Raw genomic sequence first — 57,671 nt, forward strand, 5'->3', positions numbered from 1 at the left:
GGGTTTCGGGGCGGACGACGGTGTGGTGGGGCGGGCGGGGGGGGGCGGGCCCGGCCGGGCGCGCGCCCCCCCAGCCAGCGCCGCCCCCCCCCCCCGGGCGGCGCCCCCACGACGTGTTCGCCATGGACCGTCAGCCGGTGAGCCCCAGCTCGCGCATGAGGGCGTCCTCGCGCTCGTGCGGGAGGTAGCGCAGAACCTGTGGCGGTCGCCGTCGCAGCGCGCCAGGTCGGTCTGGGCGAACTGCGGGCTGCCGGCCCTGCCCTGCGGCGTCGCGAAGTCCAACGTCCACTCGGTCGGTACGAGAACGTACCTTCGGTGCGAGATCGAGAACGTCCAGGACCGTCACCTGGGCTCCGGTAAGCCCAGCTGTCAGTCGTTCCAGGCCACCGTCACTATCACCGCGCTACGCCAATGGTTGTGGACCTTTGAAAACGCGGCCTAGGGTGGTCGCCATGCTTCCGCGCCGCCACCACGACCAAGGGTGGGTCCTGGCGGTGACCCTGGCACGCTCCGACAGATCGGCCGCCTGGTGAGCGGTGCGCCCGCTCCCGCGCAGCGAGGTGATCGGTCACGCCCCGACCGTCGCCGGCCCACGGTCGCCGACGCCTGCGCGCGGCTCGCCCGGTCGCGTCCCTTTGAGATCGGCATCGTCGTCGTCATCCTCGCCAACGGGATCGTCCTCGGTGTGGAGACGTACGAGGGGCTGTTCCCCGCGAGCGGCGCGCTGCACGGGCTGGAGCTGTTCTTCCGCGCCGTCTTCACCATCGAGATCGGCGTCCGGTTGGCCGCGTACGGCCGGCGTCCACAGGACTTCTTCCGGCACGGTTGGAACGTCTTCGACTTCCTCGTGATCGCCGCCATCTTCGTTCCGGGCCTGCACGGCGACGCGGCGCTGTTGCGCGTGGTGCGGGTCGCCCGGATGGTCCGGCTGGTGCGGTTCTCGCCGGGCCTGCGGACCATCGTCTCCGCGCTGTGGCGCAGTCTGCCCGGCGTCACCGGATTCCTCGCGCTGGCCGTGGTGACGCTCTACGTGTACGGGATGGCCGGCTGGCTGATCTTCGGCGACCGGTATCCCGACGAGTACGGGGACATCGGCAGGTCGTTGCTGACGCTGTTCGTGCTGCTGTCGCTGGAGACGCTGCCGGACCTCATCGAGCAGGGGCTGGCCATCTCGCCGTGGACGCTGCTCTACTACGTCAGCTACGTGGTGATCACCGTCAACCTGCTGCTCAACATCCTCATCGCGGTCATCGTGAACTCCATGGAGGAGGCCCGTCGTCTGGAGATGACCGAGCGGTTGGCCCCCGGCTACGACGAGGACGGTGACGGCATCCCCGACGAGGTGGACCGCATCGCGCTCACCCAGCGGCTGGACGACCTGCGCGCGGTCATCGGCGAGTTGGAGCGGGAGTTGCGGATCGACCGGGAGGACGGGCACGGCCGGCCGCATCGCGTCCAGGTGCGCTCCGAACGCTGACCCCGCGATCGTTCCCCGCGCGTAGCGTGGAACCGTCATGGACACCGACCCCAGCGCGATTCGTGCGGATCTGCACCGTCGACGCGACGAGACCACCGCCGAGATCGCCGCGCTCGAGGGCGACCTGCGGAGCCTGTTCGAGGCGTCCCGGTCCTCGAACGCCGACGACGAACACGACCCCGAGGGCAGCACGATCGCGTTCGAGCGGGCACAACTGAGCGCCGTGCTGGCCGCGGCCCGTCGACGCGTCGCCGAACTGGACGAGGCGCTGAGCCGCGTCGCGGCGGGCACCTACGGCGTCTGCGAACGGTGCTCCCGCCCGATCCCCGCCGAACGGCTCGCGGCTCGCCCGTCGGCGCGTACCTGCGTCGCCTGCGCCAGCCGACGGTGACGGTGGCGACGCCCGCGGACCCGGTGCCCGGCGGACGCCGCGGGGGTGTCCGCGCACGGACGGGTTCCGGTCAGACGACGGTGGGACTGCGGCGTTCCAGCAGCACGACGTCACGCCAGCGGTCGCGGTGGCGGCCGATCCGTTCGCGTACGCCGATGACCCGGAAGCCGGCCCGGCGGTGCAGGGCCAGGCTGGCGGTGTTCTCGGGGAAGATGCCGGACTGGATCGTCCAGATGCCGGCGCCCTCGGTCGAGGTGATCAGCGCGTCGAGCAACAGCCGGCCGACCCCGCGCCCCTGAGCCGCCGGGTCGACGTAGACGGAGTGCTCGACGACGCCGGCGTAGACCGGACGGCTCGACGTCCGCGTGACGGCGACCCAGCCGAGGACGAGGCCGTCGGCGACCGCCACGAACCGGTGCGCGGCGATCCGGCTGGCGTCGAACGCCGCCCAGGTCGGTGCGGTGACCTCGAAGCTGGCGTCGCCGCCGTCGAGGCCGAGTTGGTAGATCGCCAGGACGCGGTCCGCGTCGCCGGGGCTCATCGGTCGCAGGGTCGTCTCGGCCACGGGTGGGCTCCGATCTTCTCTCCATGATGTCGCGGGTCTGGTGTGTCAGACAGTTGTACCGTGCGGGGACACCGGCCTTCCGCCGCGCTCACCGGCGTCCCGCACGTCCCGGCGTCCGCTCGTCGAAAGATGTGATGTATCAATTCGATGGTGGCAGCTCGCCGCGTCGGTTCAACCGGCCGCGATTGTGAACGTCGAACCTTCCCCGCAACTCGCAGGTTCCCTTACCGCAACCGGACCGCAACGGCGTGAGCCGCCGCGAGCAACCGGCGCGGTCCGTCGCGGAGAGCGCGAGGAAACGTTGGATGTCTATGCGTATAGGCCCCACGGCGTCGTTGACGCATCCAAACCGCCCTCCGTATACTCCGAATGATCATCTGATCTTTAGCCGAGCCGGGCGAGGAGCGCATGCCGCAGATCACTGGCGTCACCGTCGAGGACGTCCGCTTTCCCACCTCGCTGACCGCTGACGGGTCCGACGCCATGAACAAGGACGGCGACTACTCGGCGGCCTACGTCATCCTGCACACCGACGGCGTCGACAGCGCCGGCGTACCGCTGGCGGGTCACGGCCTCACCTTCACCATCGGTCGGGGCAACGACATCGTCGTGGCGGCGGCGGCCCACCAGGCCCACCGCCTGGTCGGCCTGGACGTCGCCACGATGGCCGCCGACATGGGCGCGGTCTACCGCCTGCTCACCTCCGATACCCAGCTGCGCTGGCTCGGCCCGGAGAAGGGCGTCGTCCACCTGTCCCTGGCGGCCGTGCTGAACGCGGCCTGGGATCTGGTCGCGCGACTGGCCGACAAGCCGCTGTGGCGGCTGCTCACCGACATGTCCCCCGAACAACTCGTCGACATCGCGGACCTGCGTTACCTGTCCGACGCGCTGACCCGGGACGAGGCGCTGGCCATCCTGCGGGCACAGCAGAGCACGAAGGCCGACCGCCTCGCCGAGCTGGCCCGCACCGGCTACCCGGCCTACACCACCTCGGCGGGCTGGCTCGGGTACGGCGACGACAAGCTGCGCCGGCTATGCCAGGAGGCCGTCGACTCCGGCTACGGTTACGTCAAGCTCAAGGTGGGCGCCGACCTCGACGACGACATCCGCCGGTGCACCATCGCCCGGGAGATCCTCGGCCCGGACCGCAACCTGATGCTCGACGCCAACCAGGTGTGGGACGTCGACCAGGCCATCGAGTGGGTCAGGGCGCTGGCCCGTTTCACCCCACTGTGGATTGAGGAGCCGACCAGCCCGGACGACATCCTGGGCCACGCGGCCGTGCGCCGCGCCGTCGCTCCCGTCGGCGTCGCCACCGGCGAGCACTGCCACAACCGGGTGATGTTCAAGCAGCTCTTCCAGGCCGAGGCCATCGACTTCTGCCAGTTGGACACCGGCCGGCTGGCCAGCGTCAACGAGATTGTCGCGGTGCTGCTGCTCGCCGCGAAGTTCGGCGTCCCGGTGTGCCCGCACGCGGGCGGCGTCGGGCTCTGCGAGATGGTCCAACACGTGTCGGTGCTCGACTACGTCGCGGTGTCGGGGGATCTCACCGGCCGCGTCACCGAGTTCGTCGACCACCTGCACGAGCACTTCACCGATCCGTGCGTCATCCGGGACACCGGTTGGGGCAGCGGATACGTCCTGCCCCACGCGCCCGGCTACTCCACCCGTATGCACCCCGAGTCGATCGAACGGTACCGGTTCCCGGACGGCCGCTACTGGGCCTCGACCGAGGCGGCTACCGTGTCATCTCCGGAGCCGTACGTCATCGCGGGTGGAGCCGCCACCCCCGCCGGCCGCTAGGAGGTGTCATGTCCCGCACCGACGAGGTCGTGAACGGCATCAAGCGGATGATCCTGGAAGGGACGTTCAAGCCCGGGGACCGGCTGCCCATCGAGAAGGACCTCGCCGAATCCCTCGGCGTCTCGCGGGGCTCCCTGCGCGAGGGGATGTCCGCGCTGTCGATCCTCGGCATCGTCAACATCCGCCAGGGTGACGGCACGTACGTCACGAACCTCGACGCGCCGCAACTGCTGGCCCCGATGGGCTTCGTGGTCGACTTCCAGGGGCAGGGCGACGGACGGCACATCCACACCGTCCGCCGCCTGCTCGAATGCGAGGCCGCCCGGTTGGCCGCGACCAGGATCACCGACGAGGCCCTGGCGCAGGCCGCCGAACTGCTCGACGAGGCGGCCCGGATCGCCGGCCGGTCACCGCAGGACCACGAGCGCATCATGGAAATCGACATCGCGTTCCACCGGATCATCGCCGCACAGGCCGACAACCCGGTGCTCATCGGCCTGATCGAGGCGTTCGCCGGGCGCACCCTGCGCGGGCGGCTCTGGCGGAGCCTGCACGAGGAGGGCGCGGACCGGCGTACCCACGACGAGCACGTGGCGATCCTGAAGGCCCTCCGGGCGCGCGACCCGGAGCGGGCCCGCACCCGGATGGCCAACCACCTGATCGGTGTGGAGGAGTCGCTCCAGGGGTTGCCCGACGAGGGCTGACCGCCGCCGTCGATTGATCGCCCGCCCGTGCCGCTCGTCGGTGGCACCGTTCCCGGTGCACCGCGCGCGCTCACGGGCGGGCGACCCCCCGCCCTAGTCCCGCTCCGAGCCCTTGCTTCCGGTCATCGCCGCGACCAGATCGTCGGTGCTGACCTCGTCGGCACGCAGCCGAGCCGCCCGCCGGCCGAGACGCAGCACCTCCACCCGGTCGGCGATCTCCAGAACCTGCGGCATGTTGTGGCTCACCAGCACCACCGACATGCCCGCCGCACGAGCCCGCCGCACCACGTCGAGCACCCGCTCGGTCTGCACGACGCCCAGCGCCGCGGTGGGCTCGTCGAGGATGACCACGTTCGTCGCCCAGATGATCGCCCGTGCCACCGCGACGCACTGCCGCTGCCCGCCGGACAGCATCGCGATCGGCGTGGTGACCCGTGGGATCCGTACGCCCAACTCGTCGAGCGCCACGGCTGCGCCGTGGCGCATGGCGCGCTTGTCGAGCAGCCCCAGCCGACCGAGCGGCCCGGACCGCAGGATCTCCCGCCCGAGGTAGAGGTTGGCGGCGACGCTGAGGTCGTCGGCGACCGCGAGATCCTGGTAGACGGTCTCCACCCCCGCGCGCCGGGCGTCCACCGGAGTCGAGAAGTGGACCGGGCGGCCACCGACCCGGATCTCGCCCTCGTCCGGCGCGTGCACGCCGGAGAGCGTCTTGACCAGCGTGCTCTTGCCGGCGCCGTTGTCACCGATGAGGGCGACGACCTCGCCCCGGTGGACCGTGAAGTCGGCGCCGCGCAGCGCCTCGACGTGGCCGAACCGCTTGACGATCCCCCGGGCTTCGAGCACCGGCGGCTCCTCGGGAGACCGCCGCTGGTCGTTGTCGGTCGTCGGCGCGGAGGTCGTCGCCATCACTGCACCGGGGGGTTGGCGCAGCTGGGCTCGAGCACCGCCTTGATCTCCGGCGAGTCGATGTTCTTCTTGGTGACGAAGGTGACGCCGGTGTCCGCCGACGCCAGCGGCGCCTTGTCCCGGAGGTGCTTGACCATCTTGTCGACGCCGAAGTAGCCCATCTTGAAGGGATTCTGCACGACCAGCGCCGAGATCTGGCCGTTGCGCAGTCCGGCGATCTCGTCCGGGGCAGCGTCCCAACCGATGATGACCACCTTGCCGGACTTGCCCGCCGCCTGGATGGCCTGCGCCGCGCCGAGCACGCTCGGCTCGTTGGCGGCGAAGATGCCGGCGAGGTTGGGGTTCGCGGTGAGGATGTTCTCGGTGACCCGCCGCGCCTCGTTGACGTCGCTGCGGCTGGGCTGCTGGCCGACCAGCTTGAGGTTGGGGAACTGCTTGAGGCCCTCCTTGAAGCCGTCGACCCGCTCGGTGTTGGTCTGCGAGCCGGGCTGGAACTCCACCAGCGCCACGTCGTGGTTGCCGGAGCCCAGCTCGGTGGCGAGCAGCTTGGCCGCCTCGACGGCCGAGGCCTTGTTGTCGGTGGCGAAGAGCGGCACGCTCGACGGCTGCGGGCTGGTGCCCGAGTCGATCATCGCGACCGGGATGTTCGCGCCGATCGCCTGGTCGGTGGCGGGTGCCAGCGCGCGGGAGTCGGTGGCCGCGTAGACGATCCCGTCGACCTTCTTGGTGACGAAGTTCTGGATCAGGTTGACCTGACCCTCGACGTCGGTCTCGGTGGTCACCCCGTCCCACTGGACGGTGACGTTGCCGGCGCGCTGCGCGGCGCACTCGGCGCCCGCCTTCACCGTGTTCCAGTAGTCGGCCCCGACGGCCTTGGGCACGACGGCGAGCTTCAGCGGCCCGGAGGCGTCCTTGGTCGCGCCGTCGCCTCCGTCGCGGACCTCGACTCCGCCGCAGGCGCTGAGCAGCGCCGCCGCCACGGCGGCGGCGAGGACGGCCTGCGCGCGCAGGAGGTGACCCCGGGGACGTCGGCGGATGGTGGTGTGTGCCATGGTGTGCGTCCTTCCTCTGGTGAGCTGCGGGAACGGCAGATCAGCCCCGTGACTCCAGCCGCCGACGGCGGTACTGGTCGAAGTAGACGGCAGCCCAGATGATCAGGCCGACGATCACCTGCTGGTAGTGGATGCTGATGTCGAGCAGGACGGCGCCGTTGCGGACCAGGGCGATGAGGAAGGCGCCGATGATGGTCCCGACGATCCGGCCCTGCCCGCCGAATAGGCTGGCGCCGCCGATGACCGCCGCGGCGATGACGTCGAGTTCCAGCGAGATGCCGTAGTTCGGCTGCCCGGAGTTGACCCGGGAGGCGGCGATCATGCCGCCGAGGCCGACCAGGACACCCGCCAGGACGTACACGTAGGTCAGGTAGCGCCCCACCGCGATGCCCGAGCGGCGGGCGGCCTCCAGGTTGGAGCCCATCGCGTAGGTGTACTGCCCGAAGCGGGTCTGCGAGAGCAGGAAGGCGACCCCGACGGCGACCAGGGCGGTGATCACGACCGCGAACGGAATGCCGATGATCTCGCCGTTGCCGAGCAGCTGGAACGACTTGGGCAGCCCGTAGACGCCGACCGCGCCGGTGATGATGAAGACCAGTCCTCGGCCGACCGACATCGTTCCCAGCGTCGCGATGAACGGGGGTATCCGGGCGACGGTGACCAGCAACCCGTTCAGCAGTCCCGCCAGAGCGCCGACACCGATCGCGACCGCCGTGGCCGCGAGGAGCGGAAAGCCCAGGTCCCGTACGACCATCGCGCCGGCCACGCCGGCGAGCGCGGCGACCGAACCGACCGACAGGTCGATTCCCTTGGTGATGATGACCATCGTCTGCGCGGCGGCGATGATGGCGATCACCGCGGTCTGCGCGCCGATGTTGAACAGGTTGTCGGCCGTCAGGAAGTAGGGACTGGCGAAGCTCAGCGCGACGAACAGGACGACGAGCGCGGTCGCGGCGGTGAACTCGGACAGCGCGTGGGAGATCCGCTCGCGCAACCAGTCGTTGAGCGCGCCGCCGTGGGCCTGGTCGGTCGCCTCGACGGCGCTCATCGCCGGGCCCGGCCGTCGTCCACTGTGTCTCGCCCGGCTCGGCACGCGCCGCCGCCGGTGATTGACGCTCTCGCTCGCAACCGGACCTCCCCAGGAAGTCACGCACGGGCCACGCCCCGTAGCGCCCGCACGATAGATCAGATGTTTGCAATGATCAGGCGTTACCTTGCCATGGTCACACTCGTGTTGCCAAGGTCTTACCGGCATGTTGTGGCATCGTTATTCGCACCTCGGGCACGATACGTCCGACCAAAAGACCCGCTAACCGTGTCCGGTCCGGGACGGCGACCGACGTCGTCAACGGAGGGGTCTGCCGCACGGCCACCGGTCGCCTTGAGCATGTTATCGATAACATGCTATGTTCCGCCAAGGAGTCGAGGGCACGTCCCTCCCGTTCGGAACCACCGGCACCTCGAAGGGCATCGGGTCCCACGACCCGGTCGACGGCCGGTGAGCTGTCCGAGCCACACCTGTCCGGCGTACGTCATTCCCGCGTCCGCGCACGCGGCAGTCCATTGTGACGTTTACCCCGCAGGCAGCACCGTTGTCGACCCGTCGGACCATCCCGGGCACCGCCGAATCTCGCCCCGCACGACCCCCGGCAGCCCTTCGCCGATCGGGCCGCCCGACCTCGACTCCGCCGCCATCATTTGTCGAAAGGCAGGACCATGGACAAGATCCCCGACGAACGCACACCGCGACCCCTCCTCCGGGGCCGTCGGGTGCTGGTGCCGCTCGCGGCCACCCTCGCGGCGGTCGCCGCGACGGTGGCGGTGACCTCGGCCGCCAACGCCGGCACCACGCTGGGCGCCTCGGCGGCCGAGAAGGGCCGCTACTACGGCGCCGCGGTACCGGCCTTCAAGCTGTCCGACAGCCAGTTCGCTGGCATCGTGAACCGGGAGTTCAACCAGCTCACTCCCGAGAACGAGATGAAGTGGGACGCCACCGAGCCGCAGCAGGGCCGGTTCAACTACAGCGGCGGGGACCAGATCGTCGCCCACGCCCAGTCGCACGGCATGATCGTCCGCGGCCACACGCTGCTGTGGTACCAGCAGCAGCCGGGTTGGGCGCAGGGCATGTCCGGCACCGCGCTGCGCAACGCCGCCATCAACCACGTCACCCAGGTCGCCACCCACTACCGGGGCAAGATCTACGCGTGGGACGTGGTGAACGAGGCGTTCGCCGACGGCGGCAGCGGCGGTCGACGCGACTCGAACCTGCAGCGCACCGGCAACGACTGGATCGAGGTGGCGTTCCGGGCCGCCCGCGCCGCCGACCCGGGCGCCAAGCTCTGCTACAACGACTACAACACCGACGGCATCAACGCGAAGTCCACCGGCATCTACAACATGGTCCGCGACTTCAAGTCCCGCGGCGTGCCGATCGACTGCGTCGGCTTCCAGTCCCACCTGGGCACCTCGGTGCCGGGTGACTACCAGGCCAACCTGCAGCGCTTCGCCGACCTCGGCGTCGACGTCCAGATCACCGAGCTGGACATCGCCCAGGGCTCCAACCAGGCCAACGCCTACGCCCAGGTGACCCGGGCCTGCATGGCCATCGCCCGCTGCACCGGCATCACGGTGTGGGGCGTACGGGACAGCGACTCGTGGCGCAGTAACGACAACCCGCTGCTGTTCGACCGGTCGGGCAACAAGAAGGCGGCGTACACCTCCGTCCTCAACGCCCTCAACGCGGGCACCGGCACCCCGACCACGCCGCCGCCCACCACCCCTCCGCCGACCACTCCCCCGCCCACGACGCCGCCGCCGACCACTCCTCCGCCCACCGGTAGCGGCTGCACCGCCTCGGTGTCGCTGAACTCCTGGAACGGTGGCTTCGTCGCCACGGTCAAGGTCAACGCCGGCTCGACGGCCGTACGGGGTTGGTCGGTCCGGATCACGCTGCCCTCGGGCGCCGCCATCACCAACACGTGGAGCGCGCAGGCCAGCGGCTCCTCGGGTGCGGTGGACTTCCGCAACGTCGACTACAACGGCCAGATCGGTGCGGGCGGCAGCACGGAGTTCGGTTTCCAGGGCACCGGCGCCGGTCCGTCCGCGACTCCTACCTGCACCGCGAGCTGACCCGTCCCCTCTCAGCTCACCCCCTGAGCGCCCCCGGGGCCGCGCGGACCACCGCGCGCCCCGGGGGTGCTCGCCGTCATGGGGGTGCGCCTACCCCGCGTCAGGCGTCGAGGCAGGAGCGGACCGCGGCGGTGAGCCGGTTGGCGCGCTCGTCGCCCGCGCCGTACATCTGGTTGACCACGTAGCCGAACCCCACCTCGTGGTACGCGTCGGCGAAGGCGAGGTTGCCGCCGGCCCCGTCGTGGCCGAAGCTGTGCTCCCCCAGCAGCGGCCGGGCCGGCTCGGAGTGCAGCAGGAAACCGGTGCCCCAGCGCTGGCCGGTGTCGGGCGGGCCGTGCCGTTGCTGGCCCCGTGAGCGGACGACGACCGCGTCGTCGACCGAGGCCCGGGTGAGCAGGGGTCCATCGCCCACGTCGGACACGCAGGCCGCGTAGAGGCGCGCGAGGCCGCCCGCGGTGCTCACCGCTCCCGCGCCCGGAATGCCGGCCGCCTGGATGTCCGGGTCGTTGAAGCTGACCAGACCGTCGGCGTCGGCGGGGAAGGCGAACGCGCCGCCCATGGTGATCCCCCGTTCGGCGACCGGGTCGACGAAGGGATCGGCGTCCGGTGGTGGGGCCAGATTCCAGGCGACGCCGTCGCGCTCGGCAGCGGGCAGCCCGAGCCAGGTACGCAGTCCCAGCGGGCCGGCGACGGTGTCGCGGAAGTACGCGCCGGGGAGCTGACCGCTGACGCGGTGGATGACCTCGCCGACGAGCCACCCGTAGGTCATCGAGTGGTAGCTGTGCGCCGTACCCGGCTCCCACAGCGGGGTCTGCGCCTCGATCGCCGTGATGACCGGATCCCACGCGAGCACCTCGTCGAGGGTCAGCGGCCGGTCCAGCGCCGGCAGGCCGGACTGGTGGGTGAGCAGCCACCGTACGGGGATGTCGGCCTTGCCGTGCTGGCCGAACTCCGGCCAGTAGCGCGTCACGGGCGCGTCGAGGTCGAGGCGCCCCTGCTGGGCGAGCAGGTACGCGCAGATCGCCAGGACCCCCTTGGTGCAGGAGAAGACGACGACCGGCGTGTGCGCCGTCCAGGGGCGTCCGGTGCGGGTGTCGGCCAGACCGCCGTACAGGTCGACGACCTTGCGACCCCGCACGTAGAGGGTGACCGCGGCGCCGACCTCACCGCGGAGGGTGAAGTTGTCGCGGAACGCGTCGGCGACGCGCCCGTAGCGCTCGTCGACGTCGCCGTGGATCTGCGGCTGCGTGGCCACTGCCTATCCCTTCAGTGAGCCCTGGATCAGGGCCTTGATGAACTGTCGCTGGAAGATCAGGAACACGATGAGGGTAGGTGTGAGGATCAGCAGCGAGCCAGCGCACAGCAGCACCAGGTCGGTGCCCCACTGGCCCTGGAACGCGCCGAGCGCTCCGGCCATCGTGCGTTTGGTGGCGTCGTCGACCAGCACGATCGCGAGCAGGAACTGGTTCCACGTCCAGAGGAACATCAGGATCGTCAGCGACGCGATGGCGGGGCGGGCCAGCGGCACCTGGACCCGCCAGAACAGCTGCCAGGTGCTGCTGCCGTCCACCCGGGCGGCCTCGGACAGCTCGACCGGCACGTTGGTGAAGTGGGCGCGCATCCAGAACACCGCGAACGGCATGTAGAGGCCGATCAGCGGCAGGATGATGGCCCACCGGGTGTTGAGCAGACCGAGGTCCTGCATCTGGTAGTAGAGCGGGGTGACGACGGCCTCGAAGGGCAGCGTGAGGCCGAGCAGCAGCAGACCGAAGACGAGCCGGCCGCCGGGCACCCGCAACTGACCCAGCCCGAAACCGGCCATGGTGGCGATGAGCACGGACACCGGTACGACGCCCGCCACGATGAGCAGGCTGGAGCGCAGCAGTGCGCCCATGTTGGCGGCGGTGAACGCGTCGGCGAAGTTGCCCCACTGCGGGTCGGACGGCCAGGCCAGACCGTCGGGCACGGTGCCGCGCGGTTGCAGGGCGGCCGAGAGCATGCTGACGAACGGCAGCAGGGTCACCAGGATCAGGGCGATCAGGAAGACCCGACCGGTCAGCTGCTCACGTCGGCTCAGGTTCACGGCTTCTCCCCCCGGGTCAGTCGCTGGATCGGCAGCACGAAGGCCAGCACCAGAAGCATCAGTACGACCGCGAGCGCCGAGGCCAACCCCACCTGACGCTGCGAGAAGGCCAGCCGGTAGATCTCCAGACCGGGGACGGTGGTCTGCAGTCCCGGTCCGCCGCTGGTGGAGATGTAGACGATGTCGAAGCTGGCCAACGCGGCGATGATCGTGACGGTGAGGCAGACCCCGATCTCCTGACGCAGGCTGGGCAGGGTGACCGCGAGGAACTCGCGGACCGGCCCCGCGCCGTCCAGCCGGGCGGCCTCGTAGAGCGCCGGATCGATCTTGCTCATGCCGGTCACCAGCAGGATCGTGCAGAGGCCGAGCAGGACCCACGCCCCGATCACCCCGACGGCGGGCAGCGCCGTGTCGAAGTCGCCCAGCCAGGCGCGGGCCACGCCACCGAGCCCGACGGCGCGCAGCACCTGGTTGACCAGACCGTTGGTCGAGAGCAGCCAACTCCACGCGATGCCGGCCGCCACCAGGGGAATGACCTGGGGCAGGAACAGGATCGTCCGGACCACGGTGCCGAACGCGCCGGTGGTGATCCGGCGGACCACGCTCGCCACCAGCAACCCGAGCGCGACCGGGATGAGGCTGAAGAAGACGATCAGGATGATCGCGTTGGAGATGATCTTCAGTAGGTCGCTGTCGGTGAAGACCGTGACGTAGTTGTCCAGGCCCGCCCAGCGGGCGACCCCGATCCCGTTCCAGTCGTAGAGCGAGTACTGGACGGTCAGGGCGAGGGGCCGCAGGACGAAGACCGCGTACATCACGAAGGCGGGCAGGACGAACAACCAGCCGGTCCCGGCCGCGCGTGCCCACCGGCGTCGGTGGGCCCGCGCGGACGCGGGACGGGCGGGACGACCCACGGACGACGCCCGGCCGTCCCGCCCTGGTGGTGCGCTGCCGAGGGCAGACGTCATCGGGACAGTTCCTTCTCGTACTCGGCCTGGACCGCCTTGACGTACCCCTCGGGCGTCTGCTGGCCGGCGACCAGCTTCTGCATCTCGGGCGTGATCGCGGCGGCGAAGATGCCGCCGGTCGCGTTCGCGGTGAAGTCGACCGCGCCGTTCTCGGCCCCGAGCTGCTGCGCCGCCTTGAGGGTCTCGGCCAGCACGGTGTTCGGGGCGGCGGCCGGCACCGGAAGGTCGCTCGGGCCACCCGGGCTGGACCCGCCGACCGTCACGGCGATCTCCCGCGCCTTGGCGTCGGTGTGGACCCAGTTGAGGAAGAACGCGGCGGCGTCCGGGTTCTTGGCCTTGGCGGAGACCCCGAAGGTGTTGGGGGCGGACATCGCCACGTGCTTGGCGCCGGCCGCCTCGCCGGGGAACAGGAAGAAGCCCACGTTGCCGGCCATCGTCTTGTCGAGGTTCGCCGACTCCCAGTCGCCGTTGAACATGAACAGACCGTTCCCCTTCTGGAACTGCCCGACCATGCCCGCGTAGTCCAGGGCGTTGGCGTCCTTGGTGAAGTAGCCGGCCTGCGCCCACTTCTGGATGGTCTGGGTGGCCTTCAGCGCGGCCGGCGTGTCGAAGGTGGCTCCCGGCTTCTGGAAGATCCAGTCGGCGACCTGCGCCGGGTCGCCGAACTGGTTCTGCAGCGCTTGGTGCGGGAAGTTGATGCCCGCGGTGTTCTTGTTGAACTGCATGATCGGCTGGACCCCGCTGGTCTTCGCCTTCGCCAGCACCTGCTCGAACTCCGCGACCGTGGCCGGCGGCTGGGTCATGCCGACCTGGGCGGCCAGCTTCTTGTTGTAGAAGACTCCGGTGACGCTGTAGCCGAGCCCCATGCCGTAGAGCGATCCCACGCCCCGCGTCTCGTCGCCGACGCGCAACTGCACGAGCTGCGAGGCGGGGAACTTGTCCCAGCCGTACGCGGTGACGTACGGGTCGAGGTTCTTGAGCAGGTCGTCCTTCACGAGGTCGACCATCGTGGGAAGCCGGATGATGTCGGGCGCGTTGTCCGAGGCCATCACGCGGGGGGCGTTCTCCACGATGACCGTGAACTGGTCCTCGCGGATATTGAAAGTGACGTTCGGGTGCTGCTTGGAGAACTCGTCGGCCAGCGCCTTGGCCAGCGGGAAGCCGGTCTCCGCGTACATCTGGAGGGTGACCGGCCCGGTGCCCAGGTCCGTCTTGACGGCGGCGTCGGGCCCGGCGGTCGACGACCGGTCGGCTCCGGGCGCGCTGCACGCCGTGGCGGCGAGCCCCAGCACCAGCAGCGGTCCGAGGACCAGCGCGCCGCGTCGCGGGAATGTCGTCAGCGTTTGTGCCATGTCATGACTCCTATGTTTCCTCCGCGCGTCCCACGACCCACGGCCGCGCGACGGCTCCACCGGGACCTTCGCGACGGGCGAGCGGCCACGACACGTACGCCGTGACCATCTCGCGCCGCCGCGCTCGCGTACCGACTCAGCAAGCGACCGACGGCGTCTACCGACGCGCCAAAAGTGGCCGCTAAACTGATTTAGCAGAGCATGCGCGTGACACCGGAGGCTGTCAAGGACAACCTGGCAACGGTCCGGAAACATCGGGTTCACACCACGCCCGACCCGACCGGGGCCGGGCTCCGTGCGCCGACGCATCATGATGGGCGGGAGCGGGAGCCCGTGGCGCCGCGCCTGATTCGGAGGACAGATGGGCCGCAACAGAGCAACCCTGGCCGACGTCGCACGGCGGGCCGGGCTGTCCAAGACCGCCGCGTCGATGGTGCTGAACGGCAGGGAGGGCACCCGGCTCTCGGCCGAGGCACACCAGCGCGTGTTCGCCGCCGCCGAGGAGCTGGGCTACCGGCCCAACCTGGCGGCACGCAGCCTGCGTACCCGCAAGACGGCGACCATCGCGTTCGTCTCCGACATCGTCGCCACCACCCGCTTCGCCGGCGGCCTCATCCGCGGCGCGCTCGACGCGGCCCGGGAACGCGACCACGTGCTGCTCATCACCGAGACGCAGGGCGATGCCACCTTCGAGCAGTACGCCATCGAGGCCATGCTCGACCGGCAGGTCGACGGGGTGATCTACGCGGCGATGGCCACCCGGCGACTCACGGTGCCCCCCGCCATCCTCGGCGGCCCGGTGGTGCTGCTCAACGCCACCAGCTCGGACAATCTGCCCTGCGTGCTTCCCGACGACGACCGGGCCGGTCGCGCGGTCGCCACCGCCCTGCTGGAGTACGGTCACCGCGACGCCATCGCGCTCATCGGCCGCAACCGGATCAAGGAGGGCGACCAGGAGATCTCCCTCGCCGCTCGGGCCCGCCTGCACGGCATCCAGCAGGCGCTGAGCGACGCGGGCGTCACCCTCCTGGCGGAGTCCTTCTGCACCGAGTGGCTGCCCGAGCACGGTTACGCCGCCACGCGCGCCCTGCTGAACCGAACCCAACGACCAAGCGCCATCATCTGCATGAACGACCGGCTGGCGTTCGGCGCCTACCAGGCACTCGGCGAGGCGGGCCTGACCGTCCCGGACGACATCTCGGTGATCTCGTTCGACGACGATCCGATCGCCGCCTGGCTACGTCCCAGCCTCGCGACCACCGCGCTACCGCACGAGCAGATGGGGAGGCGCGCGGTCGAACTGCTCCTGGACGGCGGGGCCGCCGAGCGGTCGCTCGTCGCGATGCCGCTGCGCCGACGCCGGTCCCTCGCGCCTCCCGCCTCCTGATCCGGGCACCCCCGCCGCGGGCGGGCCCGTACCGGCACACGCCCGCGCCCGGCGCGACGGGGCCGGACGACGACAGGTCCGGGCCGGGGCCGTGCCGCCCCGGTCCGGACCTGTCGAGCTGTCAGCGCGGTGTGGCTAGCGCCGGGTCCAGCGTTGGTTGGAGGCCCCGGTGCAGGTCCACAGGAGCACCGTGGTGCCGTTGGCCGTCGCGTTGTTGTTGACGTCGAGACAGAGGCCCGACGACGCTCCGCTGATCGTGCCGTTCGAGTTGAACGTCCACCGCTGGTTGGCGCCGCCGTTGCAGTCCCAGATCTGGACCTTGCTGCCGGCGCTGGCGTTGGTGGGCGCGTCCAGACACTTGCCGAGCGCCTGGAGGGTCTGCCCGTTGGCCGTCCACCGCTGGTTGGCGGCCCCGTTGCAGTCCCAGATCACCGGCTGGGTGCCGTTCGTGGTGTTGCTCTGCGGGACGTCCAGGCAGCGGCCGGAGGCAACGCTCGACAGCGCGAAGGAGGTGGTCGGCGGCGGCGTGGTGGTCGGCGGCGGGGTGGTCGGCGGCGGGGTGCTGGTGTCGCCGCCACTGACCCGGTACACCACCGTGCCGTGCGCCGGAACGCTGGCGGAGATGGAGCCGGTGCTCGTGCTGGTGGTGTTGCTCCAGGCGTCCACCAGGGTGAAGGAGCTGCCGGACTTGCCGACGGCGGCGGCCGTCGTGGAGATCGTCGTCGTCGAACCGCTCTGGTTGAACAGCGCGACCGCGACGTCACCGTTGGCCAGCCGCTTGGCCAGCACGCGACGGGTGCCGTCGAACGACACCTGGCCGGCCTGCAAGCCCAGGGCGTCCTGGTTGATGCCGATCAGGTTCGCGTTCTTGAGGATCGTCTGCGTCGCGGCGTTCATGTTGCGGACGTCGTTGCCGGCGATCAGCGGCGACGCCATCATCGCCCACATCGCGAAGTGGCTGCGCATCTCGGTGTCGTTCATGCCGCCCCGGCCGACCTCCATCATGTCCGGGTCGTTGAATCCACCCGGGCGCGCGTACGAGGCCAGCGGGACGGTCACGTTGATGATGTTCTGGATGCCCATCGGGTAGCCGTTGGTCTGCCCGGTGTCCCACGCGTTGGTGATGTCCTCGGTGGTGCGCCACATGTTCGCCACGTCGCCCCAGTTGCGCTGCGGGCCGGTCTTGGCGTGGATGCTGTTGGAGTTGATGCTGTAGACGATCGGCCGGCCGGTCGCGGCCAGCGCGTCGCGCATCTTGGCGAACGTGGTGACCTGGTCGTTGATGCTGCCGTTCGGGGAGCACCAGTCGTACTTGAGGAAGTCGACGCCCCAGGCGGCGAACTGCCGGGCGTCCTGCGCCTCGTGGCCCTGGCTGCCGGTCGCGCCGGGGTAGCTGTTGAAGTACTGCGCGCAGGTCTTGTCGACGGGCACCTGGTAGAGGCCGAACTTCAGCCCCCGGGCGTGCAGGTAGTCGCCGAGCGCCTTCATCCCGCTCGGGAAGCGGGTCGGGTCGCCCTGGAGGTTGCCGGAGCTGTCGCGGTTCGGGTTGAACCAGCAGTCGTCGACCACGACGTACTGGTAGCCCAGATCGCGCATTCCGTTGCTGACCATCGCGTCGGCGGTCTGCCGGATCAACCCTTCGTTGATGTTGCAACCGAAGGAGTTCCAGCTGTTCCACCCCATCGGGGGTGTCCGGGCGACGCCGTTCTCCAGCGCCTGGGCCCCGGGTGCCCGCAGGCCCACGAGGGCGGCGGCCACGAGGAGCCCGGCCGCCGCTGCCCGCCCCCAGTGACGGGCTCGGATTCGCTTCATTCGGGAGCGTCCTTTCGGTAGTGCCATCCACGGGGGACGGCAACCCGGATGAGGCGGGCACCGTCGTGTGCGCGACCACTGTTAGCGTTAACAGCAGACGCCGGTCATATTACGGAGCCGTTTCGTCGAATTCAACTACTTCCATGTCTCGACGTATCGGCGAGCGGACCCACCAGGGCAGGCGCAGGCCCCGTCGGTCACGGATGACCGACGGGGCCCATTCCCGCCGCAGACGGCCGGGGTACGGCCGGTCGGGGCGAGCCCGCCTCAGCTACGCAACTGCCACTGCTGGTTGGTGCCGCCGTTGCACGACCAGAGGATGAGCTTCGTGCCGTTCGCCGTTGCGGCGCCGTTCGCGTCCAGGCAGAGGCCCGACTGCACGCCGGTGATCGTGCCGTTGGCGTTGACGTTCCACTGCTGGTTGGCCTGGCCGTTGCAGTCCCAGATCACCACCTTGGTGCCGTTGGCGGTGCCGGCACCGGAGGCGTCCAGGCACTTGTTGCCGTACACCATGAGCTGCCGGCTTGCGGTCACCGTCCACCGCTGGTTGGTGGCTCCGCTAATGCAGTCCCAGAGCTGGGCCTGCGTGCCGTTGGTGGTGACGGATCCGCCGATCTCGGCGCAGCGACCCGACTGGACGCCCACGATCTGCCCACTCTGCGGGTTGGTGCTGCCGCCGCCCTGGACGCCGGCCGCCGCGATCACGGACTGCGCGCCCGACGGCCAGTTTCCGTTGGAGACCGTGACGTTGCTGTTGACCACGTTGCCCCGGTCGCCGTTCGTCACGTTGGTGCTGCCGTTGGTCGACCAGTTGTTGGTGACGGTGAAGTTGCCCATGTTCTCCGCGTAGTAGTAGTTCGCGGTGGCCCAGGTGCCGGTGGAGGAGAACACGTTGTTGCGGGCGGTGTAGTAGCGCGAGCCCTCGTCGAAGTAGAGCCCGAACCAGCCGTTGGTTCGCAGGCAGTAGTTCTGGTTGATGGTCCCGCCCGGGTTCGCCGAGAGCGTGTAGATGCACCCGCCGTCGGTCATCTGCTGCATCACGTCGTGCACGTAGTTGCCGATGACCTGGTTGTTCGACGCGGTCGTGGCCGTGGAGTAGCGCGGCTGGTAGTTGTAGAGGCCCCGGTTGGCGTAGTGCTGGCTGCCACCGGCGTCGTTGGCGCCCCAGCCGTAGCCGACGGACAGCCCGGTGTACGGCATGTTGTAGACCTCGTTCTGCGAGACCAACGAGGTGCTGACGTAGGTGGTCAGGATCGACACCACGCCCCGGTACTCCACGCCCAGGTCGTGCACCCGGTTGTTGCTGATGGTGACGTTCCGGTTGACCATCCGCTGGTCGCCGGGGTGGTGGGCGTCGGCGCGCACGCCGCCGACCACGATGCCGCCGGCCGAGTTGCGGGCGATCTCGGAACGGGTGACCGTGATGTTGCTGGTACCCAGGCCGACACCGCTCGCGTGGGCGTTGGCGTCGTTGCCGATGCCGATGGCCGTCTGACCCAGGTTGACGAACTGGGAGTCGCTGAAGGAGATGGTGTTGGCGGCCGACACCTGCACGGCGGCGGGCATCTGGGCCCAGCTCGGCCGGGTGGCCTCGAACAGCGGGCAGCCCTCCTGGCAGGAGGTCAACGCGTCGGACGGGCGGGCCCAGGTGCCGACGATGTGCGCGCCGGTCTGCTGGTCGGCGAAGCCGTTGCTGCTGCTCGGGCCGAGCCAGCTCGTACCGGTGAAGGTGACGCCGCTGAACGAGATGTGGTGCGCGGGCGCGTCGTACGTGCCGCCCACGTTGACCAGCGACTGGAGCTGCGGCAGCTCCACGCTGACGCTGTTCATGTTCTGCCCGGCGAGCGGGATGTAGTTGAGCTGCCCGCTGCCCGGGTTGAGATACCACTCCCCCGCCGAGTCGAGGAACTCGTACGCGTTGGTCAGGTAGAACGGGCCGGCCCGGTGCGGACGGGACAGGGTGTCGAAGCCGAACGTGTTGTTGTTCCAGGCCGGCTGCTGCATCGTCAGGAAGTTCCCGCTGATGCTCTGCACGGGCGAGTACCGGTCGGTGAACGAGCCGACGCTCTCCACCTCGACCCGGCTCTGGTTACCGACGTTGTTCAGGTAGCTCAACGCGCTGTTGCTGAACCGCATGCCGGTCGTGGTGAAGGTGAAGTCGGCGCGGTTGACGGCGGTACGCGCCCGGGTGGCGATGGCGCCGTTGACGTAGAGCTGGCGGCTGTCCAGCCCGGTGGGGACGCTGGCTCGCCAGATGTTCTTCGCGGAGTCGACAAGCGACCAGCCGGTGACCGCCCGCGCGCCGCTGATCGTCGGGTGGGCCGAGGCGGCCGCCCGCCAGATCACCTGGTAGCCGTTGGTGCCGGAGTCGGCGGCGGTCAGCCGCAGCGGCGAGGTGAGCCGGTACACGCCGTCGGCCAGTTCCACGACGATGTCGCCGGACATGGAGCTGTTGAGCGTCCGGACGGCGGCCTGCGCGCCGGCAAGCGAGCACGGCTGGCTGGCGGAGCAGGTGCTCCCGCCGCCGGACGGGGACGCGTAGAGGGTGGTGGTCGCCGCGGCGGCCGGTGTGGCCGCGGCGGTGACGGCGACCATTGCGGTCAGTGCCGCCGTGGTGGCGCCGGCGAGGAGCCGGCGCGCCACGGCGATGGATGAGACGGACACTGGACGGTCTCCTGGGGGGGGTAGAGGTGGGGTGGTGGGGTTAGCGCTAACAACATGGGCGTGCCGACGCCCGGTCAGGCGACGACCTTGCGGAGGTGGTGCAGGCCGTCGACGGCGAGGCGGTCCTGGGTGGGGGCCAGGGGCCGCCAGATCGACGCCGCGGTGGCGATGGTGGCGTTGTCGGCCGTGAACGACTCGATGCAGACCGCGCCCCGGTAGCCGGTGCCCCGCAGGACGGAGAAGAAGCGCGGCCAGTCGAAGTGGTCCGCGCCGGGAGCGCCCCGATCGGTGCCGCTGACCTGGACGTGCTTGATGTGCGGACCGGCCAGCGCGAGGGCCGCGTAGGGGTCTGCCTCCTCGATGTTCATGTGGTACGTATCGATCATGATGCCGACGCTCGACGGCAGGCCGTCGATCGCCTCGATCGTCTGCTCGACGGTGTTGAGCACGCTCGTCTCGTAGCGATTCAGCGCCTCGACACCGATGCTCACGCCACACTCGCCGGCCCGGTCGGCGACCGGCGCGAGCGCCCGCCGGAAGTCGGCGTAGCAGGCCGCGCGGGCCGCCGCCGACATCCGCCAGGTACGCCCGACGGCCGCGTACACCGGACCGCCGACGCAGGGCGCGCCGACCGCCGCCGCGCTCGCCACACACCCCATGAGGTACGCGACGGTCGACTCGACGACGGCCGGCGGGGCGTCCACCAGATCCCGCCCGGGCGGGGTGACCGCGCAGACCCCGGCCGCGGCGAGACCGTGCTCGGCCAGCAGGTCCCGCGTGCGGACGGGATCCCAGTCGCCGGGCTGCTCGATCGGCAGTTCGACCGCGTCGAACCCGAACGAGGCGATCCGCGGGATCAACCGGGCGAGGGCCTCGTCGTCGACCGGCGAGGCCCACACCCAGGGGTTGACGCCAATGGCGTACACCGCAACCTACTTCCAGCGCTGGGGGTAGCCGGGCAGGTCACGGCAGCCGCACATCGCGTAGTGCAGCGGCGGCATGCTCGCGTCGAGGTACTGGTCCAGGTTGTCCTGGGTGATCGTGGGCTGCGGCAGCTTCCACGGGCTGGACACCTGCTTGCCGTCGAGGATGTCCAGCGCGGCGACGATCGGCGTCCGCCACTGGTACGTCGGGTAGGTCGGCGCGATGGCGGTGAGCTGCTTGTCCTTCCAGAGCTTCAGGAAGTCGAGCTGGTCCTCGCCGTTAATCGGCGGTACGGGCTTGCCGGCGTCCTGGAACGCCTCGACCGCCGCCACGGCGACCGCTCCGGCGTCCATCCAGACCCCGTCGATCGTGCCGTACCGCTGGATGTAGTCGTTCACGATCTTCTTGGTCTTGGCGGGGTCGCCGTCGGTGAACTCCACGCCCACGACGTCGACCTTCGCCTTGTCCAGCGCGATCTTCGCGGCCGACCAGCGGGTCTCCAACACGTCGACCCCGGGCAGGATGCGCAGCGCCAGCAGCTTGCCGCCGGGCTTCATCTTCTGGCTGACGAACTCCGCGCCGACGTGGCCGAAGCCGTAGCCACCCACCGGGTTGATGAACGTCACCGGGCAGGTCGTGTTGACGCCCCGGTCGAAGACGACCACCGGCAGGCCGGCCTTGCAGGCGGCCTCGACGGCCGGGGTGAGTGTGGCGGTGGTGTTCGGCGACACGATGAGCGCGTCGCAGCTCTTGCCGAGCAGATCGTTGATGTCGGCGATCTGCTTCTGGTCCTTGCCCTCGGCGTCGACGTGCACGAACTCGCTGATGCGGGACTTCTGCGCCTCGACCTCGGCCTGCATGGTCTTGAAGCCGACCTGCCGCCACGGGTTGTTCAGCGCCGCGTTCGAGAAGCAGATCTTGTGCGGACCGGCCTTCTTGAACTTGGCGGTGTCCACCATCTTCGGGTTGAGCACCTGCTCCCACGGCTTGTCCGCCGGGCCCGTCGGGGCGGCGTCGAGCAGGGCCAGCTCGTTGTCGTAGTCGGCCTGCACGAAGAACTTGGACTGCTCCCCGGTGCCGGACCCCGCGGCGGCGGACGCGCTGCCGGACGGGGACGCGGTCGGCTCGTCGGTGGCGCATCCGGCGGCGGCCAGCGTCAGCACACCGGCCGCAGCCAGGGCGGTCATGGATCGTCTCATCGAATCACCTTTATCTTGAGGAGGAGGAACGCGAAGCCGAGACCGCCACGGCGAGCAGGATGATCAAGCCTTGGACGGTCGATCTGAGGGCACCGGAGACGCCGGTGAAGTTCATCAGCGCGAAGAGCGTCTCGAGGGTCAGTGCGCCGAGCATCGCCCCGACGACCGAGCCGCGACCGCCGCCGAGGGCGACCCCGCCGAGCACGACGGCGGTGATCGCGGCGAACTCCAGGCCGACTCCGGCCTGGAACGACACACCGCTGTACCCGCCGAGCAGGATCGCCGCGACCGCCGCCGCGACACCGCTCAGCACGAACGCGATCGTCTTGGTGAGACCGACGCGTACGCCGCTCAACTCGGCGGTGCGCGGATTGTCCCCGACGGCGACGAGCGTGCGGCCGAAGTCCGAGCGGGTCAGCACCACGGCGATCGCGGCGACGACCACCAGCACGAGCAGCGCGTACGGGATCCGGCCGAGCAGCGGCACGTCCTCGATGGCCCGTCGACCGAACCGACGGAACTCCTCGGAGAGGCCGCCCTTCGGTGCGCCGTCGGACCACAGGTAGACGGCGCCGACGAGGATCAGGAACATGCCCAGGGTGGTGATGAAGGAGGGCACCCGCAGCACCGTGGTGACCAGACCGTTGACCAGCCCGACGAACGCGCCACCGACGAGCAGCAACGCGACCACCGGCCAGGTGCGCGACGGGTCGCTGTCGATGAGGCGGGCAGCCACGACGACCTGCGCCGTGACCAGGGAGCCCACCGAGAGGTCGAACTCCCCGCTGACGATCACGAAGTACTGACCGGCGGCGAGCAGGATGATCGGCGCGGAGCGACCCAGGAACGACATCAGCGACCCGGGGGCGAGGAAGTCGGGTTGCACGAACGCGATGATGATCAGCAGCACCGCCAGGAGCGCGGCGATCGGCGCGATCCCGTCGGGGCGGATCCGGAGGGTGAGCGGACGGCGCTCGGCGACCCGCATGGTCAGGACCCCGCCTTTCGCATGGCCCGTCGGGCGTAGACGGCGACCGCGGCGATGATGATCACGCCACGGATCACCTGCTTGAAGAACGCGTCGACCTCGAGCTGGTTGAAGACCGCGTCGATGCTGGCGAGCAGCAGCACGCCGCCGATCGTGCCGAGGACGCCCCCGCGCCCGCCCGCGAGGGCGGTGCCACCGAGGACCACCGCGGCGATGGACTCCAGGTCGTAGAGCCCCTCGGTGCCCACCCGCGGGGCGCCGGAGCCGAGCCGGCTGGCCAGGTAGACGCCGGCCAGCCCGGCACAGAGGGAACACAGCACGTGGGCCGTGACGAGGACCCGGTCGTTGCGGACGCCGGAGAGCCGGGCGACCTCCGGATCACCCCCGACGGCCACCAGGTGGTGGCCGAACCGGGTACGCGAGAGGACGAACCAGGCCGCCGCGGTCACCGCGAGCAGCAGCAGGAAGGACACCGGCACCGGGCCGACCCGCTGGTAGCCGAGCGTCCGGACGAGAGCGGGCGCGCTCTCGCCGGCCGGGCCGTCGTAGCCGTTGTCGAGGTAGCCCTTGAGCAGCAGTCCGACGCCGAGGGTCGCGATGAACGCGTTGATCCGCAGCTTGGTGACGAGCAGCCCGTTGAGCAGTCCGACGCCGGCGCTGACCGCGAGCGCCAGCCCGATCGCCGGAAGCAGGGCGCCGTCGCTGCCGTTCATCGCCTCGGCCGCCACCAGGGTGCTGAGGCTGATCACGAACGCCACGGAGAGGTCGAGCGACCCACCGAGGATGACCAGGGTCTGCCCGACGGCGACGAGCCCGAGGCCGGCGGCGACGTGCAGCAGGCTCACCGTCGTCGACTGGTTGAAGAGCTGACCACCGTCGAGCATGACGATCAGCCAGCCGACCACGAGGGTGAGGGCAAGGGCCACGTACACGCCCGGCACGGCACGGCGGGCGGGACGCAGCGACAGGGCGGTCATGAGACAGCCTCCCGGACGGTGGTGGTGCCGACGGCCAGGGCGACGACGTCCTCCTCGGTCGCGCCGGCGGGCAGCTCGCCCGCGATCCGACCGTCGCGCAGGACGACGATCCGGTCGCTCATACCGAGCAGCTCCGGCAGCTCCGACGAGATCATCAGCACCGCCGCGCCGTCGCTGGCGAGGCGGCGGACGAGGTCGTGGATGGCGGACTTCGCCCCCACGTCGATGCCCCGGGTCGGCTCGTCGAAGATCAGGATGCGCGGGCTCAGCGCCAGCCAGCGGGCCAGCACCACCTTCTGCTGGTTGCCGCCGGAGAGGAAGCGGATCTCCTGGTCGTCGCCGGCCGAGCGGACCTCCACGGCGGCGAGCAGCTCGCGTACCCGTGCCGTGCGGGCGGCGCGACCGGACCGTGTCGCGAAGGCGGCCCGGCTGGCCAGCAGCGCGTTGTCGAGCACCGATTGCCGTGCCACGATGCCCTCGCCCTTGCGGTCCTCGGTGACGTACGCGATGCCGGCCCGCATGGCGGCGCGCGGCGAGCGCAGCCGCACCGGTTCGCCGTCCAACTCGACGGCGCCGGTCGTGAACGGCGCCACGCCGAAGAGCGCCCGAGCGAGCGCGGATCGTCCGGACCCCTGTAGGCCGCCGACGCCGAGCACCTCGCCGGCGCGCAGCTCGAGGTCCACTCCCCGCAGCTTGCGGTTACCCCCGTCGCGGACGGTGAGCCGGACCGGCCCACGGTCGTCGGGACCGGCCCGCTCGGGGTAGTAGCTGGACAGCTCGCGGCCGACCATGTGCCGGACCAGCTCGTCGGCGGTCGTGCTCGCGGTGTCCACCGTGGTCACCCGGCGACCGTCCTTGAGCACGGTGATCCGGCTGGACAGGTCGAAGACCTCGGTGAGCCGGTGCGACACGTACAGCAGACCGATCCCGCGCTCCTGGAGGCGGCGTACCAGCCCGTAGAGCAGTTCGACCTCCTGGTCCGCGAGGGCCGCCGTCGGCTCGTCCATGATGAGCAGTCGCGCGTCCAGGGCGAGCGCCTTGGCGATCTCGACGACCTGCTGCTGGGCGACGCCGAGCCGCCCGACCCGGGCGTCGGCCGGCAGGGCGGTCTCGCCGATCGAGGTGAGCAGGTCGCGGGTGCGGTCGAGCATCGCGCGGCGGTCCACCAATCCACGCCGGACCGGTTCGTGGCCCAGGTAGACGTTCTCCGCGACGGTGCGCTCGGGCAGCAGGTTGAATTCCTGGTGGATGATGCCGACGCCGGCGCGCTGGGCATCACGGGGGCCGTGGAACGCGCGCGGTTGGCCGGCGAACTCGACGGTGCCCTCGTCCGGGGCGTACCCGCCCGAGACGATCTTCATGAGCGTCGACTTGCCGGCGCCGTTCTCACCGACGACGGCGTGCACCTCGCCCGGCGCGACGTCGAGGTCGACGCCCTCGAGGACGCGTACACCGAGGAACGACTTGCCGATGCCCCGCAGGGCCAGCAGCGGTGCCGGTGGTGGATCTGACATCCCGATAGCCCTTACAGATAGTAGTCATCGACGAGGTCAGCACAGCCGCCGGTAGGCCGTTCGACGCGCTGAGTGACGCACTTTCGCAGCTTGCTGAAGAACTTGCGTTTTTATGGTGCAAACATTTCCTTGACATCGAGGAAACATCACACGTATGAAGATAGATGTTTGGATGCGGGTCCGCAATCCTCGATCTGCGGCGACAGCCAGGCCCAGCACTCGATCGGCACGAGTGCGGGCATGGACCGGTCAGGCCCGACTACCCCTACCCGGGGGTAACATCAGACGCTCGACGTTATATTGACAGTCCTCAATGGATGATTCATCCTGACCTCGCAGACCATGGACGAGATCACAGCCCACATCACGCTGTGTGACATCCAGCGGGGCTGACTGCCGTCTCGGCGTACGGCACGACGACCGCGACCAGCACACCCGTGGCTCTCGCGCGCCCAGGCACGACCTGACGCGCTGTCGGCCCGTGCTCGCAATCGCCAGTTGCCCGCCCAAACCTAGGAGACGGCATGCGTCGCCCCACAATGATCATTGGATTGATCGTCGGCCTGTTGGTGGCCCTCGGCCTGGCCCCGCCAGCGTCGGCCGCCCCGGCGTTCCGCGCCCTGTTGTTCACCAAGACCGCCGGCTACCGGCACGACTCGATCCCGGCCGGGATCTCGATGATCCAGCAGCAGGCCGCCGCGAACAACTTCGAGGTGGTGGCGACCGAGGACGCGAGCGTCTTCACGGCCGCCAACCTCGCCACCTTCGACGTCGTCATCATGCTCCAGACCTCCGGCATGGTCTGGACCTCGGCCTCCCAGCGCCAAGCCATCGAGGGCTACCTCGCCAGTGGCAAGGGCATCGTGGGCGTGCACAACGCCACCGACATGGGCATCGAGTCTGAGTACCCGTGGTGGGACCAGATGATGAACGGCGGCGCCCACATGCCCGAGCACTCCCCCGGAGTCCTCGCCGGCACCGCCATCGTCGCCGACAAGCAGCACCCCTCGACGGTCGGCCTGCCGGACCGCTGGAGCCGCAGCGAGGAGTGGTACAACTTCGACTCCAACCCGCGCGGCAACGTGCACGTCCTGGTGACCGCCGACGAGCGCACGTACAACCCGGGCTCGCGGGCGATGGGCCCGGACCACCCGATCTCGTGGTGCCGCAACACCGGTGGCGGACGGGTGTGGGCCACCGCGATGGGCCACGCCATCGACTCCTACAGCGAGACCTACTTCCGCAACCACGTCCTGGGCGGCATCAAGTGGGCCGCCGGCAACCTGCCCGGCGACTGCGGCGGCACCGTCTGGGGCAACTTCGAGAAGCGCACGCTCGACGACAACACCGCGGACCCGATGGCGCTGTCCGTGCTGCCGGACGGTCGCGTCCTGTACGTCCAGCGGGGTGGCCAGGTCAAGATCTTCAAGCCGAGCACGAACAGCACCGTCACCGCCGCCACGCTGAGCGTCTACACCGGCGGTGAGGACGGCCTCACCGGCGTCGCGATAGACCCCGCATTCGCCAGCAACGGATACGTCTACCTGTACCACTCACCCGCGAGCAGCTCGACCGACGTCAACCGGGTGTCCCGCTACACGCTCTCCGGTGACACGCTCAACCTGTCCACCGAGGCCCGGATCATCGACATCCCCGCGTACCGGGACCGGACCTTCGCGGAGCCCGGACACACCGGCGGCTACATCGACTTCGGCCCGGACGGCAACCTCTACATCGGCACCGGCGACGACACGCCGCCCAACCTCGACCCCAACTGGCAGGGGTACGCCCCGCTGGACTGGCGCTCGGGCAAGTCCAACCTGGACGCCGCCCGCTCCGCCGGTAACACCAACGACCTGCGGGGCAAGCTGCTGCGCATCAAGCCCTCGGCCAGCGGCGGGTACACCATCCCGACGGGCAACCTCTACCCCCAGGGCACGGCGCAGACCAAGCCCGAGGTGTACGCCATGGGCTTCCGCAACCCGTTCCGCTTCTCGATCGACCCGGTCACCGGCTGGGTCTACCTGGCCGACTACGGGCCGGACCGCAACCCGCCGACGACCAACCGCGGCCCGGAGGGTCTCGTCGAGCTGAACGTGATCAAGACGGCCGGCAACTACGGCTGGCCGTTCTGCCACGGCAACAACCAGCCGTACGCGCCGTTCAACCCGGACACCGGTGTGGTCGGGGCGAAGTTCAACTGCAGCGCGCCGGTCAACAACTCGCCCAACAACACCGGCCTGGTCAACCTCAAGCCGGTCGTCTCGCCGAACATCTGGTACGGCTACCCGGCCTCGACGACCTTCCCCGAGCTGGGCTCCGGCGGGTCGGCCCCGATGGGCGGCCCGGTGTACCGGTACAACGCGAACAACCCGTCGGCGACGAAGTTCCCGCCGTACTACGACGGCGTGCACTTCTTCTACGAGTGGGCCCGCAACTACGTCAAGGAGGTCCACTTCGACTCCTCGACGGCGGTCACCCGGACCAACCCCTTCCTGCCCGGCGGCAACTTCAACAAGCCCATGGACATGGAGTTCGGCCCCGACGGTTCGCTGTACCTGCTGGAGTGGGGCTCGAACTTCGGCGGCGGCAACAACGACTCCGGGCTCTACCGGATCGACTACATCCAGGGCGGCCGGTCACCGATCGCGAAGGCCGTCGGCACGCCGACCAGCGGCAGCGCCCCGCTGACCGTCCAGTTCAGCAGCGCCGGCACAAACGACCCGGACCCTGGCAACACCCTCAGCTACCAGTGGACCTTCGGTGACGGTGGTACGTCCACGGCAGCCAACCCGACACACACCTACACGACCAACGGCGACTACACCGCACAGCTGAAGGTCACCGACAACACCGGCAAGACCGGCTTCGCCAACGTGCAGATCACCGTCGGCAACACCGCCCCGGTGGTCACCATCAACGTGCCGCCCAACGGCGGCATGCTGAACTTCGGCGACAAGGTCTCGTACACGGTCAGTGTCTCCGACCCCGGCGGCGCGGCCATCGACTGCACCAAGGTGTTCGTCAACCCGGCCCTCGGCCACGACGACCACGCCCACGAGACCACCGAGTACCCGGGCTGTTCGGGGACCATCTCCACCGACCTGCTCGGTGGGCACCCCGAGGGCGCGAACCTGTACTACGTGCTCAACGCCCGCTACACCGACAACGGCGGCTCGGGTGGCGGCTCGCCGCTGACCGGCTACGCGCAGGCGATCCTGCAGCCGAAGCACAAGCAGGCCGAGTATTTCAGCAGCCAGTCGGGCATCCGGGTCGTCGACCAGAGCGCCGCGGAGAGCGGTAAGCGCGTCGGTGACATCTCCAACAACGACTGGGTAGCGTTCAACCCGATGAGCCTGTCGAACATCAGCACCGTCAGCTACCGGCTGTCCTCGCCCAGCGGCGGCGGAAGCATCGAGCTGCGGGCCGACTCGCCGACCGGCACCCTGCTGGCCACCACGTCGGTGCCCAGCACCGGCGGCTGGGACAACTACCAGTCCACGGCGGCGACGAGCGTCGCGGCCCTGTCCGGGACGCACACCCTCTACATGGTGTTCAAGGGCAGCTCGTCCAACTGGTTCGACCTCGACGCCTTCACCTTCGGCGGCAACGGCGTGGGGGTGCCCGGCGGCAGCGACCCGGGTACCGGTGGCGTGGCCGGGAAGACCTGGACCCTCACGGCCCAGCACAGCGGCAAGCTGATGGACGTCAGCGGGGTCTCCACCGCCGACGGCGCCCAGGTCGTGCAGTGGGCGGCCACCGGGGGCAACAACCAGAAGTGGCAGGCGGTGGACGCCGGCGGCGGCGCCGTCTACCTCAAGGCGGTGCACAGCGGTAAGTGCCTCGACGTCGTCGGCGGCTCGACCGCACAGGGCGCCTTCCTGCAACACACCACCTGCAACAACTCCAACCAACAGAAGTTCACCGTGACGGCGACCGGCACCACCGGGGTCTACACGGTCAAGAGCGCGCTGAGCGGGCTCTGCCTGGACGTCAACGGCGCCTCGACCGCTGACGGGGCCCGCCTGCTGCAGTGGGGCTGTCACAGCGCCGCCAACCAGCAGTGGCGGTTCACCCAGGTCTGATCACCGGACCTGGCGCGAACGAAGCGCCGGCCACCCGCTCCTGACGACGGGTGGCCGGCGCTCCGGCTTTTCAGCGCCGCGCCGTCAGCGGAGCAGTCCGGCGTCGCGCAGCGCCACCCACAGCCGCTCCGGGACGTCCGCGTCGAAGCGGCGCAGGGTCTCGGTCACCTGGGCCTCGTCCCGCAGGCCGACCACCGTCGAGACCACCACCGGGTGCCGGCGGACGAACGCCAGCGCCGCCTGGGGCAGCGTGACGCCGTGCTCCTGGCAGACCGCCGCGATCCGGCGGGCCCGTTCGATCACCTCGGGCGGCGCCTGCTGGTAGTTGTAGGTCGCGTCGGCCGGCGGCTGGTCACGGGCCAGCAGCCCGGAGTTGTAGACCCCGGCGATCACCACGCCCACCCCCGCGGCCTGCGCGGCCGGCAGCAGGTCGTCGGCCGCGCCCTGTTCGAGCAGGGTGTAGCGGCCGGCGCACATCACCACGTCGATGTCGGTCTCCTGGACGAAGCGGGCCAGCATCGCCGACTGGTTCATGCCGGCGCCGATCGCGCCGACGACCCCCTGGTCACGCAGCTCGACCAGGGCCGGTACCGCCTCGGTCGCCGCCTGCTCCCAGTGCTCGTCCGGGTCGTGCAGGTAGACGACGTCCACGCGGTCCAGGCCGGTGCGGTCCAGGCTGGCCTCCAACGACCGCAGGACGCCGTCGCGGCTGAAGTCCCAGACCCGCCGGTGGTCGGCCGGCACGTCGAACCCCTCGGGGTCGCGGTCCCGCGCGCCCTCGGGCGAGGGTACGAGCAGCCGCCCGACCTTCGTCGACACCACGTACTCGTCGCGGGGCCGAGACCGCAGCGCCGCCCCCAACCGCCGCTCGGACAGGCCGAGACCGTAGTGCGGCGCGGTGTCGAAGTACCGGATGCCGGCGTCCCAGGCGGTGTCGACGGCCGCCGCGAACTCCTCGTCCGACGTCCCCCGGTACAGGTTGCCGCCCTGCGCCGCGCCGAAGCCCAGCGTGGTGAGGCGTACCCCCGGTCGCCGGGGCAGCTCCCGGCCCGTCACGGCTCCCCCAGCCCGTACGCGCGGGCGGCGGTCTCCCGCCAGATCGACGCCTGCTCCGCGTCGGCGAGCGGTTCCAGCAGATCGGCGAGGACGCCGACCCACCGGGTGTAGGAGCTGGCGAGCAGGCACACCGGCCAGTCGGAGCCGAACATGAGCCGGTGCGGTCCGAACGCGTCGAGCGCGTGGTCGATGGCGGGGCGCAGGTCGGCAGCGGACCAGGACGAGCCGTCCACCTCGGTCACCAGGCCGGAGAGCTTCGCGGTGATATTCGGCTCGGCGGCGAGCGCCCGCAGGTTGGCGGGCCAGTCGCCCAGGTCTCCCCTGCCGAGCGACGGCTTGGCGAGGTGGTCCAGGACGAACGACACCTCGGGCAGGTCCCGGACGAGCCGCGTGGCCGCCGGCAGTTGATGGTCGCGGACCAGCAGGTCGTAGGCGAGACCGGCGGCCCCGACGGCCGCGATGCCCCGCCGGACGTCGCGCCGGTCGAGGTACGCCGGGTCGGGCTCGGACTGGACCAGGTGGCGGATGGCGACCAGCCGCTCCCCGCCGCGGGCGGCGCGCAGCCGGTCGAGGCGCTCGTCGATGTCGTCGGCGGCGAGGTTGACCCAGCCGACGACGCCGCCGATGAGGGGATCGTCGGCCGCGATGCCCAACAGGTGTTCCGTCTCCGCCACGGAGGCGATGGACTGCACGACGACGGTCTCGGTGACCCCGGCGGCCCGCGCCGCCGGAGCGAGATCCGCCGGGGTGAAGTCGTTGTCGATGGCCGCCATCGTGTCCGGGTCGATCCACGGTTGCGGGTGCCGGGCGCGGACCCAGAGGTGGTGGTGCGCGTCGATGATGCCGGGACGCCCGGTCGGCGTGGGCCCGGTCATCGGCCCAACCATCCGCCGTCGACGGGCAGGACGGTGCCGTGCACGTAGTCCGACGCGCTGGCGGCCAGGAACACGGTGGCGCCGGCCAGGTCGTCGGCGCGTCCCCACCGGCCGGCCGGGATCCGACCCAGGATGGCGTCGTTGCGTACCGGGTCGTCGCGCAGCGCCTGGGTGTTGTCGGTGGCGATGTACCCGGGCGCTATCGCGTTGACGTTGACGCCGTGTCCGGCCCACTCGTTGGACAGCGCCTTGGTCAGCCCGGCGAGGCCGGACTTGGCCGCCGTGTAGCTCGCGACGTTGATGCCGCCCTGGAAGCTCAGCAGCGAGGCGGTGAAGATGACCTTGCCGTGGCCCCGGTCGACCATCCGCCGGCCGATCTCCCGGGTCAGCACGAACTGGCTGGACAGGTTGACCTGCATTACCCGGTCCCACATCTCGTCGGGGTGCTCCACGGCCGGCGCCCGGGCGATCGTGCCGCCGTTGTTCACCAGGATGTCCACCGGCGCGACCGCCTCGGCCTCCTCGGCCAGCCGGTACACCGCGGCCCGGTCGCCCAGGTCGGTCCGGATGGCGGTGAACCGGCGACCGGCGGCCTCGACGCGCCGTTGGACCTCACTGCCCTCCGGCTCCAACTGCGCCGACACCCCGATGATGTCCGCGCCGGCCAACGCCAGGGCCTCGGCCATCGCCAGGCCGATCCCCCGCCGGGCCCCGGTTACCAGGGCGGTCCGTCCGGTCAGGTCGAACAGGACGCTCATCGCTCCTCCTCCCGCCAGTCGAGCAGCACCTTCATGACACCTCCGCCGGACTCCAGGGCCGTGAACGCGTCCGTGACGCCGGCCACCGGGAGCACCCGGGAGATCAGCTCCTGGGCCGGGATGACGCCCGCCGCCACCAGCCGGATCGCCTCGACGACATCCTCGCGCCGGTACAGCCGCGCGCCCAGCAACTCCAGTTCCCGCCAGAAGAAGCGGTGCAGGTTCACCGGACGTGGCTGCGGGTGGATCGCCACCATCACCAGCCGGCCCCGGGTGGTCAGCACGTCCACCGCCGTGCCGACGCCGGCGGCCGAACCGGACACCTCGAACGCGACGTCCGCGCCCGCGCCGCCGGTCCGTTCGTTGACCAGCGCCACCACGTCGGTCGGCCCCGGGTCGACGGCCTCGATGCCGATGCCCGACGCGACTCCGCGCCGGAAACCGTCCGGTTCGACGAGCAGGACCTGGGCCCCCCGCTCACGGGCGACGGCGGCGATGAGGACGCCCACCGGGCCCCCGCCGACGACGACCACGTGCTCGCCGGACGCCACCTGTGCCCGGCCGACGTCGTGCACCGCCACGGCGACGGGCTCGACGAGCGCCGCGCGGTCCAACGGCAGTTCGTCGGGGAGCGGCAGCACCAGGTCGGCCGGCACCGTCCAGGACGACTGCATCGCGCCGGGCGAGTCGATGCCGAGGAAGTCCATCGCGTGACAGATGTGCGAGTGGCCACGACGGCACGCCGGGCACTGCCCGCAGGCGCGCGTGGGCATCACGGTGACGGGCTGCCCGACCCGCAGATCGGTCACGCCGTCGCCGACCGCGGCGACGCGCCCCGACATCTCGTGTCCCAGGACCGCCGACGCGCCGACCCGGGCGTCCATGTCGCCGTGGAAGATGTGCAGGTCCGTACCGCAGATCCCGGTGTACGCCACCGCGATCCGTACCTGGCCGGGGCCCGGCGGTTCCGGTGCGCGGTCCTCGATCCCGAGGTCCCGTGCTCCCTTGTAGACAACTGCCTTCACTGCTGCTCCGTCTCGACGTGGTTGGTACGTACGGTGCGGGTGACAGGGCGGCCGGAGCCGCGTCCGCGGTGTCGGCGCCACGGACACGGTAATCATCCGACCAATTGCGGTCCAGTGCGGATACGGTCCGTGCCGGCTCAGTGCCGCAGCGGCGCCACGTCGTTCGGGGACGTGACCGCGTCGACGAGCAGGGCCTCGACCCCGGCCGGCACGGCGGCGACCGGGTGCTCGGCCACGGCGAGCAGCCGCTTGCCGGCTCGCTCCGGACGGACGTTCGGGCTGTCGGCGGTCGGAGTGCCCGGACGGTGTCCGGCGGCCGCGATCGCCGCCTCGTCCACCCGTACCCCGAGGCCGGGTGTCTCACCCAGGACGAACGCGCCGTCCTCGACGTGCAGGTCGAGGCCGATACCCGTCGGTGGTCGGAGATCCTGCAACTCGCTGACCAGGTGGTTGGGCACCGAGGTCGCGGCGTGCAGGAGACCGACGGGGATGTTGCCGATGGGGCTGACCGGTAGGTCGTTGGCGTGCGCCAGCGCCGCCACCCGCAGGAAGTGGGTGACCCCCCAGACCGCGGCCGTCTGCACGATGTCGACCGCGCCCGCCGCGATCAGCGGCCGGTACTGCTCCAGCCCGGTGAGGTTCTCACCGGTGGCGATCGAGGCCCGTACGCCCCGCCCCACGGCGGCCAGGCCCTCGGCGTCCCAGCGGCGGACCGGCTCCTCGATCCAGATCAGATCGAGGGTACGTTCCAACTCGGCCACGTGGCGCACGGCCTGCTTGCGCGACCACGCCTCGTTGACGTCGAGCATCAGGCCCGGCCGTCGGCCGTGACCGGCCTCGGTCAGCACCTCCCGGACCAGGCCGAGCCGGTGGCGGTCCCGCTCGATGTCGAGACCGCCCTTGAGCTTGGCGGCCCGCAGGCCGTACCCGGCATAGACCTCGTACTCCGCGACCAGTTCGTCGTCGGTCAGCCCGATGTCGAGACCGGAGGCGTACGCGGGAACGCGCCGGTCCCGCCCGCCGAGCAGGCGCCAGAGCGGCTCGCCGGCGATCTTCGCCTTGATATCCCACAGGGCGGTGTCCAGCGCGCCGATCGTCCCGAACACCAGGCCGGCGTGCCCGGCCTTGAACGTCTGCCGCAGCATCCGGTCGTACAGGGTGGACACCGCGCGGGGATCTTCCCCTTCGATGGCCGGGAAGATCTTGTCGATCTCCACGTGCGGCCCGAGGCCGATGCCGTCGATCCCCTCGTCGGTCTCGACGATGGTGATCGGCAGTGTCGTCACGCCGTCGGGGAACACGCCGTTGGCGTCGCCGACGGGTCGGCCCCACTCCTGGACCGTCGTCAGGGTTCGATACCCGGTGATGCGCATGTCAGCCTTTCGTGGAACCAGCGGCGACGCCGTCGGCGATCTGGCGCTGAAGGAACAGGTAGACCGCCAGGACCGGGATCGCGGCGATGAGCACCCCGGAGGCGAAGGTGGGAATGTCCTCGGAGTACTGCCCCCGCAGCGAGGTCACCCCGACCATGAGGGTCCGGTGGTCGGCCGACGGCATCAGCAGCAGCGAGATGAGCACGTCGTTCCAGCAGAACAGCGTGTTGAGGATGCCCACGGACAGCAGCGCCGGAGCGCCCAGCGGCAGCATGATCCGCCGGTAGACGCCGTACACGGTGTTGCCGTCGATCCGGGCCGCGTCGACGATCTCCGCCGGGATGGTGCGGTAGTAGCTGGTCATCAGGAAGACCGTGAAGGGCAGGAACTGCGCGACGTACGCCAGGATCAGCCCCGGGTACGTGTCGACCAGACCGCTGTCGGCCATCACCCGGGCCAGCGGCACCATGATCACCTGGAAGGGGATGAAGAGCGCCGCGAGGCAGCCGATGAACAGCGCCGTCGAGCCCCGGAAGCGCAGTTGGCTCAGCGCGAAGCCGGCCATCGACCCGAACAGCAGCAGCAGGAACACCGCGCAACCCACCACGAGGATCGAGTTGGCGGTGTACCGGCCCATGCCGACGCTGGTCCACGCCTTGGTGATGTTCTCGAAGTGCAGGGAGTCCGCCAGCCCGAAGCGGTCGAGGATGTACTCCCGGCGGGTCTTCATGGCGACGTTCGCCGTGAACAGGAGGGGGTAGATCGTCGCGACCGCGAGGAGCCCCATCGGGATCACGAGCAACCATCTGCCCAGTCGGACGCGGGACATCAGTCCTCCCTCCCCGCGCGTCGGAGCAGCTTGAGCTGTAGCAGCCCGACGACGAGCATGATGACGAACAGAACGGTGGACGCGGCCGACGCGAGGGCCGGTCGGTTCATCCGCCCCTGTTGGATCCAGATGTAGTACTCCGGCAGGTAGGTCGAGCCCTCCGGACCGCCACTGGTCATGACGTAGAGCAGGCCGAACATGGACGTCAGCATCCCGATCATCGTGGTCACGAAGACGAACTGGATGGTGCGGGTCAGGCTGGGGATGATCACGTGCCAGATCACCTGGGCCAGGGACGCGCCGTCCACCCTCGCGGCGTCCAGCAGGGCCGCGTCCAGGGTCGCGAAGCCCGCGAGGAAGACGACCAGGGCCATTCCGAAGGTCGCCCACACGTGCACACCGACGACCGCGAACATGGCGACGTCCGGATCACCGAGCCAGTCCACCGGCCCGATGCCCACCGTGGACAGGACAACGTTGACAGGACCGTCAAACGAGAGCAGCAGATTGAAGATCGCGCCGACGATGACCGGGGACAGCACGGCCGGGAAGAAGTAGACGCTGCGGTAGAACCGGTGCCCCGGCACGCGCAGGTAGATGAACGTGGCGAGTAGACCCGGAATGGCCACCGCCACCGGCAGGAGCAGGACCAGCAGTCCCACGTTGCGCAGCGCCTGCTGGAACAGCGGATCCTGGAGCAGGTGGACGTAGTTGTCGAAGCCGACCATCGCCCCGTCGCGGTCGCCGTCGCCGGTGAAGGAGAAGTTGACACCGAGCGCGAGCGGGTACAGCCGCAGCAGCACGAGGATCAGGACGGCCGGGGCGACCAGCACGAAGGGCGCCAGTTGCTCGGCGCGTCGGCCGCCGGCGGCGCGCCGCGAGACGGCGCGGTCGCGAGGCGGCGGTGCGGAGGGCGGGACCCCGCCGGCCCGCCCGGCCGAAGCCGAGCGGACCGACGGGAGCGACTTGCCGATCGTCACGAGATCAGCCCGCCGTGTCCGAGGCGGCCATCTGCTTCACGACCTCGTCCACGCTGATCGAGCCGCTGAGCAACTGCTGCGAGAGGCGGCCCATCAGGTCGAGCGACTTCGAGGAGAGCGCCACGTGCACCGCCGGCTTGCCGGTCTTGAGCGCGGAGACGATCGTGGTGACGGCCGGCCCACTCGCCGACACGTCGATCGTCGTGTCCGCGGTGATCGCGCCGGCGTTGGCGTAGAACGCCTTCAGCGCCTCGGTGGAGCTCAGCGAGCGCACCAGGTCGGCGGCCACCTTCGGGTCCTTGGTCCACTTGGCGACCGCGTACCCGATGCCGCCGTCGTACGGCAGGCTGGGGGTCACGCCGCTGGTCACCGTCGGGGCCATCATCACGCCCAGCTTCTCCGGCGTGATGAACTCGTTGAAGTCCTTCCAGTGCCCGATGTCGGACATGAGGCCGATCATGTGGGCGGCCTTGCCGGACTGGAACACGGCGAACGCGTCGTTGAACAGGGCGGTGGAGTTCGCGCCGTCGTTGTTCAGCTTGGCGGTGCCGGTCTCCTTCCACAGCTCGAAGAGCCGCTTGACGTTCGGCGACTTCCAGTCGCGCTTGCCGGCGATCCAGTTGTCGTATTCCTGCGGGGTCAGCACGCCCGATGCCATGGCCGACAGGAAGAACTGGATGCCGTAGCCCTCCTTGTTGCCGACGGAGAAGCACTTGGCGCCGGTCTGCTTGGTGATGACACCGCAGTTGGCGACGAACTCCTGCCAGGTCGTGGCGGGCTTCGCCGGGTCGAGACCGGCCTTCTCGTAGAGCGTCTTGTTGTAGTAGATCGGGTGGCCCTGCAGCGTCACCGGAGAGGCGTACGTCTTGCCGTCCTTCGCGAACGCCTCCCAGCCGGCCAGCCGCTGCCGGTCCTCGCCGACGTACTCGTCGAGCGGCTGGAGCGAGGCCACCCGGTCGCGGATCTGGCCGCCACCGTTGAACAGGATGACGTCCGGCCCCTTGCCCGACTGGAGGGCCGCGCCCAACAGCGTGTAGTACTCCTCGAACGGCTGGGCGACGAACTCGACCTTGACGTCCTTGTGCTTCTTGGCGAAGTCGGCCTTGGCCTTCTCCACGTACTGGGCGGAGCTGGCCTCGCCGGACTTCCAGTCCCAGACGACCAGCTTCTTGTCCGAGCCTTCGGACGATGAACCCGAACCTGTCGCGCTTCCACAGCCTGTCAGGGCCAGCCCTGCAACGAGGACCGCGGACCACACTGCTCGTTGCTTCATCGTTGCTCACCTTCATATGGGGAGTGGCCGAGACGCCGGCCGTCGATGCAAGATTGACGAGAACGTAACTCGTATGACGTCTGACGTCAACGGTTGCCCGTACACTGGGGCGGACTTGTGGGCCCGCTCCCGCGGCCACGCGGAGGTGAACGTGACGACATCGAACCAGTCGGCCGTCAACGGCACGGCGACACCGAACTGGACGCGTCGCCCGACGAATCTGGCCCAGGCGATCACGGCCGAGTTGGTGACCCGCATCGTCCAGGGAGCACACCCCTCGGGCACGCCACTGCCCCCCGAGCCGGTGCTCTGCGAGACCTTCTCGGTGAGCCGCACCGTCATCCGGGAAGCGGTGAAGATCCTGCAGGAGAAGGGGCTCGTGCAGGTCCGCCAGGGCAGCGGAACGCTCGTCACCCCACCCTCGTCGTGGGACATGCTCGACGAACTCGTCCTCGCGGCGACCATCGCCGAGGACGACACCCTGGCGATCCTGGACGACCTGGTGGTCACCCGCCGGGTGCTGGAGTCCGACATGGCCAACGTGGCGGCCCGCCTCGCCGACGAGGCGGCGATCGACCGGCTACGCGCCCTGGTGGACCGCATGGACGAGCTGGTCGACGACCACGTCACCTACCAGGAGCACGACCGCGCCTTCCACGACACGGTCATGCAGGCGTCCGGAAACCGCATCGCCCGGGGTGTCGTCCGGTCCCTGGAGAGTCAGGTCGTCAACACCGCCCGGTACATGGGTCAGCCTGAGCGGGCCATGTGCGTGGCGTCGAACCAGGGGCACCGGCGCATCTACGAGCGCATCGCCGCCCACGACCCGGACGGCGCCGCGCAGGCGATGTTCACGCACATCACGGAGGCGTGGCTCGTACGCCGCAGCGGACCGGGGAGCCCCACCCGGTTGCAGCGCTGACCGCTCCACCGACCCCTGGTGCGGCCCCCACGCCGCCCCGTCCGTGAGGCCGGAGCGAAATCCAGGTCCATCCATCGCTTGAGAATGTTAGCGATAACAGACTACCCTCGGGCCGCAGAGGCGAAGGGCACGCTTCACCGCTCCACTCGATCCACCGAGGTCGATGGAGTAGTGCATGACCAACGCCCGCTGGTGGGTGACCGGGCCTCCCCTCAGGGACGTTGACCACCGCCGTCGACGTACGGCGGGCCGCCGCACGCGGGAGCCAGGGTGGACACCCGATCCCCTCCTGCCGTGCTCGCGGCACCGCCGCCGCCCCACCCGAGCGACCCGCGACGACACCCGCGACACGCCGCCAGCGCACGCGGCGGGCCGCCCGCCCGTCGTGACCCACCCTGGAGGTACCGATGCACCCCACACCGCCACCACGGACCACGACCCGGCTCCGGCGCGGTCTCGCCTGGCTCACGAGCCTGCTGCTCGTCTCGACGCTGATGCCGGCCACGGCCGCCCGCGCGGACAACCCCATCGTCCAGCACATCTACACCGCCGACCCGGCGCCCCTGGTCCACAACGGACGCGTCTACCTCTACACCGGCCACGACGAGGACGGCTCCTCGTACTTCACGATGAAGGACTGGCGGGTGTGGTCGTCCGCCGACATGGTCAACTGGACCGACCACGGCTCGCCACTGAGCCTCGCCACCTTCAGCTGGGCGAGCGCCAACGCGTGGGCCGGCCAGGTCGTCGCCCGCAACGGCAAGTTCTACTGGTACGTGCCGGTCACCGCCCGAGCGACCAACTCGATGGCCATCGGCGTCGCGGTCGCCGACAGCCCCACCGGGCCGTTCCGGGACGCCATCGGCCGCCCCCTGGTGGGCAACGGCGAGATCGACCCCACGGTCTTCATCGACGACGACGGTCAGGCGTACCTGTACTGGGGCAACCCGAACCTGTGGTACGTCCGGCTGAACGCCGACATGATCTCCTACAGCGGCAGCGCCACCAAGATCCCGCTCACCACCGCCGGGTTCGGCGCCCGCAGCGGCAACGCGAGCCGGCCCACCCTCTACGAGGAGGGCCCCTGGGTCTACAAGCGCAACGGCACCTACTACAACGTGTTCGCGGCGGAGTGCTGCTCCGAGTTCATCGGATATTCGACCGCCACCGGCCCGACCGGCCCATGGACCTATCGCGGCACGGTCATGCCCCGCCAGGGCGCGAGCTTCACCAACCACCCGGGAGTCATCGACTTCAACGGCGGCTCGTACTTCTTCTACCACAACGGGGCGCTGCCGGGCGGTGGCGGTTACACCCGTTCGGTGGCCGTGGAGAAGTTCACGTACAACACCAACGGCACCATCCCGACGATCAACATGACCACGACGGGCGCGCCGCAGATCGGCACGCTGAACCCGTACGTGCGGCAGGAGGCCGAGACCATCGCCTGGGGCTCCGGCATCGAGACCGAGCCGGCCAGCGAGGGCGGGATGAACGTCGGGTGGATCGAGAACGGGGACTACATCAAGGTCAAGGGCGTCGGCTTCGGTACGGGCGCGACGTCCTTCTCCGCGCGGGTCGCCTCGGCGACGTCGGGCGGCACCATCGAACTGCGCCTCGGTAGCCCCACCGGCACCCGGGTGGGCAGCTGCGCGGTACCCGGCACCGGTGCGTGGCAGACGTGGCAGACCGTCTCCTGCCCGGTCTCCGGCGCCACCGGCACCCAGGACCTGTACCTGCGGTTCACGGGCGGCAGCGGCACCCTGTTCAACCTCAACTGGTGGCAGTTCCAGGCCAACGGCACCACGCCCACTCCGACGCCCACCCCGACGCCGAGTCCGACCGCGGACCCGACGCCGACGCCCATCCCGACGCCCACGACCACTCCCACGCCGACGAGCCCGGCCGGGACGTCCTGCGCGGTCACCAACGCCGTGGTGAACACCTGGCAGGGCGGGTTCGAGGGACGGCTGACAGTCACCAACTCCGGATCGTCGGCGCTCAACGGCTGGCGGGTCACCTGGACGCTCGCCAGCGGGCAGACGGTCTCCCAGGTCTGGAACGGCACCCTCACCCAGTCGGGTAGCCAGGTGACCGTCGCGAACGCCGCCTACAACGGCCAGCTCGCGCCCGGAACCTCGACCACCGCCGGCTACCTCAGCTCCACCACCTCAACCAGCCCTCCGACCACCACCCCCACCTGCACCCCCGCCTAACTCCCCCGGGTTCCCACCCCCAAAAACACCCCCACCCCATCCCCACACCCGTCCGCCGCCGACGTCGATCATGAAGTCAATGCCCCCGATACGCCGATAGGGGAGCAACAACTTCATGATCGACGGGGCGGGGCCGGGGGTGGGGTGGGGGTTCTAGAAGTCGTCGTCGAAGGCGACCGTGCCGGTCACCCCGACCTGGTACGCCGACACCCGCCGCTCGAAGAAGTTGGACAGCTCCTGCACGTCCTGCAACTCCATGAAGGCGAACGGGTTGGCCGACCCGTAGTGCGGCGCGATCCCGAGCTGGGCGAGCCGGCGGTCGGCGACGTGCTGCAGGTACTGGCGCATGTCCGCCAGGGTGAGGCCGGGCACCCCCTGGCCCACCAGGTCCTCGGCGAACTGGACCTCGCACTCGACCGCCTCGGTGAGCATCCGGCGGACCTGGTCGGCCAGGTCGTCGTCGAACAGATCGGGCTCCTCGGCGCGTACGGTCTCGACGACGTCGAACGCGAACGCCATGTGCATGGACTCGTCGCGGAACACCCAGTTGGTCCCCGACGCCAGCCCGTGCAGCAGGCCACGGGAGCGCAGGAAGTAGACGTACGCGAACGCGCCGTAGAAGAACAACCCCTCGATGCACGCGGCGAAACAGATCAGGTTGAGCAGGAAGGTCCGCCGGTCCTCGCGGGTACGCAGCTCCCGCAGGTCGTGCAGGGAGTCGATCCAGCGGAAGCAGAACTCGGCCTTGCGACGGATCGACGGGATGTTCTCGATGGCGGCGAAGGCTGCGAACCGCTCGGTCTCGTCGGGCACGTACGTGTCGAGCAGGTTCAGGTAGAACTGGACGTGCACGGCCTCCTCGAACAGCTGCCGCGACAGGTAGAGCCGACCTTCGGGGCTGTTGACGTGCTGGTACAGGTTGAGCACGAGGTTGTTGGCGACGATCGTGTCGCCGGTGGCGAAGAACGCGACGAGGCGGCTGACCAGGTGCCGCTCGGCCGGCGACAGACGGTCCAGGTCGGCGAGGTCGGCGTGCAGGTCGACCTCCTCGACCGTCCACGTGTTGCGGATGGCGTCCCGGAACCGGTCAAAGAAGTGCGGGTAGCGCATCGGACGGAGAGTCAGGTCCATCCCGGGGTTGAGCAGCATGTGCGTGGTCCTCGCGTCGGTGGTGCTGTCCGTGGTGGTGTCGGCGACGGTCACTGGCACGCCTCGCACGACTCGGGGTTCTCCAGCGAGCAGGCCAGCGCCTCGGCGTCGACCGCGACGGGGAGGACGGGCGGCACCGCGCTGACGGTGGCCTGCTGGATCCGGGTGGCCGGCCGGGACCGCAGGTAGTAGGTGGTCTTCAGACCGGTCTTCCAGGCGTACAGGTACATCGAGGAGAGCTTGCCGATGGTGGGCGAGGCCAGGAACAGGTTCAGCGACTGGGACTGGTCGATGAACGGCGCGCGGGCGGCGGCCAGGTCGATCAGCGCCCGCTGCGGCAGCTCCCACGCGGTGCGGAACAGCTCCCGCACGTCGGCCGGCAGCTCCATGACGGACTGCACCGACCCCTCGGCCCGCTTGATCGCCGACCGGATCTGCTCGGTCCACAGACCACGGGCCTTCAACTCGCGTACGAGAGCCGTGTTGACCTGGAGGAACTCCCCCGACAGCGTCTCGCGCTTGAACAGGTTGGACACCTGCGGCTCGACGCACTCGTAGCAGCCGGCGATCGACGCGATCGTCGCGGTGGGCGCGACCGCCACCAGCAGCGAGTTGCGCAGCCCGTACTCCCGCACCCGCTGACGCAGCGCGGTCCAGCGTGCGGCCTGCGTACCCTCGACACCCCACAGGTCCGGTTGCAGGCGCCCCCGCGCGGCCCGGGTCTGCGCGAACGCCGGGTGGGCGCCGAAGTCGCGGGCCAGGTCGGCGGAGGTCTCCAGCGCGGTCAGGTACAGCTCCTCGCTGATCCGGGTGGACAGCTCCCGCGCGGCCGGTGCGTCAAACGGCAGCCGCAGCGCGAAGAACACGTCCTGCAGCCCCATCAGCCCGAGCCCGACCGGCCGCCAACGGGGGTTGCTCGCCGCCGCCTGCGGGGTCGGGTAGTAGTTGATGTCGATGACCCGGTCGAGGAACGTCACCGCCGTACGCACCGTGGCGCGCAGCCGTTCCCAGTCGATGCCCTCATCGGTCAGGTGGGCGGCGACGTTCACCGAGCCGAGGTTGCAGACTGCGGTCTCGTCGTCGCTGGACACCTCGATGATCTCGGTGCAGAGGTTGGAGAGGTGCACCACGTTGCCCGGCTCGGCCGTCTGGTTGCACAGCCGGTTGGCCGCGTCCTTGAAGGTCATCCAGCCGTTGCCGGTCTGGGCCAGGGTCCGCATCATCTTCCCGTACAGTTCGCGGGCCGGCAGCTGCCGCACGTAGCGGCCCTGCGCCTCGGCGGCCCGGTACGCGGCGTCGAACCGCTCGCCCCACAGATCGGGCAGTTCGGGCACCTCGTCGGGGTCGAACAGCGACCACATCTCGTCGGCCTCGACCCGGCGCATGAACTCGTCCGGGACCCAGTTGGCCAGGTTGAGGTTGTGCGTACGCCGGGCGTCCTCGCCCGTGTTGTCCCGGAGCTGGAGGAACTCCTCGATGTCCGGGTGCCACGGCTCCAGGTAGACGCAGGCCGCGCCCTTGCGCCGCCCGCCCTGGTTGACCGCCGCGACGCTCGCGTCCAGTGTGCGCAGCCACGGCACGATGCCGTTGGACTGCCCGTTCGTGCCCCGGATCAGCGCGCCACGGGACCGGACCCGGGAGAACGCGATGCCGATGCCACCGGCGAACTTGGACAGGTTCGCGACCTGGGCGTAGCGCGCGTAGATCGAGTCCAACTCGTCGCGCGGCGAGTCCACGAGATAGCACGAGGACATCTGGGTGTGTCGGGTGCCGGAGTTGAACAGAGTCGGCGAGCTGGGCAGATAGGCGAGGCTGGACATCAGCCGGTAGAAGTCGACCGCCTCGTCCGGCGTACGGGACAGGCCGCAGGCCACCCGCAGCAGCCAGTACTGCGGCGTCTCCAGCACCAGCCGGGTGGTGGGGTGACGCAGCAGGTACCGGTCGTAGACGGTGCGCAGGCCGAAGTACTCGAAGCGGCGGTCGCCGTCAGGGTCGACGGCGTCGTCGAACGTCTCCGCGTGCGCGGCGACGAACGCGGCGGTCTCGTCACCGATCAGACCCTCGGCGTGGCCGGCCCGGATCGCCGCACTGAACGAGGTGATGCCCTGGCGCCGCACCTCCTTGTCGACGTAGCCGGCCAACAGCCGCGCGGCCAGGCGCGAGTACTGCGGCTCCGTACCGATCATCTCGGCCGCCGTCTGGATGGACAGCCGGTCCAGCTCGGCGGTGGTCGCGCCGTCGTAGAGGCCGCTGATCGTGCGGGTGGCCACCCGCATCGGGTCGACCTCGGTCAGGTCGTCGGCCCACCGCTCGACCGCCCGGACGATCTTGTTCACGTCCACGGCCTCGGTGCCGCCGTCGCGCTTGCGCACCTGCATCGGGGTCCGCCGCGCGGCCTCGCCGCTGACCGGGACCACCTGGGTGACTGTCACCACTCACTCCTCGGGAGTTCGAGACCTCAAGGGCCCTCGGACGCGGGGAGACGGACGCCGTCGACGCCAGGCCAGCGCGGGCGTGGGCGAGGTGGCGTCAGCCGTTCCGCGCGGCCTCGGACCGCCGCGCACCCGAGGGTCGGGTACGCGGCGCGCTGGCAGGTCTTCGGACTCGCGGGCGCGACCGGGCCTGCCCGGTCACCTACTGGCCGTCGCTTCCCAGGCCGTTGGCCCAGTGCTGATGACGGCGGTCGTTCCCACTCACCGCTGCGGGACAGTCCCGGACTTGCACCGGGTTCCCTCTTGCCTCGACCACTCACCAGGAGTGGACGAACCAGCTGCGGTCGACACCATATATAGGGGCGAGCACGTTTGTCACACCCCACATGTCGGGTTCGGCGTGTCGCGGTCGCCGATGACGACCCTCGTCGATCGGCTCGGAGCCGGCCGACGAGGCGGTGCCGCCCCGACCGTCGCCATCGGCTTGACCGAGGCGAACCGGCACCGATACGGTCGACCCACTATCTGCGGCGACGCGAGGGAAGCCGGTGAGAATCCGGCGCGGTCGCGCCACTGTGAGCGGCCCCCAGCCCGGGGGGCGCGAGCCAGGACGCTCGGTCGTCCGCAGCCTTGCGATGGGGACGCGTCATCCCCGAGGAGGTTCGTTCACGCATGTCCAGCTCCACGTCCAGCCAGCCGCTGTCGCACCCCGCTGTCCCGACCCGTCTCCTGTGGACGGTCCTGGCCACCGTCGCCGTGCTCGCCCTGCTGGCCTACCTCGTCGCCTTCGATCAGGGGGCGGTCTCGCGCAGCGGGATGTACCTGCACGAGCTGATGCACGACGGCCGGCACCTGCTCGGTGTCCCGTGCCACTGAGCGACACCGGCACCGCACCCACGTTCGTCACGGTCCTGCTGCGCGGGCTGCTCGCCGGCCTGGTGGCCGGCCTGATCGCCGGGACGTTCGCCTACGTCGTCGGCGAACCACACGTCGAGGCGGCCATCGCCATCGAGGAGGCGGCCACGCACGCGGAGGCCGCCGCCGACGGGCACCAGCACGCCGAGGAGGCCGCCGACGGGCACCAGCACGGCGAGGAGGCCCTGATCGGCCGCAACGGCCAACGCGGCGGCCTGTTCCTGGCCACCGGCCTGTTCGGCGCCGCCATGGGCGGCCTGTTGGCCAGCGCGTACGTCCTGCTGGCCCGTCGTCGGCGGACCGCCGACGACGGGCGGTCCGGGCTGTTGCTGGCCGGCGGTGCGCTGCTCGGCACGGTGATCGTGCCGTTCCTCAAGTACCCGCCGAATCCGCCGGCCGTCGGCGACCCGTCCACCATCAACCAGCGCACGGTCACCTACCTGCTGATGGTGGTACTCGGCCTGGTCGCGGTCTGGTCCGGTTCGCTCGGCTACCGGTCGGTGGGTGAGCGCGCGCCCGTGTGGCTGCGGGCCAGCGCGGCGGTCGGCGGTTTCCTGCTGGTCACCGTCGTGTCCTATGTGGCGCTGCCGTCGTTCCAGGAGGTCCCCGGCGACTTCCCCGCGACGCTGCTGTGGAGCTTCCGCCTCGCCTCGCTCGGCACCCAGATGGTGCTGTGGACCGGGATAGGCCTGCTCTTCGCCGCCCTGATGCACCGCCAGCGCGCGGTCGCCGACGCACGACTGGCCGGGTGAGCGCCACCAGCCTGCGGCTGGTCGCCCACGGTCACACCGCCGCCCTGCGGCAGGCCCGGTTCGGCGGGAACGACAGCCTGGACGAGGGCGGCCGGCGTGCCGCCCTCGCCCTGTCCCCCGCCGCTGCGGGCCGTCGCGCAGGCGACGCGGTGGCATGCCTGTCCAGCCCCGCGGCGGCGGCCGTCGAGACCGCCGAGGTTCTCGGGCTCGCGCCCACCGTCGAGGCGGCCCTGGCCGACTGTGACTACGGCGACTGGTCGGGCCGGTCCCTCGCGGAGATCGCCGCGACGCGGCCGGACGCGCTGCGCGAATGGCTGTCCACGCCGGACGCCGCGCCGCACGGCGGTGAGTCGATCCTCGCGGTACGCCAGCGCGTCGGTCGGTGGCTGGACGCGCAGCGCGACGTCGGCCGACGGGTCACCGCCGTCACGCACCCGCTGGTGATCCGGGTCGCGCTCGTGCACGCCCTGGATCTGCCGCTGGCCACGTACCGGCAGTTCGACGTCGCGCCGCTGGCGATCGTCCGACTCACCGGCCACGGCCCGAGCTGGCAGTTCCGCCTGGACGCGGCGCCGGCACCGGCGAACGGGTGACGAGGGTCTACCACGGCTCCTGTCGAGCTGCCCCAGATCCGGGGCAGCGAGGTCGGCGGGCAGTCGCGCGACCCGCGTCTCGGAGCCGAGATCGGGCGGCTCAGAGCTGAGATCGGGCGGCCCGGACGGGTGCCGGGCAGGCCTGGAACGCACGCCCGGCGAGCCTGGAACACAGGGCCCGGCGGGCCTGGAATACACGCCCGGCGGGCCTGGAACGCAGGTCGGGCGGGCCGTGAGGAACGGCCCGCCCGACTGATGTGCTTCCGGCTTACTTCGTGACGGTGACCGTGAACGGTCGGGACACCGTCGCCTTCGAGCGGGACCCGGACAGCGTCACGCTGGTGACCCCGGGCTCCGTCGCATCCGGGACGCCGACGGTCCCGCCGGCGACGATGCCGTCACCGTTCGCGCGTACCGTGCCGACCCGACGGCCGTCGCCGAGGCTGACCGTGATCTCCTCGTTCGGCGCGAAGCCGGAGCCGTCGACCGTGATCGACGTGCCGCGCGGCGCGGACGGCGTGGGCAACGACAGGCGCGGCTGGTAGGCCGGGTCCGTCGAGCCCACGGTCACCTGCACGGTTGCCGTCGCCGGCGTACCGGAGGACGCGCCGGTGGCGCGTACGGCGTACCGCCCCGGTGGCGTGTCCCCGGAGGTCGCGACGGTCGCGCGGACCGTGCCCGTCGCGGACGCCGAGACCGTCACCTCGCGGGTCGTGCCGGCCGCGAGGCCCACCGTCACCCGCTCGCCGGCGGCGAACCCGCTGCCGACGACCGTGACCGCGTCCCCAGCGGCGACCGACTGTGTGCCGGACACCGCGAGGGTGGTGGCCGCCCCGGCCCGCCGGACGGTCACGGTGAAGCTCGCGGTGCTGCTGGACACCGTGTCCCACGCGGTGACGCGCACCGTGTAGGCGCCCGCACGGGCGTAGGTGTGCCGGCCGCTCAGCGCGCCGTCCGCACCGATCGTGGCGTCGTCCGGAACCGTGCCGTCACCCCACTGGACGCGGGCGTGGTAGCCGGTCGGGTCGGGAAGACCGCCGGTCACCGATCCGAGGTTCGCCGTGAGGACCTGCCCGGCGTCGACGCTCTGGTCGCCCGGGGCGGCGGTCACCAGCGCGGCGGCCGGCGTGCCGTCGTCGGCGACGGCGAACACGTGGATCCGGCCCGCCGAGCGCGGGTCGCCGGTCTGCGTCGGCAGGGTCACCGAGACCAGCGTCCTACCCGCCGGGATCTGGTACGGCGTGGTGGCGAACAGGAACGGCTGGGCGCCGTCGCGGCTCGTGCCACTGAGCCGGTACGCGGACTTCGCGACGACGATGTTGCCGTAGGACGGCGTCCCGTTGGCGTTGCCGCCCAGCGTCCAGTCACTGAACTGGATCGGAATGCTCGCGGTGCTGCCGTCGCTGAACGTCGCCGTGCCGGTCGTTGCCTGGTTGCCCTGCGTACCGGCGCCGATGAACGAGATGCTCCGGGCGTCGGCCGGCAGGCGCAGCGCGATCGTCGCGCCGTTGCCGGTGGCGTTGTCCGGCTGCCCGGCCGGGACCTGCGGCAGGGTGAAGCCCAGCGCGGTGCCCGGCACCTGGTGCCGCTGCCCCTGGGTCACGCCGGCCGCCGCGAGGGCCGCCCGCGAGTACGCCCACGACTTCGCGTCGCAGTCCGCCGCGAGGGTGCCCTCGTCGCCGACACACACGCTGTCGAACGCCGCGGTGAGGCCGGAGTTCGCCGCGTACGTGACGTCGACGCCGACCGTCACCGAGCCCTGACCGACGCCGTCGGTCACCGTGACGCTCGCCTGGTGGTAGCCCGGCGTGGCGTAGGTGTGCTCGCCGCTGACGCGGTAGACCTCCCGGGAACTCAGCGTCAGGGTGCCCTCGGTGGCCGGTGACCCGTCACCCCAGTCGATCGTGGCCCGGTAGTCGTCGGCGACGCCACCGGTGACCGTGGCCAGGGCCATCGTGGCGGGCGCGCCGGAGCGGGCGTGCACGCCATCGGTGGCGGTCACCGTGATGTCACCGCCGCCCAGGTCGAGGTCGCCCCCGGCGAGCAGCTCGATCTCGGCGAGGGTCGGCTGGGCCGCGCCGACCGTCTTCGTCACGACGAGGCGGAACTGGGAGTACCGTCCGGGCTTGTCGATCCGGAACGGCCGGGTCTGGTTGCGCCAGCGGAACACCTCGCCCGCCCGCGCGTCCAGCGTGCTCCAGGTCAGGCCGTCGGTGGAGCCCTGCAACCGCCAGTCCGCCGGGTCGCCCGCGGTCGCGCCGGAGGTGATGGTGTAGTAGGTCGGCTTCTGCCGTCCGCCACGGCTCGTCCAGCCGATCTGCGGCGTGCCCGACGACGTCGTCAGCTGGGTGGTGGACGAGTCGTCGAACAGCGTCGACGCGTCCGGACCGCCGCTGACGGTGGCGGTGCCGAGGCCCGGCCCGGTGACGTCCTGCAACGGCTGCGGTACGGCGTCGCCCCTGGTCAGCGACGGGGGTGTGGCGTCGCGACCGGTGCCCCACGACGACGGGTTCGGTCCCATCTGGAAGTCGATGGTTCCGCCCCTGGCGAGCGCGGACACCTCGACGGAGACGTCGCGCTGCTTCTTGCCGTTGACCTTCACGCTCTGCACGTACACGTTGCGGTTGTTGTTGTTCGCGGCGTTGACCACGATGTCGCCGGTCGGTCGGTGGACGGTCATCCGGGTGAACTGCGGCGAGCCGATCGCCCAGTGGGTCGACCCGGCCTGCAACGGGTAGATGCCCAGCGAGCTGAGGACGTACCAGGCCGACATCTCGCCGTTGTCCTCGTCGCCCAGGTAGCCCTGACCGATCTCGCTGCCCACGTAGAGACGCCGCAGGATCTCGCGCACGGCCGCCTGGGTCTTCGCCGGAGCGCCGGCGACGTCGTACAGGTACGGGATGTGGTGCGACGGCTGGTTGCTCATGCCGAGCTGTCCCATCCGCACCGCGCGGGCCTCGATCATCTCGTGGATGACGCCGCCGTAGCCGCCGGGGTGGTCGGCGTTCTCGGGCGTCGCGAAGAAGGTGTCGAGCTTGTCCCGCAGCGCCTTCTGCCCGCCGTACAGGTTGATCAGGCCCTGGGGGTCCTGCTGTGCGGTGAACGCGAAGTTCCAGCCGTTGGTCTCGGTGTAGACGCCACCCCAGTCCAGCGGGTCACCGGCGAGGAACGTGCCGGCCGCGTCGCGGCCCTGGAAGAGCTTCGTCTTGGCGTCGAAGAGGTGGACGTAGTTGCGGGCCCGCTCCAGGAAGTACCGCGACTCCTCGGTGAGCTGTTCGCGCCGCGACTTCGGCGTCGCCGGGTCCTTGGCGAGCGCGGCGGCCATGTTGCCGATGCCGTAGTCGTTGATGTACCCCTCGAGCGCCCACGACACCGACTCGCCGGTGCTGGTCGGCGTGTAGCCGAGGAACAGCGACGTCTCGATGCCCTTGCGGCCGACCGCGCCGCGTCCGGACGCGACGGTCGCGTCCTTGACGGCCGCGTCGTACGCCGCGAGCGGGTCGGGCAGCTTGACCCCGGTGAGGTACGCCTGCGCCAAGGCCACGTTCGCGCTGGTGCCGGTCATCAGGTCGGCGTAGCCGGGCGACGACCAGCGGGCGATCCAGCCGCCGTCGCGGTAGTGCTGGACGAACCCGTCCGAGATCTTCGCGGCGACGTCCGGGTAGAGCAGCGAGTACGCGGGCCACACCGTGCGGTAGGTGTCCCAGAACCCGTTGTTGACGTAGATCTGCCCGTCGACGATCTTCGCGCCGGTCCGGGTGGCGGTCGACGTGCCGGTCGGCGCGGACACCGGGCTGGCGTACTGCCAGTGGGGGGCGGCGGCGGTGCCGGTGTTCTCCGACTGCGAGTTCGGGTAGAGGTTCAGCCGGTACAGGTTCGAGTACATGGTGACGAGCTGCGTCTCGGTCGCGCCCCGCAGCTCGACCCGGCCGAGGCGGTCCTTCCAGGCGGCGGTGGCGGCGTCGCGGATCGCGTCGAAGGTCCGGCCGGTCACCTCCAGGTCGAGGTTGCGACGGGCCTGCTCGACGGAGAGGAACGAGGTCGCGATCCGCATCGTCACCTGACGGTTCGCCGAGACGTCGAAGGTCGCGGACGTCGCCGTGACGGCTGCCGGCGCGCGGTCGAACTCACCGGACACGAACATCCGGCTACGTCCGGCCGAGAGGCCGCTTCCGTTGTCGACCCAGCCGGTGAACGTGCTGTCGGTACCGAGGGTGAAGGTGCCCTTGGCGAAGACGAGACTTCCGGTCGACGGTCCCGGCCCGAAGGTGAACCGCATGATGCCGGCGTGGTCGGTCGGCGTCATCTCGGCGACCAGGCCGTTCTGTAGCGCGACCCGGTAGAGGTCCGGCCGTGCCGTCTCGTCCTCGTGCCGGAAGGCCAGCGCCCGGCTGGCGGGTGCTCCGGTGAGGGGGCCGTCGCCGGCCACCGGCATCACCGACATCTGGTTGCGGTCGCCCATCCAGGGGCTGGGCTCGTGGGAGATCGCGAGGCCCTGCAAGGTGGGCAGGTTGGCGGCGTTGTTGGCGCGGTGGTAGTCGTACTCCCAGGAGTCCGAGGTCGCGTCGGTCACCGGGGTGAAGAAGTTGAACCCGTTGGGCACGGCGGTGATCGGCAGGTTGTTGCCGCGCGAGAACCCGCCCGTGGAGTTGGTGCCGCGGCGGGTGTCGACGTAGTTCGTCAGCCGGGAGCCGTCGATCGTCGCCGGGTTCGGAGTCAGTTCGACGTCGTCGAGCCACCCCTGGAAGAGGGTCTCCTCGGTGGCCTGCGGGTCGTCGTACGCCAGCAGGACGCGGTCGATCGTCTTGCCGCGCGCGACGGCGCCGACGTCGGCGCTGACGGCGTTCCACTGGTCGGCGAAGAGCACCTTCGAGGCGCCCTGCCCGGCCGGGGTCAGCGGGTTGCCGTGCTGGTCGACGGCCGAGCGTCCACTGAGGTAGCTGCCGTCGGTGAAGTGCAGGTCGACCGAGGCGTAGGTGGACGGGTAGCGGGCGTCCTGGCCGGTGAACTCGGGGAAGATCCGGTACGACAGGCGGGTGTTCGGCCCGACCGGGATGTCGACGTCGAACAGCTTGTTCGTCGCGTACGAGCGGCCACCGGTCTGGGCGCCACCGTAGTAGCGCAGCGCGGCCAGCCCGGTGAAGCCGACGCCCGGCTTCGTCGTGTAACCGCCGGCCGGGCCGGGGCCGATCTCGGTGACCATGGGCGTGGCCGGCGGTCGGACGTCCGAGCCGTCGCTGATGTCCCAGCTGGCGAGCTGGGTGAGAGTGTCGCCGGAGTTCGCGGAGACCACCAGCCGGTACCAGCCGTAGGCCGTCGTGTTGGTGACGCCGTACCTGTTGGTGGCGAACCGCTTGGCGAAACCCTGCTTCGTCTGGCGGTCCAGGTCGACCCAGGCGCTGCCGTCGGTGGACCCCTGGAGGGTGAAGTCGCGGGGGTCGCGGCCCGGCTCGTCGTCCGCCGAGGTCAGCGCGTACCGCTTGACGACCGCCGGCTTGGCCAGTTGGTACGTCACCCACGCGGTCGATTCGAACGCCAGCCACTTGGTCGACGGCTTCCCGTCGGCGAGGTTCGCCGCGATCTCGTTCGGCGGGTTCTGGGCGCTCGCGGTGACGGCCTCGACCTGGCCGAGCAGGCTGCCGGGCAGGTTCGCGTCGCTCGACCCGCTGAGGTTGCCCTGCACGGGCCGACCGGAGCGGTCGACCTCGACGGTGCTCGGGGCGGGCTGCGGGTCGGCCGATTCGAACGAGGAACGGAAGGCGCCCGGTGGCGGGGCGCTCGGAGCGGCGCTGGCCAGCGGCGCGGCGACGACCATCCCCAGGGGCAGCAGGACGGCGGTTGTCGCCACGGCTATCCGCAGGGAGACGGCGCGCGTACGGGGGAGATACGGCATGGGGGCGGGACCTTTCGACTCGATCCGGTCGAGTACGTCGAGCGTCTGGGTGGCAGTGGAGGGTGGACCGGCTCTGACATCGTTGTCATCGGGCGTGCCTGACAAGCGAGGGCAGATCCGGTGGATGTTGGCCAGATGTTTCCGGGCAACCAACGGCCTGTCAATGGGTTGAGCGCCGCGAAACGCGCCCAGCGCTTCCAGTTCGTAAGGAAGGGCACCTTCCTATACACGAGGCGTTAGGAAGGTGCCCTTCCTTACTCGGCCTTGGCGAGGCGCAGGTGGACTCGCGGCCGCTCAGCGACCGCCCGCCGCCAGCTCGGCCAGCATTCCCTCGCAGCTACGCACGACCACCTCGGCACCGCGCCGCTGGGTCAGTGGGAGCAGCGGATCCTCCGCCCGGTCCCGCCACCGCCACTGGGCGTCGGCGGCGGTCTCCCAGAGCCGTTGGGTGGTCGCCTCGTGCTCGACACCGAGCCGGGCGGCCAGGGAGACGCCCTCGCCGCCGACCAGCCGCCGCGCCTCGGCGGCCAACTCGGCGTCGAAACCGAGACGGGCGTTGCGCAACGCCACCAGCAGGCGCAACTCACGGAACTCGTGCGCGCCCGCCAGGATCTGCTCGATCGCGCCGACCAACTCGTCGCTGCCCCGGACCGGCTCGGCCCGCACCAGGGACTCCACCGCGGCCAGCGCCGAGCGCGCCTTGAGCGCGTCGCGCCGATCGACGAAACAACGGGTCATCGACTCGCGCAGCTCGGTGAGGCCGCTGCGCCGGATCAGCTCGGCCGACATCGCCACCCGGGTGTCGAACCCACCGCGGACCAACGTCGTGGCCAGCCGGATACCGAAGAGGCCGAACCGGTCCAGCAGGCCCGCGCGCACCTCGGGATCGAGGCGCACCGGAAGGTCGCCACGGACGAAGCGATCGGCGGAGAGCAGGTGGGGCTCCAACCCGGCGCGGGGCACCCCGGCCAGCGTCGCCAGCGCGGCGAATTCGGACTCGCTGAGCAGCCGACCCGCGAGGCCGACAGCTCCACTGCACGCCACCACGTTGACGGCCAACGCGCCCACCCGGGGATCGCGGTGGTGCCGACGGGCCAACTGTCGGGCGGTGAGCAGCCCGTCGATCCGGCCACCGCCGACCTCGTCCGCCCGGGACAACACCATGATCACGTTGACCGGGGCGGCCTGCCCGACGGCACTGTCCCGACCGGACTCCAACACCCGCAGATCGCTGTCGCGGCCGTCCCGGGTCAGGAACAACACCGCGTCCGCGTCGGCCAGCACCCGGTCCAGCACCGGCGCGTGCCCCTGCTCGTCGACCGTGCTGAGCGCCGGGGTGTCGACGAGCGTCACCTGCCGCAGCGCCCGCGTCGGCCACCGCACCACGATGTCGCGTACCTCCCCGGCACGCCAGCCGAGATCCACCCGCATGCCGGTCGCCGACTTGACCACCGTCAGCTCCTGCGGAGGCTGCCCCACCGGGTAGGCGGTGGCGCCCGGCGACGCGCCGTCCTCGTACCAGGTGAACGCGCCGTCGGCGCCCTCGACCGGCGCGACCTCCTCCCCCATCAGCGCGTTGAGCACCGTCGACTTGCCCGCACGCCACGGCCCGGCGACCGCGATCCGCAGCGGCTGCTCCAACCGCGCGATCTGGTGCCGCAACCGCCCGACCGCCCGCGCGTCGTGCTGGTAGACCTCCAGCGCCTGGTGCAGCAGCCCCCAGGCCGCCTCGTCCAACCGCACCCCGACAGTCATGCCCCGGGCTCCAACAGCACCGGGGTCGACCGGGCGGCGGTCAGGTGCTGGGACTGCTCGTAGAGCGCGGCGAGGCGGGTCATCTTCGACCGGATCTCCCGCTGCCGCTGCTCGCGCAGGGCGACGTCGGTGTCGGCCTCCTGCTTCGCGCTGCGGAACGACTGCACGATGGCCTCCTGCAACTCCTCGGTCAGACCCGTGAAGTGGTCGCGCAGCATCCGTTGCACCTGCCGGGTGGCGTCCCGGCAGTCCCGGACCATCCGGACGAAGAACTCGTCGACATGCCGCTGGATGACCGTCTTCACGGTCGCCTGCCGGCGGCGCAACATCTGCTTGCTCTCGTCGCGGATGCTCTTGCCGCCGAAGAGGGCGCCGATGCCGACCGAGACCGGGTTGATCATCGGCATCCCGGCCAGGGTGGTCGCGAGGCCGAACATCAGCATGCCGCCGTACGAGCCCTTCATGCCGGTGAACAGCTTCTGACCCGTCGTGAACCGGTCGATCCGCGGCCGTTCCAGGTCCGGCAGCCGGTCGCCGAGATCCTCCGGCATCGTCATCGACCAGGGCGGCAGCACGTCGTAGCCGTACCGGTTGAAGTGGGCGGCCACCCGGCGGGCGATCCAGTCGCAGCGCTGGACCAGCCACTCGTGGTTGGCCTCCGCGGCCTCGACCAGGCTGCGTGACAGCCACTCGTCGAAGGTGTCCCAGGCGACGAGCGGGTCGGCCTCATCGAACGCCTCGTCGACCGCCCGCAGGATCTGGCGCGTCCGGTCCCGCAGGTCGTACTCGATGTCGGAGAGCAGGTCGGCCATCTCGTCGTTGAGGGTGTTCTGCCAGCGGGTCGAGCAGCGCCGCAGCTCGTCGACCTCCCGCTGGGCCGCGTGCAGCCGCGAGATCGGCCCGGACTGCTCCGCCGCCTCCTGCGTCGCCAACTCGGCGCGCAGCGGCGCGGCCAGTTGCTCCACCACCGTACGGGCCACCGCCTGCACCGACGCCCGCGCCAGGTGGTCGGCCTTGCCGGCCAGGTCCCGTTGCAGGCGGGCGATCAGCGCCGGAAAGCCGGACTCGGCGTTGAGACCACGGTCGTCGGCCGCCGCCGCGCGCAGCCGCAGCGTCGCCGACACCGGGATCAGCGGCGCCGCGACGCCGGCATCGGCGAGGTGTTGCCGGTTGCGCTCGGCGACCGTCCGCCAGTCCGCCACCAGGTCGGTCTTGCTCTGAACCACGACCACGTTCGGTTGCGAGCGCATGACGTGCAGCAGCATGTTCAGCTCGGCCACCGAGAGCTCCCTCGTGGAGTCGGAGACCAGCAGCACGGCGTCCGCGCGGGTCGAGGCGGCCACCTCCACGGCCGCGCCGAGCGCGGTGACCTCGTCGGTACCCGGAGTGTCCACCAGCACGAGTCCGGCGGCGAGCAGCGCCCGGGGCAGGCCGACCTCGACGTACGCCGGACCGCCCCCCGGCCGACGCCCGACCGCGCCGGACACGCCGGCCGCGACCTGGTCGAGCGCCAGGGAGGTCCGCTCGGCGAGCGTCGCCGCCGGCCCTCCCGCGGGTCGTCCGGCCGACGCCTGGACCATCGTGGCGCAGGCGGATTCGGCGTGCTGCACCACGGTCGGCAGGACCGTGGTGCGACCGTCCCCGACCGGGCAGGCCGGCGCGTTGATGATCGCGTTGATGAGCTGACTCTTGCCCTGGTTCGGCTCGCCGACGACCAGGACCCGCAACGTCGGATCGAGCAGTTGGGCACGCTTCTGCCGGACCGTCTGCAGCAGATCGCCGCGACCGTGTGTCGTACACGTCCGGGCGATCTCGTCCAGTACATCCAGCCAGATCCCCGCCATCACCGCACCAAGTGTGCGGATTTCGGCTCAATTAGCAAGAGGTGTCGGAGAGGAAACCGGGAAGGGCCGGGCCGCTCGACGCGACCCGACCCCCCGCTTCCGACGGAAAATCCCGTCAGAGCAGACCGCCGGTGATGCCCAGCAACCCGTGGTCCGACGAGGCGGGCCCCCCGTCGTGCGAGTCGCCGGTCACACCGTCGGTGAGCCCACCCGTCACGTCGCCGACCGTGCCGGTGACCCCGGGAAGGAGACTGTCCACGTGGTGCGTGACACCGCCCACCACGGACGGAACGTCCACCGGCGGCACCACGCCGCCGACGGCGCCCTCGCCGAGGCCCAGGCCACCCAGGGTGTCGTGGACACCGAGGGAGCCGACGATGCCGTCGACCTGACCGTGCACGCCGGAGAGGACGCCACCGGTCACGTCGCCGCCGAGCACCGGGTCGGTGACGCCGAGCACGCCGGTCGGGTCGCCGACCGTGCCGGTCGCGCCGCCGAGCACCGGGTCGACGATCCCGTCGACGGGCTGCACCACGTCCGCGTCGAGCGTGTGCGCCACGTCGGACACCCCGGTCAGGTCGGTGTCGAGGCCGCTCGGCCCGACACCCAGGCCGACACCCGGCAGCACGCTCACCCCGGCGGCGACGGTCGACGGGTCGACCGCGATGGCGCCGAGCACACCGGCCTTGACGTCCACACCAGACGGCGAGCTGGTGACGCTGATCTGCTGCGCCACGCTCTGCAACTGACCGACCACGTCGGTGGCGTCGGTCACCAGCGGGTCGAAGCCGAGCTGCCCGACCACCGGGGCCAGCGGCGCGAGGCCCTGCCCCGGCGCGTAGTCGACCACCAGCGGCACCACGTCCTGCACGTCGGCGGCGGTGATGTCGCTGAGCCCCGCGGCGTGCAGCGCGCCCTCCGGGTCGAGGTCGAACGCCGACCGCGCGTCGGGGTTGGTCAGCAGGTCGAGCACGAAGTCGTGGAGGGTCTGTTGCGAGTCCATGTGCCGGTTCTCCTCGGATTGGCATCGGCGACCGTCGTTCGTCGAGAG

The 57,671-nt window shown here is 70.6% G+C and carries 41 protein-coding genes and 2 riboswitches; of the genes, 12 read left to right on the forward strand and 29 right to left on the reverse strand.

What is annotated here, in order from left to right; genetic code table 11:
* The first annotated feature begins 529 nt into the window (after positions 1 to 529).
* On the forward strand, positions 530 to 1,477 hold the full coding sequence (locus tag AB0J36_RS00005; protein WP_357392739.1) for an ion transporter: 948 nt from the start codon (positions 530 to 532) through the stop codon (positions 1,475 to 1,477).
* A gap of 37 nt (positions 1,478 to 1,514) precedes the next feature.
* Positions 1,515 to 1,868 carry a TraR/DksA C4-type zinc finger protein gene (locus tag AB0J36_RS00010; RefSeq protein ID WP_357121349.1) on the forward strand — a complete coding sequence of 118 codons (354 nt, stop codon included), beginning with the start codon at positions 1,515 to 1,517 and terminating at the stop codon, positions 1,866 to 1,868.
* A 70-nt stretch (positions 1,869 to 1,938) separates the two neighbouring features.
* Here the strand turns inward: AB0J36_RS00010 and AB0J36_RS00015 are convergent, their stop codons facing one another.
* On the reverse strand, positions 1,939 to 2,433 hold the full coding sequence (locus AB0J36_RS00015) for an N-acetyltransferase family protein (protein WP_357392738.1): 495 nt from the start codon (positions 2,431 to 2,433) through the stop codon (positions 1,939 to 1,941).
* Positions 2,434 to 2,841: 408 nt separating this feature from the next.
* Here AB0J36_RS00015 and AB0J36_RS00020 point away from each other — a divergent pair, with 408 nt between their 5' ends.
* Complete coding sequence (locus AB0J36_RS00020) at positions 2,842 to 4,236, forward strand: enolase C-terminal domain-like protein (protein WP_357172137.1); 1,395 nt, start codon at positions 2,842 to 2,844, stop codon at positions 4,234 to 4,236.
* Positions 4,237 to 4,244: 8 nt separating this feature from the next.
* Positions 4,245 to 4,940 (forward strand): FadR/GntR family transcriptional regulator, encoded by a 696-nt coding sequence (locus tag AB0J36_RS00025; protein ID WP_357172136.1) that lies wholly within the window; start codon positions 4,245 to 4,247, stop codon positions 4,938 to 4,940.
* Positions 4,941 to 5,033: 93 nt separating this feature from the next.
* Here the strand turns inward: AB0J36_RS00025 and AB0J36_RS00030 are convergent, their stop codons facing one another.
* The 3 genes from AB0J36_RS00030 to AB0J36_RS00040 are packed head-to-tail and all read right to left on the reverse strand — an operon-like array spanning position 5,034 to position 7,946.
* Complete coding sequence (locus AB0J36_RS00030) at positions 5,034 to 5,846, reverse strand: ATP-binding cassette domain-containing protein (RefSeq protein ID WP_357172135.1); 813 nt, start codon at positions 5,844 to 5,846, stop codon at positions 5,034 to 5,036.
* The gene (locus AB0J36_RS00035) at positions 5,846 to 6,898 is read right to left on the reverse strand and encodes an ABC transporter substrate-binding protein (RefSeq protein ID WP_357172134.1); all 1,053 of its coding nucleotides are present in this window, start codon (positions 6,896 to 6,898) and stop codon (positions 5,846 to 5,848) included. Before AB0J36_RS00035 ends, AB0J36_RS00030 begins: the two co-directional genes overlap by 1 nt.
* Positions 6,899 to 6,938: 40 nt before the next feature.
* Positions 6,939 to 7,946, reverse strand: a complete 1,008-nt coding sequence (locus AB0J36_RS00040) for an ABC transporter permease (RefSeq protein ID WP_357121332.1) — start codon at positions 7,944 to 7,946, stop codon at positions 6,939 to 6,941.
* A gap of 668 nt (positions 7,947 to 8,614) precedes the next feature.
* On the opposite strand from AB0J36_RS00040, the gene AB0J36_RS00045 reads away from it, so the two are divergent.
* Complete coding sequence (locus tag AB0J36_RS00045; RefSeq protein ID WP_357392737.1) at positions 8,615 to 10,027, forward strand: endo-1,4-beta-xylanase; 1,413 nt, start codon at positions 8,615 to 8,617, stop codon at positions 10,025 to 10,027.
* A gap of 100 nt (positions 10,028 to 10,127) precedes the next feature.
* Here AB0J36_RS00045 and AB0J36_RS00050 read toward each other — a convergent pair whose 3' ends face one another.
* From AB0J36_RS00050 to AB0J36_RS00065, 4 genes are read right to left on the reverse strand one after another with little or no spacing between them, the layout of a single operon-like run.
* On the reverse strand, positions 10,128 to 11,282 hold the full coding sequence (locus AB0J36_RS00050) for a serine hydrolase domain-containing protein (protein ID WP_363659779.1): 1,155 nt from the start codon (positions 11,280 to 11,282) through the stop codon (positions 10,128 to 10,130).
* 3 nt (positions 11,283 to 11,285) lie between these two features.
* Positions 11,286 to 12,110, reverse strand: a complete 825-nt coding sequence (locus tag AB0J36_RS00055) for a carbohydrate ABC transporter permease (protein WP_355050051.1) — start codon at positions 12,108 to 12,110, stop codon at positions 11,286 to 11,288.
* Positions 12,107 to 13,078 carry a sugar ABC transporter permease gene (locus AB0J36_RS00060; RefSeq protein WP_357121324.1) on the reverse strand — a complete coding sequence of 324 codons (972 nt, stop codon included), beginning with the start codon at positions 13,076 to 13,078 and terminating at the stop codon, positions 12,107 to 12,109. Before AB0J36_RS00060 ends, AB0J36_RS00055 begins: the two co-directional genes overlap by 4 nt.
* A complete protein-coding gene (locus AB0J36_RS00065) occupies positions 13,075 to 14,430 on the reverse strand; it encodes an extracellular solute-binding protein (protein WP_363659782.1) in 1,356 nt (451 codons plus the stop codon). The genes AB0J36_RS00060 and AB0J36_RS00065 overlap by 4 nt, the downstream gene beginning before the upstream one ends.
* A gap of 361 nt (positions 14,431 to 14,791) precedes the next feature.
* On the opposite strand from AB0J36_RS00065, the gene AB0J36_RS00070 reads away from it, so the two are divergent.
* Entirely contained in the window at positions 14,792 to 15,817 is a 1,026-nt protein-coding gene (locus AB0J36_RS00070; RefSeq protein ID WP_357121317.1) for a LacI family DNA-binding transcriptional regulator, read from the forward strand.
* A 135-nt stretch (positions 15,818 to 15,952) separates the two neighbouring features.
* Here the strand turns inward: AB0J36_RS00070 and AB0J36_RS00075 are convergent, their stop codons facing one another.
* The 7 genes from AB0J36_RS00075 to AB0J36_RS00105 all read right to left on the reverse strand — a co-directional run bounded on the left by AB0J36_RS00075 (position 15,953) and on the right by AB0J36_RS00105 (position 25,895).
* Entirely contained in the window at positions 15,953 to 17,629 is a 1,677-nt protein-coding gene (locus AB0J36_RS00075) for a ricin-type beta-trefoil lectin domain protein (protein WP_357172129.1), read from the reverse strand.
* A gap of 267 nt (positions 17,630 to 17,896) precedes the next feature.
* A complete protein-coding gene (locus tag AB0J36_RS00080; protein ID WP_363659785.1) occupies positions 17,897 to 20,293 on the reverse strand; it encodes an RICIN domain-containing protein in 2,397 nt (798 codons plus the stop codon).
* A 74-nt stretch (positions 20,294 to 20,367) separates the two neighbouring features.
* Positions 20,368 to 21,219, reverse strand: a complete 852-nt coding sequence (locus AB0J36_RS00085) for a sugar phosphate isomerase/epimerase family protein (RefSeq protein ID WP_363659787.1) — start codon at positions 21,217 to 21,219, stop codon at positions 20,368 to 20,370.
* A gap of 6 nt (positions 21,220 to 21,225) precedes the next feature.
* Positions 21,226 to 22,416: a substrate-binding domain-containing protein gene (locus tag AB0J36_RS00090; protein ID WP_357121305.1), complete on the reverse strand. Its 1,191-nt coding sequence runs from the start codon at positions 22,414 to 22,416 to the stop codon at positions 21,226 to 21,228.
* 10 nt (positions 22,417 to 22,426) lie between these two features.
* On the reverse strand, positions 22,427 to 23,404 hold the full coding sequence (locus AB0J36_RS00095; RefSeq protein WP_357392734.1) for an ABC transporter permease: 978 nt from the start codon (positions 23,402 to 23,404) through the stop codon (positions 22,427 to 22,429).
* Between the two features lie 2 nt (positions 23,405 to 23,406).
* A complete protein-coding gene (locus tag AB0J36_RS00100) occupies positions 23,407 to 24,381 on the reverse strand; it encodes an ABC transporter permease (protein WP_357121299.1) in 975 nt (324 codons plus the stop codon).
* Positions 24,378 to 25,895 (reverse strand): sugar ABC transporter ATP-binding protein, encoded by a 1,518-nt coding sequence (locus AB0J36_RS00105; protein WP_357172125.1) that lies wholly within the window; start codon positions 25,893 to 25,895, stop codon positions 24,378 to 24,380. The genes AB0J36_RS00100 and AB0J36_RS00105 overlap by 4 nt, the downstream gene beginning before the upstream one ends.
* Positions 25,896 to 26,419: 524 nt before the next feature.
* Here AB0J36_RS00105 and AB0J36_RS00110 point away from each other — a divergent pair.
* Positions 26,420 to 29,980: a ThuA domain-containing protein gene (locus AB0J36_RS00110; protein ID WP_357121293.1), complete on the forward strand. Its 3,561-nt coding sequence runs from the start codon at positions 26,420 to 26,422 to the stop codon at positions 29,978 to 29,980.
* An 84-nt stretch (positions 29,981 to 30,064) separates the two neighbouring features.
* Here AB0J36_RS00110 and AB0J36_RS00115 read toward each other — a convergent pair whose 3' ends face one another.
* From AB0J36_RS00115 to AB0J36_RS00150, 8 genes are all read right to left on the reverse strand, one after another.
* On the reverse strand, positions 30,065 to 31,036 hold the full coding sequence (locus AB0J36_RS00115) for an aldo/keto reductase (RefSeq protein ID WP_357172124.1): 972 nt from the start codon (positions 31,034 to 31,036) through the stop codon (positions 30,065 to 30,067).
* Entirely contained in the window at positions 31,033 to 31,911 is an 879-nt protein-coding gene (locus AB0J36_RS00120) for an amidohydrolase family protein (RefSeq protein ID WP_357392733.1), read from the reverse strand. The genes AB0J36_RS00115 and AB0J36_RS00120 overlap by 4 nt, the downstream gene beginning before the upstream one ends.
* Positions 31,908 to 32,669, reverse strand: a complete 762-nt coding sequence (locus tag AB0J36_RS00125) for an SDR family NAD(P)-dependent oxidoreductase (RefSeq protein WP_357392732.1) — start codon at positions 32,667 to 32,669, stop codon at positions 31,908 to 31,910. Before AB0J36_RS00125 ends, AB0J36_RS00120 begins: the two co-directional genes overlap by 4 nt.
* On the reverse strand, positions 32,666 to 33,694 hold the full coding sequence (locus tag AB0J36_RS00130) for an alcohol dehydrogenase catalytic domain-containing protein (RefSeq protein WP_357392731.1): 1,029 nt from the start codon (positions 33,692 to 33,694) through the stop codon (positions 32,666 to 32,668). The genes AB0J36_RS00125 and AB0J36_RS00130 overlap by 4 nt, the downstream gene beginning before the upstream one ends.
* A gap of 137 nt (positions 33,695 to 33,831) precedes the next feature.
* Positions 33,832 to 35,067, reverse strand: coding sequence for a mandelate racemase/muconate lactonizing enzyme family protein (locus tag AB0J36_RS00135; protein WP_357121278.1), 1,236 nt, complete (start codon positions 35,065 to 35,067; stop codon positions 33,832 to 33,834).
* 1 nt (position 35,068) lies between these two features.
* A complete protein-coding gene (locus AB0J36_RS00140) occupies positions 35,069 to 35,896 on the reverse strand; it encodes a carbohydrate ABC transporter permease (protein WP_355050068.1) in 828 nt (275 codons plus the stop codon).
* On the reverse strand, positions 35,896 to 36,876 hold the full coding sequence (locus AB0J36_RS00145) for a sugar ABC transporter permease (RefSeq protein ID WP_357121272.1): 981 nt from the start codon (positions 36,874 to 36,876) through the stop codon (positions 35,896 to 35,898). Before AB0J36_RS00145 ends, AB0J36_RS00140 begins: the two co-directional genes overlap by 1 nt.
* Before the next feature lie 4 nt (positions 36,877 to 36,880).
* Positions 36,881 to 38,149: an extracellular solute-binding protein gene (locus AB0J36_RS00150; RefSeq protein ID WP_357121269.1), complete on the reverse strand. Its 1,269-nt coding sequence runs from the start codon at positions 38,147 to 38,149 to the stop codon at positions 36,881 to 36,883.
* A 151-nt stretch (positions 38,150 to 38,300) separates the two neighbouring features.
* On the opposite strand from AB0J36_RS00150, the gene AB0J36_RS00155 reads away from it, so the two are divergent.
* On the forward strand, positions 38,301 to 39,071 hold the full coding sequence (locus AB0J36_RS00155; RefSeq protein WP_357121266.1) for a FadR/GntR family transcriptional regulator: 771 nt from the start codon (positions 38,301 to 38,303) through the stop codon (positions 39,069 to 39,071).
* Positions 39,072 to 39,478: 407 nt separating this feature from the next.
* Positions 39,479 to 41,287, forward strand: coding sequence for a family 43 glycosylhydrolase (locus tag AB0J36_RS00160; protein ID WP_357172122.1), 1,809 nt, complete (start codon positions 39,479 to 39,481; stop codon positions 41,285 to 41,287).
* A 153-nt stretch (positions 41,288 to 41,440) separates the two neighbouring features.
* On the opposite strand, the gene AB0J36_RS00165 is transcribed toward AB0J36_RS00160, so the two are convergent.
* The gene (locus tag AB0J36_RS00165) at positions 41,441 to 42,436 is read right to left on the reverse strand and encodes a ribonucleotide-diphosphate reductase subunit beta (protein WP_357392754.1); all 996 of its coding nucleotides are present in this window, start codon (positions 42,434 to 42,436) and stop codon (positions 41,441 to 41,443) included.
* Between the two features lie 50 nt (positions 42,437 to 42,486).
* Positions 42,487 to 44,814 carry a ribonucleoside-diphosphate reductase subunit alpha gene (locus tag AB0J36_RS00170; protein ID WP_357392753.1) on the reverse strand — a complete coding sequence of 776 codons (2,328 nt, stop codon included), beginning with the start codon at positions 44,812 to 44,814 and terminating at the stop codon, positions 42,487 to 42,489.
* 193 nt (positions 44,815 to 45,007) lie between these two features.
* Positions 45,008 to 45,222: riboswitch (cobalamin riboswitch) on the reverse strand.
* A gap of 186 nt (positions 45,223 to 45,408) precedes the next feature.
* Positions 45,409 to 45,482: riboswitch (cobalamin riboswitch) on the forward strand.
* Between the two features lie 58 nt (positions 45,483 to 45,540).
* Between AB0J36_RS00170 and AB0J36_RS00175 the strand changes: the two genes are divergently transcribed.
* The 3 genes from AB0J36_RS00175 to AB0J36_RS00185 are packed head-to-tail and all read left to right on the forward strand — an operon-like array spanning position 45,541 to position 47,128.
* The gene (locus AB0J36_RS00175) at positions 45,541 to 45,744 is read left to right on the forward strand and encodes a CbtB domain-containing protein (RefSeq protein WP_357172121.1); all 204 of its coding nucleotides are present in this window, start codon (positions 45,541 to 45,543) and stop codon (positions 45,742 to 45,744) included.
* On the forward strand, positions 45,735 to 46,535 hold the full coding sequence (locus AB0J36_RS00180; protein WP_357392730.1) for a CbtA family protein: 801 nt from the start codon (positions 45,735 to 45,737) through the stop codon (positions 46,533 to 46,535). The genes AB0J36_RS00175 and AB0J36_RS00180 overlap by 10 nt, the downstream gene beginning before the upstream one ends.
* The gene (locus AB0J36_RS00185; protein ID WP_357121254.1) at positions 46,532 to 47,128 is read left to right on the forward strand and encodes a histidine phosphatase family protein; all 597 of its coding nucleotides are present in this window, start codon (positions 46,532 to 46,534) and stop codon (positions 47,126 to 47,128) included. Before AB0J36_RS00180 ends, AB0J36_RS00185 begins: the two co-directional genes overlap by 4 nt.
* A 268-nt stretch (positions 47,129 to 47,396) precedes the next feature.
* Here AB0J36_RS00185 and AB0J36_RS00190 read toward each other — a convergent pair whose 3' ends face one another.
* From AB0J36_RS00190 to AB0J36_RS00205, 4 genes are all read right to left on the reverse strand, one after another.
* The gene (locus tag AB0J36_RS00190; protein WP_363659794.1) at positions 47,397 to 53,021 is read right to left on the reverse strand and encodes a GH92 family glycosyl hydrolase; all 5,625 of its coding nucleotides are present in this window, start codon (positions 53,019 to 53,021) and stop codon (positions 47,397 to 47,399) included.
* 294 nt (positions 53,022 to 53,315) lie between these two features.
* On the reverse strand, positions 53,316 to 54,776 hold the full coding sequence (locus tag AB0J36_RS00195) for a GTP-binding protein (RefSeq protein WP_357121248.1): 1,461 nt from the start codon (positions 54,774 to 54,776) through the stop codon (positions 53,316 to 53,318).
* Complete coding sequence (locus AB0J36_RS00200; protein ID WP_357392752.1) at positions 54,773 to 56,620, reverse strand: dynamin family protein; 1,848 nt, start codon at positions 56,618 to 56,620, stop codon at positions 54,773 to 54,775. The genes AB0J36_RS00195 and AB0J36_RS00200 overlap by 4 nt, the downstream gene beginning before the upstream one ends.
* 115 nt (positions 56,621 to 56,735) lie before the next feature.
* Positions 56,736 to 57,623 (reverse strand): IniB N-terminal domain-containing protein, encoded by an 888-nt coding sequence (locus AB0J36_RS00205; RefSeq protein WP_357121244.1) that lies wholly within the window; start codon positions 57,621 to 57,623, stop codon positions 56,736 to 56,738.
* Positions 57,624 to 57,671 lie beyond the last annotated feature (48 nt).

The organism is Micromonospora sp. NPDC049662, assembly GCF_040675055.1.
Classification (GTDB): domain Bacteria; phylum Actinomycetota; class Actinomycetes; order Mycobacteriales; family Micromonosporaceae; genus Micromonospora.

Excerpts from the sequence above, each read along its gene's own strand:
- AB0J36_RS00065 (WP_363659782.1), bottom strand. The coding sequence starts at position 14,430 with ATGGCACAAACGCTGACGACATTCCCGCGACGCGGCGCGCTGGTCCTC.
- AB0J36_RS00165 (WP_357392754.1), bottom strand. The coding sequence starts at position 42,436 with ATGCTGCTCAACCCCGGGATGGACCTGACTCTCCGTCCGATGCGCTAC.
- AB0J36_RS00200 (WP_357392752.1), bottom strand. The coding sequence starts at position 56,620 with ATGGCGGGGATCTGGCTGGATGTACTGGACGAGATCGCCCGGACGTGT.
- AB0J36_RS00195 (WP_357121248.1), bottom strand. The coding sequence starts at position 54,776 with ATGACTGTCGGGGTGCGGTTGGACGAGGCGGCCTGGGGGCTGCTGCAC.
- AB0J36_RS00030 (WP_357172135.1), bottom strand. The coding sequence starts at position 5,846 with ATGGCGACGACCTCCGCGCCGACGACCGACAACGACCAGCGGCGGTCT.
- AB0J36_RS00075 (WP_357172129.1), bottom strand. The coding sequence starts at position 17,629 with ATGAAGCGAATCCGAGCCCGTCACTGGGGGCGGGCAGCGGCGGCCGGG.
- AB0J36_RS00120 (WP_357392733.1), bottom strand. The coding sequence starts at position 31,911 with ATGACCGGGCCCACGCCGACCGGGCGTCCCGGCATCATCGACGCGCAC.
- AB0J36_RS00070 (WP_357121317.1), top strand. The coding sequence starts at position 14,792 with ATGGGCCGCAACAGAGCAACCCTGGCCGACGTCGCACGGCGGGCCGGG.
- AB0J36_RS00140 (WP_355050068.1), bottom strand. The coding sequence starts at position 35,896 with ATGTCCCGCGTCCGACTGGGCAGATGGTTGCTCGTGATCCCGATGGGG.
- AB0J36_RS00090 (WP_357121305.1), bottom strand. The coding sequence starts at position 22,416 with ATGAGACGATCCATGACCGCCCTGGCTGCGGCCGGTGTGCTGACGCTG.
- AB0J36_RS00010 (WP_357121349.1), top strand. The coding sequence starts at position 1,515 with ATGGACACCGACCCCAGCGCGATTCGTGCGGATCTGCACCGTCGACGC.
- AB0J36_RS00205 (WP_357121244.1), bottom strand. The coding sequence starts at position 57,623 with ATGGACTCGCAACAGACCCTCCACGACTTCGTGCTCGACCTGCTGACC.
- AB0J36_RS00110 (WP_357121293.1), top strand. The coding sequence starts at position 26,420 with ATGCGTCGCCCCACAATGATCATTGGATTGATCGTCGGCCTGTTGGTG.
- AB0J36_RS00190 (WP_363659794.1), bottom strand. The coding sequence starts at position 53,021 with ATGCCGTATCTCCCCCGTACGCGCGCCGTCTCCCTGCGGATAGCCGTG.
- AB0J36_RS00040 (WP_357121332.1), bottom strand. The coding sequence starts at position 7,946 with ATGAGCGCCGTCGAGGCGACCGACCAGGCCCACGGCGGCGCGCTCAAC.
- AB0J36_RS00060 (WP_357121324.1), bottom strand. The coding sequence starts at position 13,078 with ATGACGTCTGCCCTCGGCAGCGCACCACCAGGGCGGGACGGCCGGGCG.
- AB0J36_RS00020 (WP_357172137.1), top strand. The coding sequence starts at position 2,842 with ATGCCGCAGATCACTGGCGTCACCGTCGAGGACGTCCGCTTTCCCACC.
- AB0J36_RS00025 (WP_357172136.1), top strand. The coding sequence starts at position 4,245 with ATGTCCCGCACCGACGAGGTCGTGAACGGCATCAAGCGGATGATCCTG.
- AB0J36_RS00175 (WP_357172121.1), top strand. The coding sequence starts at position 45,541 with ATGTCCAGCTCCACGTCCAGCCAGCCGCTGTCGCACCCCGCTGTCCCG.
- AB0J36_RS00160 (WP_357172122.1), top strand. The coding sequence starts at position 39,479 with ATGCACCCCACACCGCCACCACGGACCACGACCCGGCTCCGGCGCGGT.
- AB0J36_RS00095 (WP_357392734.1), bottom strand. The coding sequence starts at position 23,404 with ATGCGGGTCGCCGAGCGCCGTCCGCTCACCCTCCGGATCCGCCCCGAC.
- AB0J36_RS00125 (WP_357392732.1), bottom strand. The coding sequence starts at position 32,669 with ATGAGCGTCCTGTTCGACCTGACCGGACGGACCGCCCTGGTAACCGGG.
- AB0J36_RS00045 (WP_357392737.1), top strand. The coding sequence starts at position 8,615 with ATGGACAAGATCCCCGACGAACGCACACCGCGACCCCTCCTCCGGGGC.
- AB0J36_RS00135 (WP_357121278.1), bottom strand. The coding sequence starts at position 35,067 with ATGCGCATCACCGGGTATCGAACCCTGACGACGGTCCAGGAGTGGGGC.
- AB0J36_RS00105 (WP_357172125.1), bottom strand. The coding sequence starts at position 25,895 with ATGTCAGATCCACCACCGGCACCGCTGCTGGCCCTGCGGGGCATCGGC.
- AB0J36_RS00170 (WP_357392753.1), bottom strand. The coding sequence starts at position 44,814 with ATGCAGGTGCGCAAGCGCGACGGCGGCACCGAGGCCGTGGACGTGAAC.
- AB0J36_RS00100 (WP_357121299.1), bottom strand. The coding sequence starts at position 24,381 with ATGACCGCCCTGTCGCTGCGTCCCGCCCGCCGTGCCGTGCCGGGCGTG.
- AB0J36_RS00150 (WP_357121269.1), bottom strand. The coding sequence starts at position 38,149 with ATGAAGCAACGAGCAGTGTGGTCCGCGGTCCTCGTTGCAGGGCTGGCC.
- AB0J36_RS00035 (WP_357172134.1), bottom strand. The coding sequence starts at position 6,898 with ATGGCACACACCACCATCCGCCGACGTCCCCGGGGTCACCTCCTGCGC.